Annotated in this window: 37 protein-coding genes and 1 rRNA gene; 17 read left to right on the top strand and 21 right to left on the bottom strand. The window is 43.1% G+C overall.

Annotation, left to right across the window (positions count from 1 at the left end; all coding sequences use genetic code 11):
- On the top strand, positions 1-319 hold a 319-nt coding region (locus HUS62_RS17410), incomplete at its 5' end, for a pentapeptide repeat-containing protein (protein ID WP_175080596.1).
- 55 nt (positions 320-374) lie between these two features.
- Here the strand turns inward: HUS62_RS17410 and HUS62_RS17405 are convergent.
- The 6 genes from HUS62_RS17405 to HUS62_RS17380 all read right to left on the bottom strand — a co-directional run bounded on the left by HUS62_RS17405 (position 375) and on the right by HUS62_RS17380 (position 8,208).
- Positions 375-2,324: an RICIN domain-containing protein gene (locus HUS62_RS17405; RefSeq protein ID WP_251602838.1), complete on the bottom strand. Its 1,950-nt coding sequence runs from the start codon at positions 2,322-2,324 to the stop codon at positions 375-377.
- Between the two features lie 12 nt (positions 2,325-2,336).
- Positions 2,337-3,404 (bottom strand): aldose epimerase family protein, encoded by a 1,068-nt coding sequence (locus HUS62_RS17400; protein WP_258536806.1) that lies wholly within the window; start codon positions 3,402-3,404, stop codon positions 2,337-2,339.
- 215 nt (positions 3,405-3,619) lie between these two features.
- Positions 3,620-4,204 carry an HAD family phosphatase gene (locus HUS62_RS17395; RefSeq protein WP_130167336.1) on the bottom strand — a complete coding sequence of 195 codons (585 nt, stop codon included), beginning with the start codon at positions 4,202-4,204 and terminating at the stop codon, positions 3,620-3,622.
- A gap of 136 nt (positions 4,205-4,340) precedes the next feature.
- Positions 4,341-5,840, bottom strand: a complete 1,500-nt coding sequence (gene araA / locus HUS62_RS17390) for an L-arabinose isomerase (RefSeq protein ID WP_055198523.1) — start codon at positions 5,838-5,840, stop codon at positions 4,341-4,343.
- A gap of 23 nt (positions 5,841-5,863) precedes the next feature.
- Positions 5,864-6,559, bottom strand: coding sequence for an L-ribulose-5-phosphate 4-epimerase (locus HUS62_RS17385; protein ID WP_063528078.1), 696 nt, complete (start codon positions 6,557-6,559; stop codon positions 5,864-5,866).
- Entirely contained in the window at positions 6,556-8,208 is a 1,653-nt protein-coding gene (locus HUS62_RS17380; protein WP_175080594.1) for a ribulokinase, read from the bottom strand. The genes HUS62_RS17385 and HUS62_RS17380 overlap by 4 nt, the downstream gene beginning before the upstream one ends.
- A gap of 231 nt (positions 8,209-8,439) precedes the next feature.
- Between HUS62_RS17380 and tal the strand changes: the two genes are divergently transcribed.
- Complete coding sequence (gene tal / locus HUS62_RS17375) at positions 8,440-9,393, top strand: transaldolase (RefSeq protein WP_054562997.1); 954 nt, start codon at positions 8,440-8,442, stop codon at positions 9,391-9,393.
- A gap of 119 nt (positions 9,394-9,512) precedes the next feature.
- On the opposite strand, the gene tkt is transcribed toward tal, so the two are convergent.
- On the bottom strand, positions 9,513-11,513 hold the full coding sequence (gene tkt, locus HUS62_RS17370) for a transketolase (protein ID WP_054562998.1): 2,001 nt from the start codon (positions 11,511-11,513) through the stop codon (positions 9,513-9,515).
- A 354-nt stretch (positions 11,514-11,867) separates the two neighbouring features.
- On the opposite strand from tkt, the gene HUS62_RS17365 reads away from it, so the two are divergent.
- The 5 genes from HUS62_RS17365 to HUS62_RS23395 all read left to right on the top strand — a co-directional run bounded on the left by HUS62_RS17365 (position 11,868) and on the right by HUS62_RS23395 (position 20,146).
- Positions 11,868-12,755 (top strand): MipA/OmpV family protein, encoded by an 888-nt coding sequence (locus tag HUS62_RS17365; protein ID WP_175080593.1) that lies wholly within the window; start codon positions 11,868-11,870, stop codon positions 12,753-12,755.
- Complete coding sequence (locus HUS62_RS17360) at positions 12,755-13,138, top strand: DUF3019 domain-containing protein (RefSeq protein ID WP_165385111.1); 384 nt, start codon at positions 12,755-12,757, stop codon at positions 13,136-13,138. Before HUS62_RS17365 ends, HUS62_RS17360 begins: the two co-directional genes overlap by 1 nt.
- Positions 13,138-13,848 carry a response regulator transcription factor gene (locus tag HUS62_RS17355; protein ID WP_175080592.1) on the top strand — a complete coding sequence of 237 codons (711 nt, stop codon included), beginning with the start codon at positions 13,138-13,140 and terminating at the stop codon, positions 13,846-13,848. Before HUS62_RS17360 ends, HUS62_RS17355 begins: the two co-directional genes overlap by 1 nt.
- Before the next feature lie 6 nt (positions 13,849-13,854).
- Positions 13,855-15,039 (top strand): ATP-binding protein, encoded by a 1,185-nt coding sequence (locus tag HUS62_RS17350; protein ID WP_175080591.1) that lies wholly within the window; start codon positions 13,855-13,857, stop codon positions 15,037-15,039.
- Positions 15,040-15,199: 160 nt separating this feature from the next.
- Positions 15,200-20,146 carry a S8 family serine peptidase gene (locus HUS62_RS23395; protein ID WP_175080590.1) on the top strand — a complete coding sequence of 1,649 codons (4,947 nt, stop codon included), beginning with the start codon at positions 15,200-15,202 and terminating at the stop codon, positions 20,144-20,146.
- 63 nt (positions 20,147-20,209) lie between these two features.
- On the opposite strand, the gene HUS62_RS17340 is transcribed toward HUS62_RS23395, so the two are convergent.
- Positions 20,210-21,355 (bottom strand): DUF1624 domain-containing protein, encoded by a 1,146-nt coding sequence (locus HUS62_RS17340; protein WP_175080589.1) that lies wholly within the window; start codon positions 21,353-21,355, stop codon positions 20,210-20,212.
- Positions 21,345-23,429: a TonB-dependent siderophore receptor gene (locus HUS62_RS17335; RefSeq protein WP_175080588.1), complete on the bottom strand. Its 2,085-nt coding sequence runs from the start codon at positions 23,427-23,429 to the stop codon at positions 21,345-21,347. Before HUS62_RS17335 ends, HUS62_RS17340 begins: the two co-directional genes overlap by 11 nt.
- A gap of 180 nt (positions 23,430-23,609) precedes the next feature.
- Here HUS62_RS17335 and HUS62_RS17330 point away from each other — a divergent pair, with 180 nt between their 5' ends.
- The 3 genes from HUS62_RS17330 to HUS62_RS17320 all read left to right on the top strand — a co-directional run bounded on the left by HUS62_RS17330 (position 23,610) and on the right by HUS62_RS17320 (position 27,790).
- Positions 23,610-24,074, top strand: a complete 465-nt coding sequence (locus HUS62_RS17330; RefSeq protein WP_175080587.1) for an energy transducer TonB — start codon at positions 23,610-23,612, stop codon at positions 24,072-24,074.
- Between the two features lie 85 nt (positions 24,075-24,159).
- Positions 24,160-24,405: a DUF3297 family protein gene (locus tag HUS62_RS17325; RefSeq protein WP_171037140.1), complete on the top strand. Its 246-nt coding sequence runs from the start codon at positions 24,160-24,162 to the stop codon at positions 24,403-24,405.
- A gap of 169 nt (positions 24,406-24,574) precedes the next feature.
- Positions 24,575-27,790, top strand: a complete 3,216-nt coding sequence (locus HUS62_RS17320) for a S41 family peptidase (RefSeq protein ID WP_175080586.1) — start codon at positions 24,575-24,577, stop codon at positions 27,788-27,790.
- Between the two features lie 67 nt (positions 27,791-27,857).
- On the opposite strand, the gene HUS62_RS23190 is transcribed toward HUS62_RS17320, so the two are convergent.
- The 3 genes from HUS62_RS23190 to HUS62_RS17305 all read right to left on the bottom strand — a co-directional run bounded on the left by HUS62_RS23190 (position 27,858) and on the right by HUS62_RS17305 (position 29,918).
- Positions 27,858-28,031 (bottom strand): hypothetical protein, encoded by a 174-nt coding sequence (locus HUS62_RS23190; protein ID WP_309473921.1) that lies wholly within the window; start codon positions 28,029-28,031, stop codon positions 27,858-27,860.
- A 79-nt stretch (positions 28,032-28,110) separates the two neighbouring features.
- A complete protein-coding gene (gene prfH / locus HUS62_RS17310) occupies positions 28,111-28,770 on the bottom strand; it encodes a peptide chain release factor H (RefSeq protein ID WP_175080584.1) in 660 nt (219 codons plus the stop codon).
- The gene (locus HUS62_RS17305; RefSeq protein WP_175080583.1) at positions 28,767-29,918 is read right to left on the bottom strand and encodes an RNA ligase RtcB family protein; all 1,152 of its coding nucleotides are present in this window, start codon (positions 29,916-29,918) and stop codon (positions 28,767-28,769) included. The genes prfH and HUS62_RS17305 overlap by 4 nt, the downstream gene beginning before the upstream one ends.
- A gap of 404 nt (positions 29,919-30,322) precedes the next feature.
- Here HUS62_RS17305 and HUS62_RS17300 point away from each other — a divergent pair, with 404 nt between their 5' ends.
- Positions 30,323-31,471 carry a serine hydrolase gene (locus tag HUS62_RS17300; protein WP_175080582.1) on the top strand — a complete coding sequence of 383 codons (1,149 nt, stop codon included), beginning with the start codon at positions 30,323-30,325 and terminating at the stop codon, positions 31,469-31,471.
- 18 nt (positions 31,472-31,489) lie between these two features.
- Here HUS62_RS17300 and HUS62_RS17295 read toward each other — a convergent pair whose 3' ends face one another.
- From HUS62_RS17295 to HUS62_RS17280, 4 genes are all read right to left on the bottom strand, one after another.
- Positions 31,490-32,608 carry an alpha/beta hydrolase gene (locus HUS62_RS17295; RefSeq protein ID WP_175080597.1) on the bottom strand — a complete coding sequence of 373 codons (1,119 nt, stop codon included), beginning with the start codon at positions 32,606-32,608 and terminating at the stop codon, positions 31,490-31,492.
- A gap of 171 nt (positions 32,609-32,779) precedes the next feature.
- Entirely contained in the window at positions 32,780-34,366 is a 1,587-nt protein-coding gene (locus tag HUS62_RS17290; RefSeq protein WP_175080581.1) for an amidohydrolase family protein, read from the bottom strand.
- 130 nt (positions 34,367-34,496) lie between these two features.
- Positions 34,497-36,317 (bottom strand): glutamine--fructose-6-phosphate transaminase (isomerizing), encoded by a 1,821-nt coding sequence (glmS, locus tag HUS62_RS17285; protein WP_175080580.1) that lies wholly within the window; start codon positions 36,315-36,317, stop codon positions 34,497-34,499.
- A gap of 95 nt (positions 36,318-36,412) precedes the next feature.
- Positions 36,413-37,183, bottom strand: coding sequence for a DeoR/GlpR family DNA-binding transcription regulator (locus HUS62_RS17280; RefSeq protein ID WP_175080579.1), 771 nt, complete (start codon positions 37,181-37,183; stop codon positions 36,413-36,415).
- Positions 37,184-37,338: 155 nt separating this feature from the next.
- On the opposite strand from HUS62_RS17280, the gene HUS62_RS17275 reads away from it, so the two are divergent.
- Positions 37,339-37,866 carry a sugar O-acetyltransferase gene (locus tag HUS62_RS17275; RefSeq protein WP_175080578.1) on the top strand — a complete coding sequence of 176 codons (528 nt, stop codon included), beginning with the start codon at positions 37,339-37,341 and terminating at the stop codon, positions 37,864-37,866.
- A gap of 67 nt (positions 37,867-37,933) precedes the next feature.
- Here the strand turns inward: HUS62_RS17275 and HUS62_RS17270 are convergent, their stop codons facing one another.
- From HUS62_RS17270 to HUS62_RS17255, 4 genes are all read right to left on the bottom strand, one after another.
- Positions 37,934-40,048 carry a tetratricopeptide repeat protein gene (locus HUS62_RS17270; RefSeq protein WP_175080577.1) on the bottom strand — a complete coding sequence of 705 codons (2,115 nt, stop codon included), beginning with the start codon at positions 40,046-40,048 and terminating at the stop codon, positions 37,934-37,936.
- Positions 40,049-40,364: 316 nt separating this feature from the next.
- Positions 40,365-42,761: an ABC transporter permease gene (locus tag HUS62_RS17265; protein ID WP_175080576.1), complete on the bottom strand. Its 2,397-nt coding sequence runs from the start codon at positions 42,759-42,761 to the stop codon at positions 40,365-40,367.
- Between the two features lies 1 nt (position 42,762).
- Positions 42,763-43,464, bottom strand: coding sequence for an ABC transporter ATP-binding protein (locus tag HUS62_RS17260; protein WP_175080575.1), 702 nt, complete (start codon positions 43,462-43,464; stop codon positions 42,763-42,765).
- 11 nt (positions 43,465-43,475) lie between these two features.
- On the bottom strand, positions 43,476-44,729 hold the full coding sequence (locus tag HUS62_RS17255) for an efflux RND transporter periplasmic adaptor subunit (RefSeq protein ID WP_175080574.1): 1,254 nt from the start codon (positions 44,727-44,729) through the stop codon (positions 43,476-43,478).
- A 230-nt stretch (positions 44,730-44,959) separates the two neighbouring features.
- Here HUS62_RS17255 and HUS62_RS17250 point away from each other — a divergent pair, with 230 nt between their 5' ends.
- The 5 genes from HUS62_RS17250 to HUS62_RS17230 all read left to right on the top strand — a co-directional run bounded on the left by HUS62_RS17250 (position 44,960) and on the right by HUS62_RS17230 (position 50,761).
- Complete coding sequence (locus HUS62_RS17250; protein WP_175080573.1) at positions 44,960-46,363, top strand: sigma-54 dependent transcriptional regulator; 1,404 nt, start codon at positions 44,960-44,962, stop codon at positions 46,361-46,363.
- 3 nt (positions 46,364-46,366) lie between these two features.
- Positions 46,367-47,671, top strand: coding sequence for a PAS domain-containing sensor histidine kinase (locus HUS62_RS17245; RefSeq protein WP_175080572.1), 1,305 nt, complete (start codon positions 46,367-46,369; stop codon positions 47,669-47,671).
- Between the two features lie 346 nt (positions 47,672-48,017).
- Positions 48,018-48,557 (top strand): hypothetical protein, encoded by a 540-nt coding sequence (locus tag HUS62_RS17240; RefSeq protein ID WP_130167304.1) that lies wholly within the window; start codon positions 48,018-48,020, stop codon positions 48,555-48,557.
- A gap of 118 nt (positions 48,558-48,675) precedes the next feature.
- Entirely contained in the window at positions 48,676-49,953 is a 1,278-nt protein-coding gene (locus tag HUS62_RS17235; RefSeq protein WP_175080571.1) for a LysM peptidoglycan-binding domain-containing protein, read from the top strand.
- Positions 49,954-50,044: 91 nt separating this feature from the next.
- Positions 50,045-50,761: a hypothetical protein gene (locus tag HUS62_RS17230; RefSeq protein WP_175080570.1), complete on the top strand. Its 717-nt coding sequence runs from the start codon at positions 50,045-50,047 to the stop codon at positions 50,759-50,761.
- 348 nt (positions 50,762-51,109) lie between these two features.
- Here HUS62_RS17230 and rrf read toward each other — a convergent pair.
- Positions 51,110-51,224: ribosomal RNA gene (gene rrf / locus HUS62_RS17225) — 5S ribosomal RNA — on the bottom strand.
- Positions 51,225-51,396 lie beyond the last annotated feature (172 nt).

Here is a 51,396-nt window from a genome sequence, read left to right as displayed (position 1 = left end):
ATGGACTCCCATAACATTTTGGTCTGCTAACTTAAATGTTAGTCCAACCTTCGGTGGTTGGGGGAGTCCAATTATCTCAAACCAACCTCACCGCTCAGCTTGGAACTTTACTCTCGTTAACTTTAACCTCGCTAACTTTAACCTCGCTAACTTTACTCTCGCTAACTTTACTCTCGCTAACTTTACTCTCGCTAACTTTACTCTCGCTAACTTTACTCTCGCTAACTTTACTCTCGTTAACTTTACCCTCGCTAACTTTACCCTCGCTAACTTTACCCTCGCTAACTTTACTCTCGCTAACTTGAGCCATCAGCTATAAAAAAAGCCACTCATAAATGAAGTGGCTTTGGTTGAGTCGATTTTTTACTTATAACTTAATTTGGTTCACGCAGATGGAACACTTGGCACTTATTCCCTAAATCAGGTTGTTGTGCGAAGTTTGTGTTTTCAGCTAAACCACAGTTACTTAAACCAAGCGCTTGTTTTGTGTAGCGGTTGATAAGCATAACACCACCACCTTCTACTGGAGCAATGCGCCACTGTGCTGTTTTCGCTGCACAAGAGGCCATTTCTACGTTGGCACCTGGTACTAAGGCGTTATCAGCTACCGCAGCACAGAACTCGCTGTCAGCGCTTTGTTTAAGACTTACATAGCCAGTATCTGTTGGTGTGAAGAACCATTGCTGTGCATCTTTATGCGTGTAAGCTTGTTGCTCAACATTGGTACCTGCTTTAACTGTATCCGCCACGCTAAGTGCTTTACCACTTTGTTGGCTTAATACGACAACACTGCCCATAGGGCGTAATTGCCAGTCGCCACACGCTGTTGCGTCGCTTTGCTGTAAAACCGCTTGGTTTTGTGCGGCAGAACAACCAGCAACCGCTAATGGCTTGCCTGTGTAACGGTTAGTAATAGAGACATTACCATCTGTGCTTGGTGCTACTTTCCATTGCTGGCAGAAGTTATTGCGCCATGCTGCAGATTGTACCTTAGCGTTATCTGCGTCATTACAGCTTTCAAGCTCTAAGAACTTGCTGTCTTCACGGTTAGCTAAACGAACAAAACCATCTGTTGTTGCATCAATAACCCATTGACCATTGGTGCTTGCACACTGACGTTGCACAGCACGTGCATCTTGTGGATCAGCTGCGATGTCTAAACATAAGCCACTTGTTGCATTCACTAATTGATAGCGCTGACCTTGTACTCGCGTTACCAGTGGACCGTATTCACCTGATGGCGGAGCTACTTCAACGCCTGGTGTTAATGGTTTACCAAAGCTTGGCGTGCCATCGTCGTTCCAAGTAAATTTTTGCGCACGTAATGAACGAGTCGCACTACAACCGTGCTCTACCGAATCATTACCGTGATAAACTAACCAGTCTTCTGTACCGTCTGGCGATGTGAAAAAGCCGTTGTGGCCTGGGCCAAACACTTCTTCTGTACGCTCAAATACTGGCTTGTCGTATTTTTTCCAGCTACTCGCTTTAAGTGGGTCGTCACCAACAAGCTCAAGCATACCTAGTTTGTAATCAGGAGTATTACAGAAGCTTGCTGAGTACGTCATAAACGTACGACCATTGTGCTGTAAAATTTCAGCACCTTCAGTTACTTTACGACCACTGATTTCCCAATCTAGCTCAGGACGCGTGATCACCGTATGCGGTGAGTTCTCTTTCAGTGTCCACGGATCTTCCATTTCAGCAATAATGTTTAATTGCTGATCGCCTTGCCATTGTGAGTAGATCACATATAGCTTGTCTTTGTATGTTAAGTAGTTACCGTCGATGTTCCATACGTTAGGCATTAATGCGCCCTTGTATTCGTATGGGCCCATTGGGTCGTCACCAGCACTTTCTAATACATTTAAGTGTTGGTTATCTAAAGTGCCATCAGTACCGGCTGTGTACATCATGTACCAACGGTAGCCGTTTGGTCCTTTTAGGCGGTGGAACTCAAACGCCCAAAAGTTACAACAGCGCTCAGGATTTGAATCAGACCAAACATTGACTGGTGTTGCATCAGCAAGGCCAGCTAGTGTTGGTGATTTACGCATCACTAACTCAGATGTCCATGTTGTTGTGGTTAGGTAATAGTTACCATCCCAGTACTCAAGCCATGGATCGGCGCCATTAGGAAAAAGTGGGTTGGTAAAAATACCATTATCTTGGATTGGCGCTTTTTCTGTGGCTGCCACGTCAGCTTTCTTAGCTGTGTTGTCTTCAGCTGTAGTCTGACAACCAGTCAGTGCACCAAACGACAAGGCAAATACGCTGGCTAAACCAGCCTTTTGCATTGCGCTTTTAAGCTTTGTTGTTTTCACGATTGTGTTCCTTTATTTTGTACCAAATTCGTACACGATGCGTGTTGAATACACGTCACCCGGTAATAATGTTGTGCTTGGGAACGTTGGCTGATTTGGTGCATCAGGGAAATGCTGTGGCTCTAAACAAAAACCACTTCTGAAATTATGCACTAAGCCAGACGCTTGCTGAGTACTACCGTCTAAGAAGTTACCTGAATAAAACTGTACTGCAGGCTCTTCTGTGTAAACTGTTAACGTACGGCCAGAGTTTGCTTCGTAAACCGTAGCAGCTTCAATAAGTTCATTGCTTGGCGTGTCTTTAAGCACAAAGTTATGGTCATAACCTTTACCAAGTTTCAGTTGTTCGTTGCTAGCTTTGATGTCTTGGCCGATTGCTTTAGCAGTACGGAAGTCAAACGGTGTGCCTGCAACATCCATCAACTCACCCGTTGGGATCAAACCACCATCCACAGGGGTAATTGCTTTTGAGTTAATTTGCATTTGGTGATCAAGAATGTCGCCTTTACCCGCTAGGTTAAAGTAGCTGTGTTGCGTCATATTGATAATGGTAGGCTTGCTTGTTGTAGCAATAAACTGCATATCTAACGTGTTGTTGTTCGTTAGCGTGTAAGTTACTTCTGTGGTTACTTCACCCGGGTAACCTTGGTCACCATCAGGGCTCACTAAGCTTAAGGTAACACCAGCACTGTTTTGCGTCGTGAACGGTGTCATGTTCCACACTTTTTTATCGAAACCTTGCACACCACCATGTAAGTGGTTGTCACCATCGTTGGTTGCTAATTGGTATTCAGTGCCATTTAGCGTGAATTTACCGTTTGCGATACGGTTACCAAAACGACCGATGATTGCACCATAGTAAGTTGTCGCTTTTGTGTATGCTTCTAGGTTATCTAAACCCAGTGCAATATTACCCATTTCGCCTTTTGCATCTGGTGTTTCAATACGCGTGATAATGCCGCCGTAGTTGATTACATCAACGCTAATACCATTGCTGTTAGTCAGCGTTACTTGATTAACCGGCGTTTGATCAGCCAGTACGCCATAGGCCGTCATTGATGCTGTAGGGGAAGTAGTCATATTGTCTCCTTGATGAGCACAAGCTGGTGTAAGGGCAATCCCACATGTCACCAACAATGCATAAAGCCCGCGCGACTTTTTCGTGTTCGAACTGGCTGTTTGATGAGTTGTTTTTAAACCTTGGAAAACACATTGCAATGACATATGAATAACCTTTTTGTAATTGTATTTATAGTTTTATAATACAAATAAGGGTGTCATTGCAACTTTAATCGCTAAAGTTGAATTTTTCCGTCTTTCACCATAATGCAATCCATTCCCGCACTTTTGGCAGCTTGATAACCAATTTGCGTGTCTTCAAACACCACGCATTGGCTTGGCTCAACACCTAACTGCTCTGCTACTTTTAAGAATGTTTCTGGGTTTGGCTTACCTTTACTTACATCACTTGCAGTCACTAACGCACCAATTTTATTTATTAAATTGGTATCAGTTAGATGATCAATTGCATGTTCGCGGTCAGCGCCTGTGCCAACGCCCATAGGCAATACACCATGGTACTTTTCAAGTACTGCGACGGTTTCGTCAATTACTAGCGGTTGGTGCTGTAAATCAACCCAAAACTGGTGTTTATCTTTTGCCACAACCAGAGGGTCGTGTTCTAAACCAAATTTTTCGTTAAGCATTTCAATTGTTTTAACAGTCGGAATGCCACCTAAGCTGTACATGTAGTCGTAATCGAATGGGTAGCCATAGGCTTCGCAAGCTTTTTGCCATGCCTGTAAGTGACTGCCCATTGAGTCAATTAAGGTGCCATCCATATCAAAAATAATGCCTTGGTAGGCGCTTAAATCGATCATATCTACTCCTAAAATGTTTCGCTTCACAATAGCATAAGCCAGCGAAGAGCGAGGCTCATCACTGGCTTAATCGACAACAAAATTTGGGGTGAACGTGCTCACACACAGCACGTTCTAGTACATAAAGTACTAATTCTTACAGGCCACGTTTTAGCATGTAGTAAGCTGCGTTATGACGAAGCTCTGTTTTGAAACCACGGATCGTCGTATCGTTATCGATGATCATAGTTTCAACGCCAGCCATTTCAGCAAAATCGATAATCATATCGGTTGTTACTGCTTGGCTGTATGCAGTGTGGTGTGCACCACCGGCGTGGATCCATGCAGCTGATGCTACAGATAGATTTGGTTTTGGTTCCCAAAGCGCTGAAGCAACAGGTAAGTGAGGTAAATCAGCTGGCGGAGCCACTGTATCTACTTCGTTGATTAGAATACGGAAACGGTTACCCATATCAATTGGTGATACGTTGATTGCAGCACCCGGTTTTGCAGTAAATAATAAACGACCTACATCACATTTCACACCGATAGTGTGCTGGTGAACTTCAAGACGTGGTTTTTGTGCTGCAATTGAAGGACACACTTCTAACATGTGCGCGCCAAGTACTTGGTCAGTCTCACCCATGTTGTAAGTGTAATCTTCCATGAATGAACAACCGCCGTCACGGCCTTCACCCATTACTTTCATGATGCGAACCATAGCAGCTGTTTTCCAGTCACCCTCACCACCGTAACCATAGCCTTTCGACATTAGGCGCTGTGTAGCAAGACCTGGAAGACCAGAAAGACCTGATAAGTCTTCAAAACAGTTTGTGAATGCTTTAAAGCCGCCTTTCTCTAAGAAACGCTCCATACCAAGCTCTAAACGTGCTTCGTTGCGTAGCATTTTCACTGCGTAATCGTCTTGTAGAGTTTCGTCAGCAATTACGTAGTCTTGCTTATAAAGCTCTAACTGTGCATCAACTTCTTCTTCAGTGATAGTATCAACCACTTTTACAAGCTCAGCGACACCAAACGCGTGTACTTCATAACCAAAAGTAATTTGCGCTGAAACTTTGTTACCTTCAGTAACTGCAACTTGACGCATGTTGTCGCCAAAACGCGCAACTTTAAGTGTTTGGCTTTCTGCCCAACCTTTTGCCGCACGACACCAGTCATCTAACTGCTGTTGTACGTCAGCACGTTGCCAGTGACCTGCAACAACTTTACGCTCTTTACGCATTACAGTACCGATGAAACCAAACTCACGGTCACCGTGTGCACTTTGGTGCGTATTCATGTAGTTCATGTTGATATCAGACCAAGGAAGGGCTGCATTGAACTGAGTATGAAGGTGTAACCAAGGCTTACGTAATTCGCTTAGGCCAGCAATCCACATTTTCGCAGGTGAGAAAGTGTGCATCCATAAAACTAAACCAACACAGTTAGGATCCGTATTTGCCGCTTGGCAAACAGCGTGAATTTCTTCAGGTGACTTAACGGTAGGCTTACATACCAAGTTTACTGGTAGATTAGCTTCGCTGTTTAAGCCCGCTACAATTGCTTCGCTGTCTTTGGCAACCGTTTCTAACACCTTAGGACCATAAAGATGTTGTGAGCCGGTAACAAACCAGACTTCTTTCGTCATCGTCGTCATGTTAATAATCCTCTAAATTCTTGCTATTTGCTCTGACCGTAATACGCGTTTTTACCGTGCTTACGTAGATAATGTTTATCCATCACTGCTTTTTTAAGTTCAGCTGCGTGTGGATCTAAAGTGCGTGTTAAATACGCCATGCGTGCAATCTCTTCGAGTAGCGCGGCATGGTATACAGACTGAGCGGCATCTTTACCCCACGTGAAAGGCGCATGACCCGCAACAATCACCATAGGTGCAGCTTTCGGATCGCGGTCTTGATACGCATCAGTAATTTGAATACCGGTTTCTAATTCATAATCGCCATTCACTTGCTCATCGGTTAACTCACGAGTACAGGTGATGTCACCGTGTACATAGTCAGCGTGAGTTGTGCCAAGACAAGGAATGCTTTGTTTTGCTTGCGCCCATGCAGTTGCATAGGTCGAATGCGTGTGTGTTACACCGCCAATTGAATCAAAGTGGCGATATAAATGAACATGTGTTTTTGTGTCAGAAGACGGACGCATAGAACCTTCAACAATGTTGTTTTCAAGGTCAACGATAACCATGTCGTCGGCTTTCATTTGGTCGTACGAAACACCACTTGGTTTAATCGCAATCACGCCTTTGTCGCGGTCGATTTGCGATACGTTACCAAAGGTATAAATTACTAAGCCACGACGTTGCAGCTCCATGTTCGCTTCATAGACTTCACGTTTTAGTTCAGTAAAACTCATGCTTTGTCTCCGTTTACATAGCTTGCAAGTGCTTGGTAGTTGGCATAAAGCTCGTCATACACAGCAACGCGCTCAGGGTTTGGTAAATACTGATGACATACAGACGACGCCATAACTTTTTGAGCATCTGCCACTGTTGCGTGCTCACCCGCAGCAACCGCAGCCATAATTGCCGCACCCAATGCACAGCTTTGCTCACTTTCTAAAACGTCGATTGGGCAGTTCCAAACATCAGCACAAGTTTGCATTACGTAGTCTGATTTTTTAGAGATACCGCCGATAACAACCACTGACTCGATTGGTACGCCTTCGCTACGGAAACGTTCAGTGATAGCACGTGCGCCAAAGGCAGTTGCTTCAACAAGTGCTTTGAAGAACTTAGGTGCATCAGTGCCCATCTTTAAGCCTGTTAATGCCATGGCAACGCTTTGGTCAGCATCTGGCGTACGACGACCATTTACCCAATCAAGCGCAGTTACATCGTTGCTTGTTACAGGCAGTGCTGCCGCTGCTTTTGATAGATCAACTAAGATTGAATCTTCTAGCTTGTTAACTAACGCTTGTTCAGCGTCAGATAGATTTGTAAGTTGGCGAGTTGGCCAAAGTACTAGGTTTTTGAACCATGCGTATAAGTCACCGAATGCAGATTGACCGGCTTCTAAGCCAATTAACCCAGGGATTACTGAGCCATCAACTTGACCACAAATACCTTTAACGCAAGTATCACCTAGTTGTTCTTTAGACGTTACTGTGATGTCACAGGTTGAAGTGCCCATTACTTTGGTTAGAACACCAGGGCGAACATTGGCTGCTACTGCGCCCATGTGACAGTCAAATGCACCGTAACCAATCACGATATCTTGTGGTAAACCTAGCTTCTCGGCCCACTCTGCAGTTAAGTTGCCAGCAACTTGGTCGCTTGGCTCTGTCGTTGCATTTAACGTATCAACAACACCATCTAATAGTGGATCGATATTGCTGAAGAAACTGTTTGGTGGGAAACCGCCCCACTGCTCGTTCCACATTTGTTTGTGGCCCGTTGCACAACGACCTAGCTTTAATGCTTCAGGGTGTGTTGTGCCGCACATTAGCGCGGTCATCCAATCGCAGTGCTCAACCCATGAATATGTGGCTGCTTTAACACTACTATCAACGCGGAAAATATGTAATGCTTTGGCCCAGTACCACTCAGAAGAGTAGATACCGCCCATGTGTGAAAGGTAGTTCACATCATTGTTAGTTGCAGCTTCAGTGATTTCATTTGCTTCTTTAATAGACGTATGGTCTTTCCACAAAATGAACATTGCATTTGGGTTTTCTGCAAATTCTTCAGTTAATGCCAGTGGTGTACCTTGGCTATTAATTGCTACAGGTGTTGAGCCTGTCGTATCAAAGCTCATACCCACTACTTTGTCTGCAGTACCTGCTGGAACTTGTGACCAAAGACCATTTACTACTTCTACAAGGCTATCAATATAGTCTTGTGGATGCTGACGAAACTGATCTTTACTTGGGTCACAATATAAACCTTGTGCCCAGCGCGGGTAGTTTACTAAATGGCTGGCAAGTTCTTCACCAGTCGCAACATCAACGAGTAATGCTCTTACCGAGTCCGACCCGAAGTCTAATCCCAACGTATAACGAGACATAATTACCTTTCACTAATTGCTTACTAACATTGTTAGTCATTATCTTTATTTGTATGATAATATCAACAATGCCAGATTGTAAAGGTATTATAAAAATATTATTAACAGGATTATTTGCTGCTGGCGGGCGATTTATTGCGCAGTTTCTCTGGTAGATTAGATTGTTTTTTCAGCACAAATAATAGGTTAAAGCCACTACATTAACTTTTGTATGATAAGAATGGGATAACTATGTCTAGTCAATTAGAACAACTTAAAGCAGTAACAACCGTTGTTGCTGACACGGGTGATTTCGAAGCAATCAACGAATATAAACCGCAAGATGCAACAACAAACCCATCACTAATCTTAAACGCGATTCAAATTGAGAAATATCGCCCACTAGCTGCCGAAGCCGTATCATGGGCAAAAGCACAAAGCAGTGACACAGCTGAAGTTGTAACAAAAGCAGCTGATAAACTAGCGGTATTAATTGGCTCTAAATTAATGGAGCAAGTGCCAGGTTTAGTTTCAACAGAAGTGGATGCGCGTTTATCATTTGATACTCAAGCAACTGTTGATAAAGCACTTGAGCTTGTTGCTTTATATAAAGAGCAAGGTATCGACACATCGCGCGTGTTAATCAAAATTGCTTCAACATGGGAAGGTATTCAAGCAGCTAAGGTACTTGAAGCGCAAGGTATCCGTTGTAACCTAACGCTGGTATTTGCATTTGCTCAAGCACGCGCTTGTGCCGAAGTAGGTGCTTACCTAATTTCACCATTCGTTGGTCGTATTCTTGACTGGTACAAAGCACAAGATGCAAGCGCTGATTTCGACGGTGCTAACGATCCGGGCGTTAAGTCAGTAACGCATATCTACAACTACTTCAAAAAGCACGGCTACGAAACGATTGTAATGGGCGCAAGCTTCCGTAACATCGGTGAAATCCAAGAATTAGCAGGTTGTGACCGTTTAACTATCAGCCCTAAGTTACTTGCTGAACTAGCTGCAACTGACGCACCGTTAACTCAAAAACTATTACCAGCAACAGAAAAAGCAGAAGCGCCAGCTGCAATGACTGAGCAAGCTTTCCGCTGGGAAATGAATGAAGATGCCATGGCTACTGAAAAGCTAAGCCAAGGTATTCGTCAGTTCGCAATTGACCAAGAAAAACTAGAGTCAATCTTAAGCGAATTAGTTTAAACCGATTGTTTAAGCAGCAAAAAGCCCGCAAACCAAAGTTTGCGGGCTTTTTTATTGCCTGCCTTTTAGTAAAAGCAGGCTTATCGTGTTGCGATTACGATAATTTTTTACCAGTCACATTATTCAGCAAGTAATGCATTTGCTTTTGCAACTAGGTTTGCCACTGTGAAACCAAAGTGCTCAAGCAATACCGCGCCTGGCGCTGACTCACCAAATGTGTCCATGCCTAGTACATCACCATCTTGGCCAACATACTTGAACCAGAAGTCACGGTGTGCAGCTTCAACAGCAATCTTAGGTGTACCCGCTGGTAGCACGCTTTGACGATATGCTTTATCTTGGCTATCAAACTGATTCGTTGATGGCATAGATACCACGCGAACTTGCTTGCCTTGTGCTTTTAGCTCAGCAGCAGCATTCACAGCTAACTCTACCTCAGAACCCGTTGCAATAAGGATAAGCTCTGCAGTTTGTTCGCTATCAACAAGTACATAACCCCCTTTTGCAATGTCAGCAACTTGCTGTGCATCACGTGCCATTGCTTTGGTACCCTGACGGCTGAAGATAAGTGAACTTGGGCCTGTCTCTTTTAATAACGATTGACGCCAAGCTACTGCTGTTTCAGTTTCATCACACGGACGCCATGCAGTCATATTTGGTGTCATACGAAGGTTAGCGATTTGCTCGATTGGTTGGTGAGTAGGACCATCTTCACCTTGACCGATTGAGTCATGGGTATACACAAAAATGCTTTGCGCTTTCATTAATGCTGCCATACGTACTGCATTACGTGCGTATTCCATAAACATTAAGAAAGTTGCGCCAAATGGAATGAAGCCACCATGTAATGCAATACCATTCATGATTGCGCTCATACCAAACTCACGTACGCCATAGAATACGTAGTTACCATCAGCTGCATCTTGTAAACCTTTTGCTTCTGGCCATAACGTTAAGTTAGAACCGGCAAGGTCAGCAGAGCCACCCATTAATTCTGGAAGCTGGTTAGCAAAGAAAGTGATCGCATTTTGTGATGCTTTACGTGTCGCAATGTTTTGCATGTCGGCTTGGCATTTAGCAATGTACTCATCAGCTAATTCAGCGAAGTTAGCTGGTAATGCTTTTTCAAGAACACGACGTGTATATTCTTTTGCAAGTTCAGGATGTGCTTTGCTATAAGCTGCAAACTTTTGCTGCCATGCACCTTCAAGCTCTTGCCCTTTCGCTTGATTATTCCACTCGTTATAAACTTCTTGTGGAACTTCAAATGCAGGGTGCGGCCAGTTTAGCTGCTCACGTACTGCTGCGATTTCGTCGTGACCCAGTGGTGCACCGTGACAGTCGTGGCTACCTGATTTGTTTGGTGAGCCAAAACCAATCACTGTTTTACAACAGATTAGTGTTGGTTGCGTAGTGTTGCTTTGTGCCGCTTCGATTGCACCCGCAATTGCATTCATATCGTGACCATCAACATCACGAATAACTTGCCAACCGTAAGATTCAAAACGTGCAGGCGTATCGTCGGTGAACCAACCTTCTACTTCACCATCGATAGAGATGCCATTGTCATCCCAAAATGCGATTAGCTTGCCTAGACCTAACGTACCTGCCAGCGAACATGCTTCGTGCGAGATACCTTCCATTAAACAGCCATCACCCATAAAGCAGTAAGTGAAGTGATCAACAATATCAAACTTTGGCTTATTGAATTGCGCTGCTAAGGTTTTTTCAGCGATTGCCATACCAACTGCGTTAGCAATACCTGAACCTAATGGGCCCGTAGTTGTTTCAACACCCGGTGTGTAACCGTATTCTGGGTGACCCGGTGTTTTAGAGTGAAGCTGACGGAATTGCTTAATATCTTCGATGCTTACGTCATAACCGCTTAGGTGTAACAATGCATATTGAAGCATTGAACCATGGCCATTTGATAACACAAAGCGATCACGGTTAGACCAGTCTGGGTTTAATGGGTTATGGCGGTGAAAGTTTTGCCACAATACCGCTGCAATATCAGCCATACCCATAGGCGCACCTGGGTGGCCTGAGTTAGCTTGTTGAACGGCATCGACAGCAAGTATGCGAATAGCATTTGCAGATTGAGAACTAGGCAGAGTCATCTTATTAGCTTCCTGTTAATATTATAATATAAATAATATCGCAAAAACTCACCCAAATAGCAACTTAATAAACCGCCATGCCAGTAATGACGTGTATTTAGGGCCATTTTGTACCGCTAAGCGCAGGTTTTAACACCATTTTATTGTTAATAATTTTTTCTAACTAAAGAAATGACGACACCACTCAAAATAACCAAACCAAATTGGTGAAATATACTTATTTATCAAGCAATTTACTTAACTAATTTAGGTTACAAAAACCAGACCTTGCTACAATTTGGTACATTATTTCATTGTTCAAGCCATTAATAACAACTTAATGTTAACAGGATTTTTCATTAAGGTTGTTTATTTGTGACTGTTCTGGGTAGTTGCTCACTTGGGCTACGAGTTTTATTTCTAATTAGTGCATTTTGCCTTTCACCAATGGCAAGCAGCACTAACTCTGCGTATTTAGCAGATGAAGGAGTAAGCCTTGGTTTAAGCTTAGGTTATGGTCAACTCGACAACCCGGTTTATAAAAAAGACGACATTCCTCTTTATGCCCTACCGCGCATTGAGGTATTTGCCGGTGACTTTTCATTTGCAAATACTCAGTTTGCTTGGACACCCGTGTGGGGCGATAACTATCAAGTGTCGTTATTCACCCAACTTAATGAAGATGGGCTGTATTTTGCTAAACACTCAGCAGCACTGACCGCGATTAGAACAACCGGCGGCCGCCCCTCAATGACACCGCCACCACCTGGTTCAGGTATCGAAACACCAGCGGTGACAAAGCGCCGCGGTGATATTACTGAAATATCAAAACGTAAACTGTCTGCCATGAGCGGTATTGAAGCTATTGTTGACTGGCAAAGCTGGCGTTTTAGCGCGTATTGGTCAATGGAGCTCACCAACTATCACAAAGGGTTACAAGGCGCATTATCTGCGCAGCGCTTGTTTTTGTTTGATCAGCATCTAGTTTTGCTCGGCGCAGAAATACAACATCTAAGTGCTGGTTTAGTGGATTACTACTATGGCAGCGCACAACAAGAGATACGAGCCGGATTTAGCCCTTTTTTAGGTCACTCTAGTCAAAAGTACAATCTAAAAGCCAGTTACCAATATCAGTTTAATCAACAATGGCAATTTATCAGCGATATAAAATACCAACGTTTATCATCGGGTATTGCCGATAGCCCCCTTATCGATGACAGCAACTTACTGTCTTTTTATGCTGGCTTTGCATGGAATTACTGATGATGTTGCGTACGAAGCTTTTTTCACTCTTATTCATTTGTAGCCTCGCGTTTGTTGGCAGTACATTCGCACAAGCCGGTTATATCGAGGCAACACCAGAAAACTGTGTAACGATAGAGCAAGACTGCGTGATGGATGTATCGATTAATTGGTATACCGAAGTCAGCGAAACGGTGTGCATTCGTGTTACTGATCAACAAATTAGGCTGTTCTGCCAAAAGCCAAATCAAGGGCAAAACTTTGCAATCACAGTGCAAAACAATCGCAACATTGTGTTAGAGCTGCTTAGCGAACAGCTAGAGCCATTAGAAAGCACTGAAATTAGTTTATTCCACCAGCATGTTAAAAAACGCCGACGTGATATCGCATGGAGTATTTTTTGATGAGCCAGCATACTATTTTATATATTGAAGATGATTTAAAACTTGCCCAGCTAGTTTCTAATTATTTAAGCAATCATGGTTATATCATTGAACACTTTGATAGTGGTTGCCATGCCTGTTACCAAGCAAGTAGTAAGAAATACGACTTAATTTTGCTCGATATCGGATTAGGCTCGGAAGATGGTTTTGAGGTATTTAAAGAGCTAAAACAATATCAAGATACGCCAATTATTTTTATGACCGCAAGGCAGAGCCAAGTCGATCATATCACTGGCCTTGAGCTAGGCGCCGATGATTACCTAACCAAACCTGTTTCCCCGTCTATTTTATTAGCGCGAATTAACAATACTATTCGCCGCAGCCAAGCTGTTAAGCCAACAAGTACTACCCATAATGCGCATAATATTCGCTTTGGCTCTTTAAGTATTAATACTATTCAGCGCGAGGCTTATTTGCATAGCCAGCCACTTGAATTGACCAGTGCAGAGTTCGAAATACTGATCCAACTAGCTCAATCAGCGGGTCAGTTGGTCAGTCGAGATCAGTTATTTGATGGCACCATAGGCCGTAAATACGATGGTCAAAGCCGCACTATCGATGGCCGCATTAGTCGCTTACGCAAAAAACTCGGTGACGAAGCGGTACCGGCACAAAAAATCGTCACGGTTTGGGGTAAAGGATATATTTTTTCTCCACAAGCGTGGGGTTAATGCAGTTTGCTACGCCTGTTTTGCTATTTGTATTTAACCCTAGCAGTTTGCCTGGGGAGCGCCGCTTGGTTACTAGAAACCTATTTTCCAAGCCCACCGAGTTACAGTACAGAGCAGCAATTAGCAGAAAGCATCTTAAGTCTTGCCCCCAATAACCCTGATGTTAAACAAACACCTCTGGCGAACTTTTACCTTGGTGAACAATTACAGGCATCACTTTTAGCAGGTCAGGTAATTAGCGTTAACGATGCCAATAACAACCTTTACTTTCATAAACTTGCCGATGATAGAGAGACCTTATTAAGCATTGGCCCCTACAGCCAGCCTGCTGATCAGGGTTATCAGTCTTTAGTAAGCCTTCTGTTTTACTCTAGCCTTGCCTTAGCTGTGGTGATTTTTACAGGCCCACTGCTGTTTGACTTAACTAAGCTACGCAAAGCCAGTAGTAAAATTTCAAATGCCGACTTTACAGCACAAGTGCACTTCACACGCTTTAGCTTGCTAAAGAGCATTGGCGATACTTTTGATAATATGGCATTAGCGCTTCATAACCGTAATCAAAGCCAACGCGAATTGATCAATGCTGTTTCTCATGACTTTTTAACGCCTATTTCACGGGCTAAATTCGCCCTCGAAGCAGTCGTTGATAACAACGCTTATCGGCACAGTGTGTTGCAAGACATTATTGAACTTGAGCTTTTAGTCGAAGAGTTTTTAACCTATGCCGAGCTTGAACAATGCGAGCCCACCTTGTTAGTGAAAGACTACTGCCCAGACGAGCTATTACAGCCCTGCATTACTAAGTTTCAAAGCTATAGCCCTTTGGCTATTCGCCTTGACTGCGAATTAACAGCCATTTGCGTTGATAAACAAAGCTTTCAACGCTTATTGCAAAACTTACTCGGCAACGCGGTTCGCTTTGCTAAAGCGCAAATTCATATCAGGCTTTCACAATGCGAAAACGGCACTTTGTTAGTGATTGAAGATGATGGCCCAGGGATCCCTGAACACATGCGCGCCAGCCTCATGCAGCCATTTTCAAAAACCGCTTCGGTGCACCAAACAGGCTACCAAGGTGTTGGCCTTGGCTTATCAATCGTAAAGCAACTGTGCCTATGGAATAACGCAAAATTTAGCTTAGATAACGCACAAACCTTAAGCGGAGCAAGAGCAAGCATCTTGTTTCGATAAACAGTTTTTCGGTAAAAATGTACCAAGCTGTAACAGTGTGTGCCAATTGTTTACATTTCATTGATGTTATAGCCACAACTCAACACTATCCCTACTGATTACAACCGTTCGCCGCTAGCGCGAGCTCATAATTATAATCCTTCGAGGGAAGTTAGATCACATGTTCAATATGAAGAAAGTATCAGTGATGGTCGCATCTGCACTTTACTTAGGTGTAGGTACGTCTGCTGCTGCGCTAAATGACCAAGCATGGCCAGAACAGCCTGCAGGCTATGCGCCAAAGCAAACCGTTACCAATGAATTTGTGTGGGAAGACAAGGTTAATAACACAGTTAAAAAGCAAAGCCGCGTTTTCACACCAGAGAAAGATATTAGTGGTATTCAAACTTATATCGTGCAACTGGACGATGCACCAATTTCAACTTACCAAGGTGGTGTTAAAGGGCTTGCGAGCACTAAAGATGTGGTAATGCAGACGCAACAAGCAGCAACGCGCTCAACGCTTAATATGGCGCAGCCTGCTATCGCAACTTACGCTAACCACCTAGCAAGTAAGCGCCAATCAGTACTGAGTACTGCGATGAGTCAGCAAGGCTTACAGCTAAATGTTGAGCGCACATTCAATGTGACATTAAACGGTTTCACCACCCAAATGACACAAGATGAAGCGAAGCGCCTTGCTAAAGTGGCTGGTGTTAAGAAGATCACTCGCTCAAAAATCTACAGCCTAAATACGTTTAATACCATTGAGCAAACCGGTGCTTCTGCACTGTGGAGCACAAGTGCTAGCAACCCGAGCAGCAACAAAGGTGAAGGCACGGTTGTCGGTATCATCGATACGGGTATCAATACCGATCACCCATCATTCGCAGCAGTAGGCGGCGATGGCTACACTCACACCAACCCTCTAGAAGACAAGTACCTAGGTGACTGTGCAACCGCTGAATTTGCTGATCTGTGTAACGACAAGCTAATTGGTGTGTACTCATACCCTGAGATCACCGCAGCCTACGTTGATACTGTATTTGAAGAGACTCGCCCAGAAAATGGTGAAGACTATAATAGCCATGGTTCACACGTTGCAGGTACAGCGGCAGGTAATATCCTTTACGATATTCCTTACAAACTGACAGAGTATGAAAGCCAATCATCTGGTTTAGAAACCAATTTAACTTTCCCGCAAGTATCAGGTATGGCGCCTCATGCCAATATCATTTCATACCAAGTATGTTGGCCGGGTGGTTCTGGTGACCCTTATGCAGGCTGTCCAACAAGCGCAATCTTAGCTGCTGTAGAACAAGCTGCTATAGATAATGTTGACGTACTGAATGCTTCATTAGGTGGCCTTGAAGAAGACCCATGGAGCGACCCAATTGAGCAAGCGTTCATGAATGCGGCTGAAACCGGTGTATTTGTGGCGGTAGCGGCAGGTAACAGCGGCCCTGAATATTCAACGGCTGACCACTCTTCACCTTGGGTAACCACAGTTGCAGCTCATACGCCTTCAACTAAAGTCAATTTTGGTAACAAACAACTTAAAAACCTAACTGGTGGCGATACTGCAGCGCCAGGACCATTTGCTGGTGCAGGTGTAAACTTTAACGAGCTAACAGGTTTAATCGTTGCCGCAACTGATTTTGAAAATCCAAATGAAAGCTCAAGCTATGCACTTGCCAACTGTGACAAGCCATTCCCTGAGGGGACATTTGATTTAGTTGATGACCCAGCAACTGCTATCGACGAAAGTGCGCAAGATGTGATTGTCGTATGTAAACGTAGTTCTTACCCGCTGTACTCTAAATCGCTAAACGTAGAGGCAGGTGGTGCTGAAGGTTTAATTATTTATAACCATGTATCATTCTACGATCGCTACACGATTCCTTCAGTCACTTACCCTATCCCTACCATTCACATTAAAAACGTCGATGGTACGAGCTTACTTGACTGGCTAAGCACAGGCGACAGCCACATGGGTACCATTGAAGCAACCGAAGGTACTGTAGATGCTGTAGATAAAGACCGCATTGCTTACTTCTCTGGTCGTGGTCCATCATACTTTGGCTTTGACACCTTACTTGTAGACATTGCGGCTCCGGGTGTTGATATCTATGCGCCATCATCAGACGATCAACCATTTACTAGCAACCCTGCCACTTCAGACTGGCAGTCTATGTCTGGTACATCAATGGCAAGCCCACACGTTGCGGGTGCGGCAGCATTGTTAAAACAATCTCATCCTGATTGGACACCAATGCAAATTCAATCAGCATTGATGTTAACTGCAAACAATCAAGTTGCTTTAGCACAGTACCTAAACAACTACACCGATGATGGTTTTGATGCTGCCCTTGCTGAAATGGGTTCGGGTAAAATGCAAGTTGAGCGTGCTGATAAAGCAGGCCTATTGCTTGATGAAACCATTGCTAACATGAATGCAGCTAACCCAAGCCTAGGTGGCCGTGAAAAAGCACTAAACACAGCTTACATGGTTGATAATGACTGTGGCTTTAAGTGTACGTTTATCAGAACCTTTACGGCGACAGAAGACGCAAGCTGGACACTTCATACAGAAAACTGGATTGGTAATAGCAAAATTAGTGTTGAGCCAAGCAACTTTGATATTAAAGCAGGTGAGACACAAAGCATTGTTGTTACGGTTGAAGCAAGCCAACAAGCAACACCACAAGAAATTGTTGATTACACAGGTAACCAAGGTCAAATCGTAATGACCTCAAGCAACCCTGAATCACCAATTTTAGAAATGCCTGTATGGACTTTCGCTGGTGATACCGGTTTACCTGAGTATATTCAAATTGATGCACACCGCCGTTCTGCAACGATGAAAGTGGGTCCATTCAATACTGATGAAATTAGCAACCTAACCACACAATCGTACGGCTTAGTAAAAGGCCAAGTTGAAACAGTACACCTATTCAACGACACCACACCAGGCGACCCATTCGATAGCGTAGAGGTTGAAGGTGAAGGCGAAGCTGTGAACAACAACCACATTCAGTGGACGACAGTGCCAGAAGGCGCAAAAATGCTAAGCGCAAGCGTCATGAACGACACGTCACGTGTACTTGTGTTCATGGGTAAAGATAGTAACGGGGATGGCATTGCGTCTTATGAAGAAACGCTATGTATGTCAACGAGCTACACCCTAACTAACTTCTGTAATATTGTTGATCCTGAAGCGGGTGAATACTTTACGTTATACATGAGCCTACAGACTCTATCGTATGGTGAAGTTGATGAAGGTATCGAAGTATCGTTTGCAACAGCTGTGACCACTGAAGACAATGGTTCATTAACCGTAACAGGCCCAAGCAGCGTACCAGGTTATGACGAACTTGAGCTTGACCTTGCTTATAACCTACCTGATATGGAAGTGGGCGATATCTACTTTGGTGGCTTTGATATTGGTAGCAACCCTGAAGATGCGGGTAATCTTGGTTTTGTTCCAGTGATCATCGAGCATGTTGATAAAGACGTGACCTTTACAGCTAACAAAGACAAAGCATTTGTGGGTGATTTAGTAGACTTCGAAATCAGCGTCATTGCTAATAACGAAGATGAAGCGCGTCAGTTTGCTCTAAACACTGAGTTCCCTGTGGGCGTAGACATTGTTCCTGACAGCATTGTCGCATCTAACTCAACGCCAGTAACACCAATGTTAGATAGCAACGCTCTAGCACTAGTTGGTGTTCAAGAGACGACTAAAAATGTTGAGCGTAATTATAACATTACCACCAACATCACAGACGAAATGTGTTCATTAACATCGGCGCATTCACCAGATCCTCACTACCTAGAACTACGTGAGCTTGGCTGGCGTACACTAGAAGGTGTTGAAGGTCGTTACTACAACGAGTTTGAGTACACATTTAAAGAAATCATGAACACTAACCTTGATGTGTCATTCCCATTCTTTAACAAGTACCACTTTGACTCAATTAAACTTAACCCAGCAGGCTTAGTCACATTTGGTTCGCAAGGCCGTACAACGCCATTCCACGTTGAACTGCCTGAGGGTTACACTCAGCCGCCACCACCGCCTTACCTAATCGCACCTTTCTGGGTTGGTGACAACATGATCCCAGAGCGTGTTGACGGTGGTTACGGTAACTATGACGCCAACGCCGGTATCACACCAACTTACACGGTATCTCGTGAGTGGTTAGTACTTGAGTGGGATAATATCCAGCGTTCAAGAACTGAAGGCCAATCTGTTGATGTTGAAATGTTCATGCGTATGGGCATTGACTATGAGCCAGGTGAATACGAGCTACTATTTGCTTATGACAACCTAAGCTTAGTTGATGCACAAGGTTCTATCGGCTTGAAAGCTGCTGATGGTCGTGGCTTTATCAGTGGTGATATTCCAATCGATTTAAACATCGGTAACAAGTACGGCTTCGACAATATGGACGAAGTACTACACGACAAACTGGTTGTGTGTCTTGACTACACAGGCCCTGAGATTTCTAAGTTTGACGTGAAATTCCAAGCGTACATTGGAGAACAAGCGGCGAATCAAACGCATCAACTATCACTTACAAATGGTTTAGTTGGCGCAGATGATGAAACCATCACCCTTGACCTAGAAGTTATCGGTAACCTAGAAATGGCAGCCTTAACTGATATGTCGGTGGCAGAGAACGAAACGATTAGTTTTGACGTGCTTTATGCTGACGAAAACCAAGTGAGCAACCAAATCGACGTGTTAGGCGAAAACTTCACTTATGAAGTATCTGGTCACACATCAGGTAGCACTGTGACTATCACGCCAGCGGCGCACTTCCATGGTGATATTGATGTAACAGTAAAAGTTAGCGACAGCGTTAACCCAACTGATGCAGCAATGAGTTCATTTGTATTATCGGTGATGTCTGATGGTGAAGAGCTTGGCTGTACTGATAGCTCAGCAACTAACTATGATGAAAGCGCCAATACTGACGATGGTAGCTGTACTTTCCCTGAGGCGGTGATTCCAGAAGCAGAGATTGAAAAAGACAAGAAATCATCAAGCGGTTCATTCGGCTGGTTACTACTAGCAGTTGCACCACTGATGGCACTTCGTCGTAAAAAATCTCGAATTAACTAAGGATTAGTTAATTAGGATAGTAAGTAGGTAATGCCGATATGCTTAGCATATCGGCATTTTTCGTTATAAATACTTTAACCAAGGCTTGTTAGCCTTACGCTTGTATTCACTAAACTTCTTGGTTGGCCAATAAAGCCCTACTGCCAACAACAAAGTAATAAACCATATACCTGATATATCACTGACTCCTAAATATTGCCCTTGATTTGCCCCCCAGATCAGCATGCCTATTTGATACATAAATAGCAGTACATAGAGGTGGAAAATATAAAAGAACATAGGCACAGAGCCATACACTCGAAGCACATTAGTAAAGCGGTTTAATGGTCTTTCAAATAACCATAAGCCAACAAACATGCCTGCTAACGTGATCAGCAAAAAGCTCAGTGACGGTGGGTACTTAGTCACGTTAAACACCGACATCATGGTTTCGGTTGTGGTACTAAACGTTTGCCATGGCAAAGTTTCGCCATAAATATTAAAACCACGCAGCAGCGCAAATAATCCCACACATAACAGGGCTAACAGCAGTAATGCTCGTTTACGCGAATCTGCCGATTGAGTGTGCGCATATAAAGGACCTGCACAGTAACCCAACAAAATTACGCCAATCCAAGGCAGCACTGGGTAGCTAATTTTGACGTCGATTAAACCACCTTGTGATAGATAGCCTCGGTCATGCAAAATCGTCCACAGCGAGTAGCCAAACTCATTAGGCGTAAAGCTGATTGGGGTCAGTAAGTTGTGACCAAATACAATAACTAAACCAAGCACCAGCAATAGGTTGCGTGGCAGCTTAATCAGTAATGCTAACGCCAACATACAAAGGCCAATTGCCCACATCACTTGTAGCCAAATGGTGTGGTAGTAACCCATCCACGAAAAACAAATCAGGGTCACTTCGAGGGCGATTAAAAACAGCCCTCGCTTGATTAAAAAGCTTCGTGCTGAGCGCTCCACGCCACTTGCTGGGTGACTATAAAGCCACGCCGACAAACCGGTTAAAAAGATAAAGGTTGGCGCACAAAAGTGCGCAGCAAAGCGGCTCCAAAAAAGCCCCGGCGAAGTGGTATCAACCACCATGGGATCGGCCACCTGCATATGCAAGAAAAAGCGCTCTCGCACATGATCAAGTAACATCAACAGAATAACGACACCACGCATGATATCGATACTGTGAATACGGCTTTTAACTTGCTCAGAAGTCATAGTTTACGCCAAGTTTAAATTGTGTCGGCGCCCCTGGGTAAGCCCACAATGCATTGTAAGAACTAGCGATATACTGCTCATCAAACACGTTATCGACATTTAATGATACCGTAGTACGTTCAGTCGCTCGCCATTTAGCAAATAAACCAACAGTTTGGTAACTCGGTAAACGGAAAGTGAGATCAGCTGGGTCACCTAAGCGATCAGACACATATTGATAATGACCACCAATCTTTATTTCTTGTGCGAATAGATTTAGGTCATGGTTTAAGCCAATCGAAAGGTTATTCTTTGGTACGTTCACAAGTGGACTGCCCTTAGGAATTGGCACTAACCAGTCAACATTTAGACTGTCTGTTGCAGTCTCGGCATCAACATAGGCATAAGATAGGTTGTACTCGGTATTGTCACCCAATGAACCTGTTAAATCTAACTCAAAACCTGTGCTATTTGCTTTACCTACAGGTGTTGAATAACCCACATTTACTGGATCTGCCACCAGCATGTTGCTCTTACTCGCATCAAAGTAAGCAAGCGTACCGCTGATATTGGCGTAGCTAAATTTAACGCCTACCTCAAACGAGTCACTTTCTTCAAAACCGAATGGATTACCTTCTGCATCAGTGCCGCTCAGTGGTAAAAAGCCTTCTGAATAACTTGAGTAAAGGTTAATGTCGTCATTAAGCGCGTAAACCACACCAAAACGTGGACTAATGCGGTTTTCTTTGCTGTTTGATGCCACACCAGACTTAGTCTCAAAAATATCTTGTTCAATTTCATCAAAACGCAGACCTAACATCACTTTTAAGTTATCGGTTAGATCTAGTTGGTCTTGCAGGTAAATACCGTACGCATTTTGCTGTTCGTTATTTTCGTACTGCATGCCCACTTCAGGGCCTTCAGTGGTGCTGTACTCTGGCTCATAAATATCAATGGTGTAAGTGCCATTACCACCACGGTAGCGATAAAGTCCAGTGCGCAGCTCATAGTCGTAACCGTCAACACCAATCAATACATGGTTGGTGATACCGGCAACATCAAAGTGACCGCTTAATTCAAAACGCAGCGATAAATCATCAGACTCATAGTCACGGTATCTGTGCTGGCGAGTTAAAGTTCTGCCATCATCAAATAATGACTGACGCGATGGTGAAAGCTCAGCATCTGACGAATAACCCGTTAGCGTTGCAGTACGGTAACTAGCACCTAATAACAAGCTCCAATCTTGGTTAAGGTCGTTGCTGTAATTTAATTGATGGCCGCGTGAGTGCACTTTGGTTGGTGCATCATTTGGATTACCTAAAAAGCGTGACTCAGGCACGGTATCAAAATCACCATTTAACACCACAATACCGCGGTCATACATTTGCTGTTGGTCAACATACTCAAACTCATAAGTCAGCGATGAGTTATCGTTGATTTGATAATAAAGCGAAGGCGTAATCACGAATTTGTCGTGGTGTACATAGTCTCTGAAGCTGTCACTATCTTGCCATGCGCCATTGATACGAAACGCTAAATCATCACTTAAACCGTTAGTGTAATCACCTTGAATACGCTTGTGATCATCGCTACCGAACTCAGCTTGAAGTTGCCCTTGCTGATAAAACTGTGGCTTTTTAGTAATAATGTTTACGGTACCACCCGGCTCCGAACGGCCATAGAGTGCTGAGCCTGGTCCTTTTAATACTTCGATGTATTCAATGTTTGATACATCACGTGGGCCTGCAAAGCCGCGACCACCACTAAAACCGTTAACTAAGTACCCAGACGGCATATTTTCGTTACCTGACAAACCACGAATTGAATAGCTATCCCACAGCGCGCCACCATTATTCTTACGAGTAATACTGGCAGAAAAATCCAGTGCATCACGAAACTTAGTAATACCGTTATCAGTCATCATGTCTTTACTTAATGTGGTGATCGATTGCGGTAAATCTTTTGTTGGAATATCACCACGAAACGCCTGTTTATGTTCAATGGTGATCGTTTCGATATCGCTGTTATCAGCTGCATGTGTATTCGCTGCAAACGCCGCAGCTAAGGCTAAACTAAGAGTTGAGTACTTCATAAGGTCTGATTGTAGTAATTAAGGGAAATGTTTTGTTATAAAATAACACAAATAAGCGCATTGATATAGTATAACAAATCATTCGCACAGAATTATTACCTATCTTTTTAATGTTTACATCATGCAAGTTCATCACTAGTATTAATAAATGACTAAAAAACAAACAAGTTAGGGAAAACTATGTATAAATCACTTTTCGCATTAACGCTCGTATGCACATCTATAAGTTCATTCGCTAACCCTGATTTATCAGGCCGAAACCCTTTTGTTGATATTCAAGCACAGGTACTCGACACCTCCACAGGTAAGCCAACATGGCAACGTCTTGATCATATTCCTTATGTGCAATACCCAACGGGACTACTTAATCAGCAAGGTAGTGGCTGTGCGATTGTTAACTTTGCAGTTACTCCCGATGGTGTTGTGAAAAACCTTAATATCGAGAACTCAGCACCTAAGCGCTTTAGTAAAGATGTTAGAAAAGCAGCAAGGCAAATAGTGAGAGATTGGCAATGGCCTGAACGTACTGATGATCAAACACTTGAGCTAACCATGCGTTTTGATTACTGCCTCACCTTCGATTACGACAAAAAGAGTGAAGCTGTAGCTATGTGTGTTGAGCATTCAGAACAAGCCTGCGAGTAAAGCATAAATTTGCCATACAGATACTTGAGCCAATGCGAGGTATTGCCTACAATGGCGCACAATTTATTCAATGCAGATCGCAATTATGACTGATACACAAAAACCAGAATTACCAAACCAACTTTCTATCAATCCACGTAGTAAATTTTATGTGGAAGAAGTATTCGAGCATGAAATTGGTGTAAAACTTAACGGCAAAGAGCGTTTTGACGTTGAAGAATATAATATCAGCGAAGGTTGGATCAAAGTCGCTTCTCCAAAAGCCCTTGATCGCCGCGGCCAACCTTTACTATTAAAAGTAAAAGGCACTGTAGAAGTATTCTACAAATAATGATTTGTCGGCTAAAGCTTGCTTTAGCCGATACTCCCTCTAAATTCACGCCCCTATTTCATCGATTGATTTCTAGACACATTTTGTAACACTGCGTTCATCGCAACTGCATCGCTATTTAAAACTGAATTGTTATGATGTAACAGTTCCCAAAATAGGATGTAATCCCATGAAAAAACTAACAACGTTGGCACTGGCCATGGCTGCGACACTGGCACCTTGGGCATCAGCTTACGAAACTAAAGACACGCGCTTACTGCGCTTTCCAGATATTCATAACCAAAGCGTTACCTTTGTGTACGGTGGAGATATTTACATTGCTAATACACAAACAGGCGAGAGCAAACGCTTAACCGACCATATTGGCTTTGAAACCTTCCCTAAGTTTTCACCTGACGGTAAACGCATTGCCTTTGCAGCAGAGTACAATGGCAGCCGCCAAATTTATGTAATTAACAGCGATGGTTCTGGCTTAAAGCAACTGACTTACTACAACGATGTTGGCCCAATGCCACCACGCGGCGGTTTTGATTATCGTGTTCTCGATTGGACAGCGGATGGCAAAAATGTGGTATTTCGTGCTAACCGCACACCGTGGGGTAAACGTATGGGTCGTCCATACATGGTTCCTGCTGACGGAGGCCTTGAGCAGCCTCTGGCTATTCCAGAAACGGGCGGCGGTATGCTTTCGCCAGATGGTAGTAAATATGTTTACACGCCAATTGACCGTGAATTTCGTACTTGGAAGCGTACCCGTGGCGGTCGTGCACAAGATGTCTGGGTTTACGATCTAAAAAACAATACCTCAGAGCAGCTAACCACTAACCGCGCTACCGATCAGCAACCAACCTGGGTTGGCGACAACATTTACTTTGTATCTGACCGTGATTACACCCTTAACCTGTATCAATACCAAAAAGGCGCTGAGCCGAAAAAGCTAACCAACCATAAAGACTTTGACGTACTGTGGCCATCAGCTGGCCCAAATGCTGTTGTTTATGAAAACGGTGGTTACCTTTATCGCTTTGATCCAAAAACTCAAAAAAGCAGCAAGCTAAGTATTAACATTGCTGGTGTGCGTCAATACGCAATGCCGTACACAAAAAATGTGAGTGACTTTATCGACTCAATGTCGATTTCTCATGATGGTAAGCGTGCACTCTTTACTGCCCGCGGTGAGCTATTTAGCGTACCGGTTAAACAAGGCCCAACACGTAACTTATCTTACACAGCAAAAGGCCGCGAAATTGACGCAAGTTGGTCGCCAAATGGCCGTTATATTGCTTATATGAGCGATGAAAGTGGCGAATACGAAATTTACTTAAAAGACCGCAGTAAAAATAATGCCACCAAGCAGCTAACCAGCAACGGAACTATTTGGCGTTTTACACCTATTTGGTCACCAGATAGCTCCAAACTTTTATTTGCAGATAAAAACCACACACTCTGGTGGATAGATGCAAAATCGGGTAAACAACACAAAATTGATACCAGCATCTACGATGAAGAAGGCATTCGCCAGTATACTTGGTCGCCAAATAGCGAAGACATTGTGTATGTGAAAAACAATGAAAACCGCTATGCCTCGCTGTGGCACTACAATGTTGATAAAAAGAAAGTGACTCGCTTAACGGATGAAATGACCAATGAGCAAAACCCAACTTTCTCTCCTGATGGTCAATACCTGTATTTTAGTTCTGAGCGCGACTTTAACTTAGCCTTCAGCAGCTACGAGTTTGACTACATGTTTAATCGTGCAACGCGTATTTATGCCGCAGCCGTAAATGACAGCATCAAACCACTTATCGCACTACAAAGTGACGAAACAGCGATCGTCAGCGATAAACAAAAAGATGACGACAAGAAAGCGAAAAATACCCTGCAAAGCAGTGACTTTATGCAGCGTGTAACCGCTTTAAATGCGCCAGCTGGAGATTATCGTGGTTTAACGGCAGTAAAAGGTGGCGTGCTAACACTGGCTAATGGTGGCCTACAATTGATAGGCACAGCTCACGACAGCGAGCTTGAAACTGTGGCTAAAGGGATTCGTAGTTATACTATTTCGAGCAACGGTGAACATCTGTTAGTGCATGCGGGTAACGATTACAGCTTAATTGAGCCAAAAGCAAAACAAGACCTAGCAGCGAATAAGCTAGATCTTAGTAACATGACCTTAAAAATTGAGCCACAAATTGAATGGCAGCAAATGTATGTTGAAGGCTGGCGTACATTACGTGATTGGTTCTACGACGAAAACCATCACGGCCAAGATTGGGACGCAATTTTAGCCAAGTATCAACCTATGGCTGATGCTATCTCACACCGTAGTGACCTAGATTACATTCTCAGTGAAATCGCAGGTGAAATTAACTCAGGCCACATTTATGTGCAGTCGGGTGATATGCCAAAGGCAGAGCGTAAAAAACACGGCTTATTGGGTGCAAAACTTGCCAGCGATCCATCAGGATACGTAAAAATTGAGCAAATTTTCCAAGGTGAAAACTGGCATGAAGACTTCCGCTCACCACTTGGCACAACAGGGGTAAAAGCACATAACGGCGACTACATCATTGCCGTAAATGGCCGCTCAGTAAAAGAGGTCGCTAACTTCTACGAATTACTAGAGAACACTCAAGGCGAGCAAGTTGAGTTAGTTCTTAACAGTAAACCGCGCAGCAAAGGTGCATGGCAAGTTACCGTTAAGCCTGTCGCCAGCGAGCAAGGTTTGCGCTATTTAGACTGGGTTAACTCTCGTGCAGCCTACGTTGATAAGCTATCAAATGGCCGAATTGGTTATGTTCACTTACCAAATACAGCCTACGAAGGTAACCGCGCCATGTTCAAAAACTACATGCCGCAAACCACCAAAGACGCCATGATTATTGATGACCGATACAATGGCGGCGGCTTTATTCCTGAGCACATGATCACCTGGCTTGCTCGTAAACCGCTTAACTACTGGAAGCGCCGCGGTGTTGAGCCTACGAAAACACCACAATTTGCTCATGATGGTCCAAAAGCCATGCTGATCAATGGTTACTCAAGTTCAGGCGGTGATGCTATTCCTTATTACTTCCGCCAAGCAGGGTTAGGTAAGCTTATTGGTACCCGTACTTGGGGTGGATTAATTGGTATTTCAGGTAACCCAAGCCTTGTCGATGGCGGCCAAGTTATCGCGGCAACATTCCGCGTTTTAGATAACGATGGCAACTGGATCATCGAAAACGAAGGTGTCACCCCAGATATCAAGGTTGTTGACCGCCCAGAGTTAATCTACCAAGGTAAAGATCCATCGATTGAACGTGCCGTAGAAGAGCTATTAAAAGAGCTAAAAGACAACCCGAAAAAGCCACTCACCGTGCCACCAGCACCGACTAACTTTTAATACTTAACTGGTTGTTAAAAAACAAAAAACCCCGCAGCAATGCGGGGTTTATTTTTAATTAAAAGAGCTATTCATCACCTTGTATATACAAGCAATCATCGACTGACTGCTTTAAAGTTTCAATGAGTGCCTCATCCATATATTGGTACTCATCGGGTATATCGAGTACCTGAATCGGCTTGTATTGTAATAAACGGCTAAACTGCGCTTTAAGGCGTTGTTTATGCTTATGTTCCATCACAAAAATTATATCTGCCCAATTAATATCAGCCGTTGTTACCGTGTGCCTTGCTCGTGGGCTTGTGCCTGCAGAGCGGGCTTTAATGCCATTGTATTGGTTGAATACCTTTTCCTTTGTGAGTCTGGCTAAATTCAGGGCCCTTAAACGTACGAATCGGATTACCCCGTTGCAGCTCATTGTGTTGTTGCCACCGCGACTTTTGCTGCTGGCTTGCAGCCTGCTGAGCTTGCTCTGCCAGTTTTTGCATTAGCAAAACTCGGGCTAAACACTTATTCGCATGCTGACTTCGTTCACTCTCTACGCGAACAGTAATTCCTGTCGCAACATGGGTAGCACGAACAGCCGAATCAGTAGTGTTTACATGTTGGCCTCCCGCGCCACTTGCGCGGCATTGCTGAAAGCGGATCTCGCTATCAAATTTTTGCTCTGCTATTTCAAATATTTGACCGCCAAAGTACCAGTTTTTACGCTTATGCCTTGCTCTGAATGGGCTTTGACAAACCCACAACATCGAGCCATGCCATTGCTGCGCAAACTGTTTTAAAATTCGCGGCTCAGCACCGGTTAATTCAAGCAATACCGATTTGTAGCAGCCTGAAAGCTCAGCTTGCTCTACAGCAAGAGCATTCACCTTAATAGCTAACGCTTTAGCATCACACTCAAGATGCTTAACAGCCATTGCCACCGCTTTACAACACTCTAAAGGACCCGCCCCTGACGATAATTGCACTAAGATCATCCGCACGTTCCTTGTGTTTTAAAGGTAAGCACAGGCTTTAATTTGGCAATTACAGTAACCAGCCCTGCATCAACAAGGTCATCTATAACTGTTTGGCAGTCTTTGTAAGCTTGTGGTGCTTCATCATAAAGCAGCGTTTTATCATTACAGATCACCCTGCTACCAAACGCAGTGCGATATAAATCTTCCTTTTTAAACTTGTGACTCAAACGGCCTTGGCATTCTCCACGCTTCCATTTGCGACCAGCGCCATGTGCAAGGGAGCGTAAGTTTACGTTTTGCTCAACCGTTGGCTTAACTAAGTAACTGTAATCACCGCGAGAGCCCGGGATCATCACAGCCCCTTGATCGCTGGGTGTAGCGCCTTTTCGATGTAACCAGCCAGCTTGTCCTGCAATCTGTGATTGACTTACAAGGTTATGATTTACATCTAAAACCTGTTCGCCGCCAGCGCGAATAGCTTGTAAAAAACGCCGTGCGATCAGTTCTCGGTTTAACTGAGCCCAACGCAGTGCTTCGTCATGTTTGACCATATAATCTGTAAAGGCACCACTTTCTACCTCAAGGCCATCATGGTTATGCTCTGCAATATGCTTAACTAAAATAGCTTGTCCTAACCCTCTAGAGCCAGAGTGCACCAATAGCTGCAGTTGTTTAGGTTGTAGGCCTAAAGCAAGCAAGGCTTGTTGATCAAACACCTCTTCAATCGCCTGAAATTCAGCGAAATGATTGCCACCACCTATGGTGCCAAGGGCGCTATCAAAACCAGTTTGTGTGATAGCCAGTTCATGTTTTCGCTCGCTAATTAATGTGTGCCAACTATCATCTAGCGGCTGTTCAACATCGCTTAAGCGTTTTGCGAGCTTATCTACATTTAACTTGGCTAACTTAGTATTGGTTTGCCAAAGCGACATACCGCAACCAATATCATTCCCCACTAAAGCGGGGTAAATTCTACCTTCTGTAAAAAAGACAGCCCCAATGGGGTAACCTCGACCAGGGTGTAAATCGGGCATACCCGCTACAGCGTGCATACCAGGTAATTCAGAAGTTTTAATTAATTGTTGTATTGCTAGCCCTTCAATCCACGACTCTTTAGACGCAATAAGGCTAACGTTATCAGTAAGTTTTTGGACGGACTTGCCCATAATACCAATTCCTTTCTCTGCAATAGAAAAATGCTAACGAAAAATGATTTGGCAGGTCTTTGATTAATTGATCAGGCTTAGCTTTGAAAAGCTAATAAAGAAATAGCTTCGAGCTAGGCAAGAAAACGACCTGCAAAGGAACAAGTTGTATAAGTCATATTGTTTACTCCTCTACAGTGTGTGAATGGTTAAAATCGCGGCGACTGTAAACAGCTTAAAAAGTGAAAGCAACTAAAAAATAATCAATCGTTGTTATTTACGCCCTTTTTAAATGTTCATCACAACGTGAAAAATGTGCAATTAAGCGCCTATGGGTTGTCATCTAGAGAAAATTTGAGCAATCTAAAAATGCCTTAAAAATAATAACAAGAGTGACTGCAAGGTTACTCAAACAGGATGCCGCCATGCTCAAACACCGTATAGCTCGCTCACTCATCAGCTTACCACTGTTGATTGCTGCCCATGTCACTAGCGCAGCTGAACTACCAAAAGAGATTGATGCTGCGTTTCAATCGGCGGTAAGTGCGAAAACGGTGCCGGGCATTACTGTCGCTGTGGCCGATAAATCAGGAATAATCGCGGCAAAGGGTTATGGTTTTGCCGATATCGAAAACCAAGTTTTAATGAGTCCCGAGCATAAGGTTCGCATTGGCAGTGTTTCTAAACTTATTGCTACAGCTGCTATGATGCGCCTTTACGACAAGGGATTGATTAACTTAGACAAACCTGTAACCGACTATGTAACTAACTGGCCAGAAAAACACGCAAATTTAACACTGCGCCAGCTCGCGTCACATACCGCAGGGATCCGCCATTACAAAAAAGGCGCCAATGAGTTTTTACTCAACAAATGGTATGGCGATATTGATAGCGCTTTAGCCATGTTTAAAGATGATCCCCTACTGTTTGAGCCGGGCACCAAACAGCAGTATTCAACATTCGCTTGGACATTAGTAAGCGCTGCGATGGAAGGCGCTGATCCAAAACGCAATTTTAGAGAAGTTATCGAACAAGAAGTCTTCGCGCCACTTAAGTTAAACGACACATATTTTGATGAGCAGTTTACCCTGATCCCACATCGTGCAAGACCTTATAGCGTTGATCAGGGCCGTTTAATTAACTCACCGCAGACCGATCACAGCTATAAATGGGCAGGCGGTGGGTTTATTGCAACACCAAGTGATATCGTCAAGTTTGCAGTAGCTCACACGCAAGGCAATTATCTAAAAGCAACCACAGTAGATGAAATGTTTACCCCTGCCACACTCAATAATGGTGAACAGGTCAATTTTGGTATTGGTTGGATGACAGGTTTCAAAAACTATCAGCAAAGAGAAAAATACCAACATAATACTGAACTACAAGCATTGATGGCCGACATGCCACATGCTGTGATGCACTCTGGCGGTAGTATGGGTGGCATTACCATGACCATTATGTGTGTTGATCATCAACGCGCGGTGACTGTAGTTAAGAACGTCAATGGTGATAACAGCGCAGATGTATTTGCGCTTGCCCTACAAACCCTGAGCTATTATCACCAAGACCATTGATTGTTTAAGGCAGCTTAACTATAGCTGCCCTTGTAACCTCGTTTTTGTCTCTTTTAAGTAATCTGGGTAGGGATACGAGTCATCTGCAACAGCGATTGCAGCCTCGATTTGAACTAATGCTTGGCGAGTATTACCTTGCATTTCATAGCCATATGACAAAGCTGACAGTGCATACGCTGATTTTGGGTAGTTTTTGATATTGTACTTAAACACCTCAATAGCCCGCTCAAATTGCTGGTTATCCGTTAAGCTGTAACCCAGCATCCGAACAGCGCGGTCTGGTGGCGCTATTTGCTCGCCCCATTGCTGAGATAAACGTTGATAATAGGCATCAATTGATGAAACATCATCGCCCAATGCACTCAAAGGCATATGTTTAGATAAAAATAAGCCATGGTACGCATTAAATGCCCCAGCAGCTGAGGTTAGGTTATGCGAAACGCCTGCAAAGGCGTCGCTCTTAAAGCGCAGATTTGGTACTTTACTATTTTGCATCGTTTGCTGCATATCATCGTATCTTTCGCGCATAATGCCGGCTTCTTCGCCGATATTCATATATACATAGCTGTTAATACTTTTGGCTTTAGTAACAAAGGTATTTAGACTCTTAGCCGGGGCGCCATAGTTCCACCATACCGCAGGGCTATAAGCAATGTGCGCTTGAAATAACTCAGGATCAGCCTGCATTGCGTAAAGAGCAAATACACCCGCAGCTGAGGCTCCGGCAATAACTCTATAATCATGAGTACGATACTGTTTATTAACCAAAGGCATCAGTTCTTGCTCTACGAAAGCTAAAAACTTTGCTGCACCACCGCCTTCACCAACAGGCCCTTGTGGTTCTTTGTTCACTGTAGGATAAAAATCTCTAAGTCGATTAGTGCTTTCAATAGCAACTACAATCACCTCTGGCGCTTGATCATTTTCTTGTAAGCGCTCAAGCACAGCATTAATCAATGGTAAATTACCGGCCCCATCCAAACGATAAATAACGGGATACCTTTTGTTTGGATGTGTTTGATAGCTTTTAGGTAATTGCACTACGACAGTGCGTTGCTCACTAAGATTACTTGATTCGATAGTATGCGTATGTTGGCTGTAATGTGTAACCGCATCATCTGCAGCGGGTTGAGCCATTACATGACTAGTACAGAGTAAAAAACCACTAATACAGAGTAACTTAAATAGTCGCACGACTTATCCTTAAGAAATATTGGTAATTTTTTAAGCTAACATAGTTACAGGTACAAACGAAGATAACTTATGTACTTTTTTCGTAAAAAAAGTACATGTAAGCCATTCTTTTAACTAAAGCGTATGACGCAATATTTGCCCGGCGCTTTTACCCGTCATACCATCCGGTGATTTAATGACTTGGCCATTAATAATGACATATTGAATTCCTTCTGCGTACTGATGAGGTGCGCTAAACGTTGATTTATCTGCAACCGTCGCAGGGTCGAGTATGACAATGTCAGCAGCATAGCCTTGTGCTATCACTCCTCGGTCAGTTAGGCCCATTCTTGCAGCGGGTAAACTGGTCATTTTACGTATTGCATCAGGTAACGAAATCACCCCTTGTTCACGCACATAATGACCTAATACTCTGGGGAAGGTGCCGTATCCTCTTGGATGGGGGTTGCCTTTACCAAGTTCTGAACCACCCGCATCGGTGGCGATTGCAGTAATTGGGTAAGCCATAATGTACTTAACATCATCTTCATTAATAGCGTGGAAGATCCCCTGAGCACCGCCATTTGCTTGAATTTCCATGGCAAGTTCAGCGGCTTCATCAATACTTTGCGCTCGCCCTTCACGTTTTAAAACTTCAGCAAAGGTTAACCCATCCCATGCAGGGTTTGCCGCATAATGCGCTATTTGCAGCCTTGCGGGGTCATCACCGCCTCTGTCTTCACGGATATTTTTGATCAAGCCTTGTTTTATTTTTTGCCTTAACTCTGGATCTTGTAGGCGCTTTTCAACTTCAGCTTGGCCACCAGCCAATGACCATGCAGGAAATAAAATAGCAAATCGCGTAGAAGAAGCCGTGTAAGGATACTGATCGAGGGTGACATCGAAACCCGCTTTACGAGCATCGCGAATCATCTGAATAGTGTGCTTACTCTCACCCCAATTTGGATGACCAATCAGCTTATGATGAGAAATATGCACAGGAATACCGGTCTCTTTTGCAACATCGAGCACTTCATTCATTGCCGTGACAATCTCTGCTCCTTCATCCCGCATATGAGAGGCAAAAAATCCATGCTGAGCATGAGCGGTTTCAGCAAGCACCTTTACCTCAGCAAAGTTTGAGTACACACCTGGAACATATTTAAGCCCAGTCGATAAACCAAACGCCCCCTGCTGCATCGCTTTATCTACCAGTGCTTGCATTGCTTTTAACTCATCAGCGCTGGCAAGTCGTTGCTCTTCACCCATAACAGCTTTTCGAACATCATTATGGCCAATTAATAAGGCTAAATTAGGCCCTAGAGGTGAACGCTCGGTTTGCGCAAAAAATTGCTTAAAGTCGACAGGAGAAAAACCACAGTTACCGCCCAAAATAGTGGTGATACCCTGCTGCACTAAATTATCGAGCCGAGGCAGCTCTGCAATTGAACGCTCAGCATGGGAATGTAAATCGATAAAGCCCGGCGCTACAACCTTGCCATTGGCATCTATAACTTGTTGAGCTTTGTCAGCCGCCATATCACCAATTTTAGTGATCTTGCCGCTTTCAATACCGACATCTGCGTGAACCGCTTTGCCGCCAAGACCATCGAGCAACATAGCGTTTTTGATGATGAGATCAAAAGATTGCCCATAAGCAATCCCTGAGCTGAGCACTAATACAGTCAATCCTATTGAGGTTAAGACACTGCGCTTTTTCATTGTTATTATCCTTAGCCTGAGTGTTTAACCATCCTAATCAATTGCAATACAAATTGCATCAGTGAACAGTAATTAAGCAAATTACAGGCACAAAAAAGCCGGCTAATTAGCCGGCTCTTGATGCTTTAACTTACTCAACCGTCACCGATTTTGCTAGGTTTCGAGGTTGGTCTACGTCGGTGCCTTTAATAACCGCAACATAGTATGAGAGCAGCTGTAGCGGGATTGTATATACAACTGGAGCAATCACGTCATCCACATGGTTTACGTTGATTACACGCATTGTTTCATCAGATTCAAACGCTGAGTCTTTATCTGCGAATACATAGATAATACCGCCACGGGCACGTACTTCTTCTACGTTTGATTTAAGCTTTTCTAGTAGTTCGTTGTTTGGTGCCACAACAATGATTGGCATGTCGGCATCAATCAACGCAAGAGGACCATGCTTAAGCTCACCCGCTGCGTATGCTTCAGCATGAATGTATGAAATTTCTTTCAGCTTAAGCGCACCTTCCATCGCGATTGGGTACTGTGAGCCACGACCTAAGAATAGTGAGTGGTGCTTATCAGCAAACTCTTCAGCTAAATCTTCAATTCCTTCTGCAAGTAGTAATGCTTCTTCTAACTTGTTAGGAAGTGTTTTGATTGCATTTACAATCGCACCTTGCTCTAGGCCTTTTTCTTGCGCAATCGATGCTGTTAGCATTAATAAGCCAACAAGCTGTGTGGTGAAAGCTTTCGTTGATGCAACACCAATTTCAGCACCGGCTTTAGTCATAAAGGCTAAATCAGATTCACGTACTAATGATGAACCCGGCACGTTACAAATGGTCATTGAAGCCATGTAACCTTGCTGTTTTGCAAGACGAAGTGCAGCAAGCGTATCGGCTGTTTCACCAGACTGTGAAATGGTCACAAGTAAGCTGTTTTCATGTACAAATGATTCGCGGTAACGGAACTCAGATGCAATCTCTACATTACAGCTCACGCCAGCAAATTGTTCAAGCCAGTAACGAGCAACCATACCTGAGTGGTATGAAGTACCACAGGCAATAATTTGCACGTGTTTTACGTCTTTAAAGATTTGCTGAGCGCTTTCGCCAAAGGCATCGATCGCTACAGTGTCATTATGTAAACGGCCTTCAAGGGTGTTACGTACAGCAAGAGGCTGTTCGTAAATTTCTTTCAGCATGTAATGACGATATTCGCCTTTACCTGATGCATCTTGCGTAATGTTTGATTCAATCACTTCGCGTTCGACTGCATCACCGTTTGCATCAAAAATTTCAACACTGTCACGGGTAATACGAGCCACATCACCTTCTTCAAGGTAAATAAAGCTTCGTGTAACAGGTAATAGAGCAAGTTGGTCAGAGGCAATAAAGTTCTCACCAAGACCCAAACCAATCACCAGTGGGCTACCTGAACGCGCTACGATGATTTCGTTATCGTTCGCTTTATCAAAAACAACCGTACCAAATGCACCTTCAAACTGCTTAACTGCAGCTTGCACAGCTGCTAAAAGTGTATCGTGCTGTTGGCGAAGTTGGTGAATAAGGTGCACCATAACTTCAGTATCTGTTTCTGATAAAAACTCATAACCGTCGCCTTTAAGCGCATCGCGTAGGCTGGCATGGTTTTCGATAATACCGTTATGAACTAGGGCAATTTCGCTATTCGAAACATGTGGGTGAGCATTCGCTTCAGTTACGCCACCATGAGTTGCCCAGCGCGTATGTGCGATACCTGTAGTACCATTAACTGCTGCATCATTAAGTGCGGCTTCAAGGTTAGCAACCTTACCCACTGACTTTACAGTGTTAAGCTCAGTACCTTTAAGTAAAGCCACACCAGCTGAATCATAGCCGCGGTATTCAAGGCGCTTTAGGCCTTCAACAAGAATTTTATTTACTGGGCGTTCTGCAACAGCCCCAACGATTCCACACATAATTTCTCCTTTTGCACATGCCAAAGTGTTTTACTTTGGGCGGTATGTGTTGTCATAAATGATGCGTAATAAGATGTTGTCGGTCTTATTACGGGTTATTCAATTTCTGCACAGATCAGTTGTACACCACATGCTGTTATCGCCTCGCGCTTGTCTGCGCTTAGGTTGTTGTCTGTAATAACAGTGGTTACACGCTGCCAAGGCAGTTCTAAATTCGGTATTCTTCGGCCAATTTTTTCTGACTCTACCAGCACCACTACTTCACGGGCCGCTTCAGCCATCACTTGGCTTAGCCCCACTAATTCATTGAAGGTTGTAGTACCTCTATCAATATCAATGCCATCGGCACCAATAAATAGTTGGTCAAAGTCGTAAGAGCGAAGAACATTCTCCGCAACTTGGCCCTGAAACGATTCTGAATGCGGATCCCAGGTTCCGCCGGTCATCAAAAGTGTTGGCTCATTTTCTAATGAAAGCAGTCGGTTAGCGACATTAATAGCATTTGTCATCACCACTAAACCGCGCTTTTTGGCAAGCTCAGGGATCATCGCCGCTGTAGTGCGACCGCTATCAATGATGATGCGGTTATGGTCTTTAATAAGCTTTGCAGCCGCCTGTGCGATTGCCATTTTGCGAAGCGAGTCGCTTTTCTCGTTGCTATTTGCAACAATTTCTTGCGGCAGTGCAATAGCACCACCGTAACGGCGTAGCAATAAGCCACTTTTTTCAAGGGCTGTCAGATCTTTACGTATCGTCACTTCAGAAGTTTGAAACTGCTCAGCTAACGCTTCAACAGCAACTTCACCAAGTTCATTCACTTGGCTTAAGATAGTATGGCGACGTTGTTGAGTGTTTCGTTTTGTCATAAAGTGAATTATATAAGTTTCGTTTCGAAAGTTTTGAGATTTTAAACGAAACAATATAAATGGCAAGTGAATGATCGTTAACCTACACAGCTTTAATTTTGATCTTCATCACCAACACGCTAAGCTATTGGCAAATATAACCATGAACATGCCCCATGAAAGAGTTTAATAGCCTCGATAAGTCCTTACTCGAACAACGAAAAAATACCCATGAAATTTGCCGTTTATTTGCAAAAAGCCCGAGTAAAGGCAATTTAAAACGACTAAAAGGCATGTTTGCTCACTGTGGAGAGCAGGTTGTTATAGAAGCGGGTTTTCATTGTGATTATGGCAGTGGTATTAAAATAGGTGATCGAACCTTCATAAATATTAACTGTACTGTACTCGATGCGCCGCTAACTGATGCGCAAATTACGATAGGTGATGACTGCTTAATAGGCCCTAATGTACAAATACTCGCGGTATCGCATGCAGTAAACCCAACCGAGCGTTTAGCAAAAACTAATTTTGCAGCGCCGATTAGCATCGGCAACAATGTATGGGTTGGTGCAGGCGCTATTATACTTGCGGGTATTAAAGTTGCTGATAATGCCGTGATTGGCGCAGGGGCAATAGTTACCAAAGATGTCGCGGCAAATACCCTAGTAGCAGGTAACCCCGCGGTGAAGGTTAAAGACCTTTAACTCTCATACCAACGCGCTAAAGCACGTCCTACGTAGGGCTTCATTTATGGCGATAAAAAGGAAAAGACTAGCTTACAATACCTAATTCAACCCTTAATTGCTCAATATCTTTATGTTGCTCAAAATACTGCACAACAGCTTGTATTTGTTGCTGCTTTTTCCCTTCAAAATTATAGGTTAGGTAATCTTTAATCTCTCTAAAACTCCATGCTAATTTTAATTCCGTTGGGATTGCGGTTAAGGCAGTAAGCACCTCTTCAATCGTTTTATCATCAAGTAAAAAGCGAATAAACTGCATTACGGCTAAGTGCTCTGGGTTATCTGAGTATTTTTCTGCCTCTACAACACGATTAAGTACTTGTTCTGGCGTTTCATAAAGTAAGGCCAATTCAGCTATATTTGCTGTTGAGTTAGCTATACTTTTTTGAACCTCTTCATTCGATGAACCTTTGAACTGCTCAATCAAGGTTGCATAGCTGCTGAATGCATCCTCAAGTTTGCCTTGCTGACCATAAGTAGCGCCTTGATTAAAAACTGCTATAGCCACTTGGGTTTGAATCTCTTCATTCGATGAGTCTTTGAACTGCTCAATCAAGGTTGCGTAGCTGTTGAGCTCGTCATCAAGTTTACCTTGCTGATTATAAGCAACGCCTTGGTTAAATATCGCTTTAGCCACTTGGATTTGAATCTCTTCATTCGATGAGTCTTTGAACTGCTCAATCAAGGTTGTGAAGCTATTGAATGCATACTCAAATTTACCTTGCTGACCATAAGCAGCGCCTTGGTTACACATCGCGTTAGCCACTAGGATTTGAATCTCTTCATTCAATGAGTCTTTGTACTGCTCAATCAAGGTTGCATAGCTGTTGAGCTCGTCATCATGCTTGCCTTGCTCACCATAAGTAACGCCTTGATTAAAAACTGCTTGAGCTACTGGGATTTGAACCTCTTCATTCAATGATTCTTTGAACTGCTCAATCAAGGTTGCGTAGCTGTTGAGCTCTTCATCAGGTTTACCTTGCTTATTATAAGCAACGCCTTGGTTACACATTGCGTTAGCCACCTGAATTTGAATCTCTTCATTCGGTGAGTCTTTGTACTGCTCAATCAAGGTTGCATAGCTGTTGAGCTCGTCATCATACCTACCTAGCCCCTCATAAGTAAGACCTTGGTTACACATCGCGGTAGCCACTTGAGTTTGAATCTCTTCATTCGATGAGTCTTTGAACTGCTCAATCAAGGTTGCGTAGCTGTTGAGCTCGTCATCAGGCTTACCTAACCTCCCATAAGTAACACCTTGGTTAATCATTGTAATGGCATACAGCTTAGACTCTTGTTCGCTGTCAACTAACCCTAAGACCTTGTTCCAAGCATTGAGTGCTTCGTCATATTCACCACTTGAAAATGCCTTTAAACCCGCTTTAAACCATTCTTGAGCTGTTTGATATACTTTCGGTTTATTATGTTTGGTAGTTGTATTGTCTTCTTTATTTCTTTTCGAGGTAACAACATCTTTGTTTTCAGCTAAGAGAGCGTCCCAAGCTAGTTGCTGTTCTTGCTTGATTTTTTCCAGTGCATCCCTTGCCTCTACTTCTAATTTCTCAGCTCGATCTTTTAGCTGAAGACTCACATTTTTAAGTTCAGTTTTGGTTTCTGCAATTAATTTATCTTTATTATCTAGTAACCACTGTTCCATATGACTTTTTGAGGTTGTATTAGCAGTCTGCTTGGCTTCGTATACCGCTCTGTTTTTTGCACTAAAACCGAGTGCGATTGCAGCAACCGTGATAATCAAACCAAATATGGTAAATGCCATTCCCCACATATTCGTATTACTTGCTATGTCAGAAATCCGCTCATCAAACCCATTCAATTGATTAGTTTGCAGCTTTTCTTGCGTTTCGAGTTTTGTTTGTAAACTTGCTAACTGAGTTTTTAGCTCTTGCTGAGCGTTTTCAAGGAGCTTAACATCATTACCCAGTGACTTTTGTACTTCTAGCCTCTCATCCAAACGAGCAAGCTGACTTTGCATTCTAAATATTTGCTGGTAGACCAAGTCATTACTATTTTTTGCTTTATCTATTACTGCCGCTTCATTGATAGGCCTTGTAGAAGGTATATTTTCAGCAAAAGCTGCGCTAGACAGACTCCAAAAAAATAAAAATAGTAAGAAAAAACGCATTAATCATCCCTAGAATTAGTTTGCTTTGCCAAAACGACGACTTAACTACACATAAACCAGCCTAATGTAACCAAGTTTTGTAACACATACCAGCGAAAGCCTATCACTTCTGAAATAGTGCGCCCTTGTAAATTTGGCTACTTTTTCTTGCCATGTGGCAAATTTACCTGAAAACAAAAATAGAATTTACCTCACCGCCATTTCTCTTTACGCGCTAAAGCATGCCCTACGTAGGCGACAACCATCCTCAATAAGCATTTAAAACTAAAAAAGCCCAGCTGTATTGCTGGGCTTTTAGTTGGGAGTTAGTTAACTGTTATTCATATCGTAAGATAAGCGATGGTCTGGTGCTTGCGGCCTTAAAGGCTAAACTTGCAACGGTAACCCAAGTAATGGCGGCCACCGCGGCGGCGGCAACTAAATACACCCATATAGCTTGTTCAATACGGTCATTAAAGTTTGCTAACCAATCACCAACTAACAAGTAAGTCACTGGATACGCAATAGCAATACTTACGCCCACCAGCACTAAGAACTCTTTTGCAATGATATTTACGATACTGATGCGAGAAGCACCTAGCACTTTTCGAACGGCCACTTCTTTTTGACGACGCACTGTTGCGAACGAAGCCAAACCAAAGGTACCTAAACAAGTTAAGAACACAGCAAGACCGGTAAAGATTAAAACCACATTCGAAATTCGCTCATCACCTTTTAACAGGGTTTTGTAGTTGTCTGCGAGTAAGTTAATTTTTGGCTCATAGATATTGGCTGAGCTTGCTAATACTTCAGCGATCTGAGCTTTAATATAAGGCAAGTTTTGCTGATCAATCGTTAAAATTAATTCTGATACTGGTGATAAAAAGTTAAAGCCACACAAGAACATAATATTTGAGTTGGCATCTTTAGCATTACCTACTTTTACATCTTCAACCACACCCACAACACGCATATCTACGCCGCGACCTGAGTCTTTAATTACCTTACCAATAATGTCACTCATGTTAGTGTAACCCGCTTGCCTTGCGACAGATTCAGTCACAATAGTACCCGTACTTGTTACTCCATTTGCACGGCTTGCCCAATCACCAGCAAATTCACGACTAAAGTCACGACCAGCAACCAGTTTTAATCCTAGCGTTTTTACAACATCGTAGCTTGCACCTACTACAGGCGTTAAGCTACCAGACGCTTCACCATTTGGCCACGTTGGCATAAGTGTATTATTGATTGAAACAGTTAAACGGGTATCAATCACTGTTGTTTGCTGTACGCCTTGAATTGCACTAATACGGTTTACTAAGGCATTTTTTTCTTTTGTGAATACTTCGCCTACAGGTAGCTCTGAAATAACCAATCTTTGTGTTGTTTCATAGCCTAAAGGTAAGCTTTGTAAGTAAGTTAATTGCTTTAACAAGGTAATAGAGGCAATGATTAAACCTATTGCTAGTGAAGCCTGTAAGGTTAGTAAGCTCTTACGAACCCATATTGCAGTATTACCTCGTTGTAAGTCTCCACTTAAAACGCGTTTTGCACTGAATGACGAAATAAAGAATGCAGGATAAAGCCCAGCTAATATGCCCACAGCAATTGCGACCACAATAATTGCAATGCCAAATTCAGAGGCATAATTCACGCCCAATTCGCGGTCTACTAGTTGGTTAAAGTTTGGTAAAAATAGCTCCACTAAAGCACATGCAATCACCATTGAAAGCATTGATACCAACACAGATTCAGATAAAAACTGCGTTACTAACTGGCCTTTACTTGCGCCAAGCGCTTTACGCACACCCACTTCTTTTGCACGTTTAGTCGATTGAGCGACGGTCATATTAATGAAGTTAAAACCTGCAATAAGAATAAGTAACACACTTAAACCAACACAGATCATGACCACTTGTTTAGCACCACCTGCTTTCATCTCAAACGGTGATTTAGCCGTTAAGTGCAAATCAAGTAATGGATGCAGCTCTAAACTAACTTGCTCCAGCATCGAACCACTAAAAAAGCGCTCTGTTAAGGTTTTAGCTAATGCATCTGTATCGGTGCCCTCTGCTAAACGCATATAAACATAACTACTGTTGATGTTTATATCGCTCGGATCATGCTTAACATAAACAAGATTTTTAAAGGCAAAGTGGGTGTTGTCTGTTAAGTCTGCAAACACGGCACGCACTGTGTACTGTCCTTGTTCATGCGTAAGTGTTTCACCAATCACATCGGTGCGACCAAAAATGCGCAGTGCTTCTGATTCACTTAAAGCGAGGCTATCTGGTGTACTCATTGCTGTTGTTAAATCACCCGCCAGCGTTTTCAGAGCAATGAAATTTTCAATATTTGCTGTAGCACCATATAAGGCATTTAACTTATAGCCTTGATTGCGGTAACTCACATCAACCATGGCTTCACGAGTCAACTCGACCATAGTTAATCCGAATACTTCTTCAACTTGGCTGTAATCTTCGGCCTGCTTTGACTGCACATAATTAAAAATAGGCACCACAGATAAACCGAGTTTTGAGTAGTCTTGGCCAACGCGATAAACACGCTCAGCATGAGGCTGTTGACTATCGTACGAAAGCTCATTTTTTGCAAATAAAGCAACTAGAATTGCCGCAGCTAAGCCCACACTCAAACCCAGAACATTTAAAATAAAGTGTTGTTTTTGGTTTTTAAACGCACGCAGTGCGGTGATCAAATAACTTAAAATCATGTTATGCCACCTCTGCTGTTTGTTGAGCACGGTTTGCTTTATCAACCATCACTTGGCCATCAAGTAAGCGCACTAAACGGTCAGCATAATTGCCTTCTTTTTCTGAGTGGGTAACGACAATTACCGTGGTACCTTCACGATTTAGCTCACGCAGCATCGCCATGACTTCATCACCATTTTTTGAATCAAGGTTACCCGTAGGCTCATCCGCTAAGATTAGCTTTGGATTAATCACCAGAGCTCGGGCTACTGCTACACGTTGCTGCTGACCGCCCGATAGCTGCTGCGGTAAGTGATCTGCTCTATGGTCGATTGCAACACGTTTTAAGATTGCTTCTACTCGCTGTTTACGTTCACTTTTTGAGATATTTTGATACTGTAGAGGCAGCTCAACGTTTTCAAATACTGTTAATTCATCAATTAAGTTAAAGCTTTGGAAAACAAAACCAATTGACGCTTTTCTAAGTGTTGCTAATTGTTTTTCACCAAACCCTGCTATGTCTTGGCCTAAAAATTCAAAACTACCTGCTGATGGCGAATCCAACATACCTAAAATAGAGAGTAATGTTGATTTACCGCAGCCAGAAGGCCCCATAATGGCAAGAAACTCGCCTTCGTTTACCTGTAAGTTAATGTTATTAAGCGCTGTTGTTTCAACATCTTGAGTACGGAATACGCGTGATAAGTTAGTTAATTTAATCATTGTTTTTATCCTTAAAATTGTAGTTGTTGTGCTTTATCAAAGTTGCTGTAGCTAGAGGTGATCACGCGATCTCCGGCGCTTAGGCCACTTAACACTTCATAATAGTTTTGATTCTTTTTGCCAAGACGAATGTCTTTTCGTACTGCACGATTGCCATCTTTTTCCATGACATAAACCCAGTTACCCCCTGAGCTGGTAAAAAATGCGCCGCGTTCAAGTAATAAAGCTGTGCCTTTGCTATCACCTAGCATCAGCTGTACATCAAGGCTTTGCCCACGTTTTATGTTGCTAGTGCCATTGGGTAAATCGACTTCAACCTGAAACTGTGATTGCTGAACACGGCTATCAATTTTGCTAACTGTTGCCGCAATTTCGCCTTGCTCGTGTTCAATAAGCACTTGCATACCTGTTTGAACTTGGCTCAGGTAAAACTCATCTAGTCTCACAACTAGCTTGTATTCATTAGGAATATCAATCTGCCCTAGGCGAGCACCACGGCCTTTTGATTCACCAATTTCAACATCAAGCTCACTTAAATAACCATCGGCAGGTGCTGTTACGAGTAAGTTTTCAAGGTTCTTACGCGCAAACTGTAGGTTTTTCTCTAGCATGTCGGCACTGTCTTTTAACTGAGCGACCTGAACTTCTCGAATGCTGTTTTCTTGCTTTTGACGCTCAAGAGTTAGTTCTTTACGCGCTTTGTAATACGCTAAGTCTTCTTGAATTTCAGATAATTGCTCTTGAGCTAACACACCCGTTTTCACTAGCGGCTGAGTCTGTTTTAAGCGACGCGATAAATGCGTAATTTTAAGATCGATTTCAAGCAAATCACGGCGTAAGTTTAAACGGCTGGTTTCCATATTCATTTGCGTGTTACGTAAAAAGTTAAGCTGCTCAGTCACCTGTGCTTCACGGCTCATTACATCAAGCTGCAAGTTGGTATTGCTTAAACGCACAAGTGGTTGGCCTTTTTTAACTAACTCACCTTGCTCAACAAGTCGCTCTTCGACTTGGCCTCCGGCAATGGTGTCGAGGTAAATAGTAGTGCGAGGCATAACCTGACCACGAAGACTTAAAGCATCAACAAATTCACCTTGTTGTACTGTGCTAATCGTTAAGCTTGTCGCGATTACTTGCTGACTACGACCTGTTTGCTCAGTTTGCGTGAAACCATAAGCTGCTGCCGCAACAGCTAAGCATGCAGCTGCTATTACTGATTTCTTAAAAAATGCTTTGTTATTTGAGCGTGTAATTTTCTTATCCATGTTGACGCCTTTAAGTTATCTAGGTGCTAATTACCTATAGATAAAACAACTCTTGTGCCAACTTTTATTTTTATTAAATTACAACAGCTTACATAAAAATCAATAAAGATGAATATAATCAAGTGTCCGCTTATAGAACACTTCAAAACCCATATATCGTCCATAAATGGACACTGTTACTATTTTCAATTAGTCTTAGTGTTCCCATAAAGGAATAATAATAAATAGCTATGAAACAAGCAGGATCAATTCTTATCGTCGATGATAACCCCGATGTACTTATCGCCGCACGATTACTTTTAAAGCAGCATTATCAGGTTGTAAAAACCACAGATAACCCCTTTGATATCGAAGCTATCATTAACGCACAGCATGAGGCGGATCAAGCCATAGATGTAGTGTTACTCGATATGAACTTCACGCAAGACTCAATTAGTGGCAAAGAAGGATTCTACTGGCTAAAAAAGATCATGAGCCAAGACGCTAACATTGCGGTACTGCTTATGACGGCCTACAGCGATATTCAGCTAGCTGTCGAAGCAATTAAAGCTGGTGCCTCTGACTTTATTGCCAAGCCTTGGCAAAATGAGCAATTACTCGGTGCTGTAGCGGCGGCATTTTCACACGCTAAAGACAAACAGCAAGTTGGTAAGCTCACAAAACAAAAGCAGGCCTTGCAGCAGTCAATCGGCAATCAAACATTTGAGTTTTTAGGCCAAAGTGATGCCATGCAGCAGGTTTTTTCGGTTATCGACAAAGCAGCCAACACAGATGCCAACATATTGATTAGTGGCGAAAGTGGCACAGGTAAAGAACTCACTGCCCATGCAATCCACAATGCAAGCCAGCGCCAAAACCAGCCTTTCATAAGCCTAGACATGGGCTCACTAGCCGAAAGCCTGTTTGAAAGCGAACTATTTGGCCATAAAAAAGGGGCGTTTACCGGCGCGAAAGAAGATCGCATTGGCCGATTTGAGCTGGCCCATGGTGGTAGTTTATTTTTAGACGAGCTAGGTAATTTACCGCTTAACCAACAAGTTAAACTACTTGCGGCACTACAAAACAGGCAAATAACACCGGTTGGTGGTTCAAAAGTCATCGATATTGATATTCGTTTGATCTGTGCAACCAATGAAAACCTCGAACAAGCAGTTACTGAAGGCAAGTTTAGGCAAGACTTACTGTACCGTGTTAATACCGTAGAGATCCGTTTGCCAGCTCTGCGTGAGCGCAGTGAAGACATTCCATTACTATGTAACTACTACTTGCAGCACTTTGCACATAAATACAAACGTGAGCTCTCGATTGCGGCATCTGATATGACACGTTTAAGTCAGTATCATTGGCCGGGCAATGTCCGTGAACTTGCCCATGCAATTGAGCGAGCAGTCATCCTATCAGAAGGTTCAGAGCTCGATATTAGCTCAGTAATAAGCTCACCAAGTACTGCTGTTAGCACAAATGAGCTCTCTTCAAGCGCCGCTGACTACGACACTTTTGATCTCGAAATCATCGAGCAAAGAACCGTTCGTGCAGCTTTAAAGCATTTTCAAGGGAACGTGAGTCATGCAGCAAAAGCGCTCGGCTTAACACGCGGAGCCATGTATCGTCGTTTAGAAAAATACGGACTTTAATCTATGCGAAATTTTATTAGCTTAGCCTGCCTATTAGCTGCACTAATTGGTTTATCAATAGCTTTGTTTTGGCAAGTAGAGCAAAGCGGGTTTTCTGCAATTTCGGCACTTTTAGTTATTTTAAATTTGGTATGTGCCGCGCAAATTTTTAATTTATTTAAACACCAAACAAGGCGTGCAGATATGGTGTTTCGCGCTTTAGCGAATGGAGACAGCACATTAGGCTTTGGCGACCAACACCCTATGCAGCAGCAATTTGAGCAGGTTAAACAACAAATTCAGGCTGCGCGTTTTAATGCAGAGCAACAAGCCCAGTTCTTACAAGCGCTATTAATTCATATCGATTTAGCAGTATTAGTATGTGACGAACAAGGCACTATTATTGAAAGCAATCCGGCGGTCAGCCGTTTACTTGGACAAGCTGTAAAGCACATCGATGATTTAGGTGTAATAGCCAACCTAGTCCAAGACGCAAAGCAAAATAGCCGTAATACCGTGCCATGGCAAAATGGTGAGCAGCACGATACGTTATCTGTGCAGATCAGTATTGCCGAAATCCAAGGTAAAGTTCGTAAAGTGATCAGTTTGCAATCGATTCATGATCAGCTGCAATTAAAAGAGCAACAAGCTTATAAGCGCCTTACCAAAGTACTGACTCATGAAATTGCTAATTCGATTACGCCACTTTCTTCTTTAGCACAAACTTGTACGGCACTGCTGCCAACTGAGCTTAGTTTTGATGATCAGGAAGATAAACAAGACTTGCAACTCGCCCTAACAACACTCGCATCACGAACCGAGCATTTAGGGGAATTTATAGCGCAATTTAAAAAGGTTAGTAGCTTACCCGCCCCACACTTACAGCCACATATTCTGGCCGATCTTGCCAAGCAAGTTGTCGCTCTGCACTCACAACAAGCTAAGCAACTTAATATTACGTTGAATTTATCGGTGCAAAGCCAACAGTTAGTAATGATAGATAGAGGCCAAGTTGAACAAGTAATAATAAACCTGCTTACCAATGCCATTGATGTCCTTAAGCAGTTAAATAGTCCAGAGTCAGCAAAGTGCATTGAGGTAAGCATTGCACAAAATGCTAATCAGCAACTGTATTTAGAGGTCAGCGACAATGGTACAGGTATCAGCGATCATGTGATTGAGATGATTTTCGTGCCATTTTTTACTACCAAGCAACAAGGCTCAGGAATAGGCTTAAGTTTATCGCGCCAGATCATGCTCAATCATGGCGGCGATCTGGTTTATATCAAACGCCAGCAAGGAGCCTGCTTTCGCTGCGTGTTCGGTTAGCTTACATAGTTAGAACAATTACTTACAATTTGCTAAGGCGCTGTTTGGTATCATGTACCCATTAACGTTTAATGGATTCTAGGGCGTGTTGACCTTTGTTGATTGAAATTTGTTCACTCTAGGGGCGATTTAATCGCGGCGCGAGATTTGTAACCTAGTGGGCTAAGTAAAAATTGAGCAACAAAGAGTTAATCGCCCCTAGGAAGAACCCGAAGGGCAGCGCGTGTTTGGCATTGATGCTGCGTTATCGCCTATTTATGTGGAACAACCACACTGCATAGGCTCTGCCTTGCCTAAATACCAAACACACTGCTGCAAAATTAATCATAAAAGGACAACACGCCCTATGAAGTACCTCGCCTTAGCACTCTTTTCATCACTTGCCTTCATTCCTGCTACAAGCTTTGCTGGTATTTATGACAGCCCTAATATGAACCTGTTTGTTAAATCAGAGCATAATAGTACTGATTCAATCACCTCAGCCGGCATCGAAGTTATGGCTAAAAATAACTACAGCAATTTCGGCGCAGCATTTACAACGGCACTAGGCTCAGCAGAAGTATTTACTAAAAAAGGTGATCGGGAGACATTTCTCACCTTAGATAGCGGCATCAAATTTGGTTATTTCAGTGACTTTTTTGTCTATGGCGAAGTGGGCTTAGATTTAATTGAGCTTGCTGTATACGACGACCGAGATGACCACGACTACAGCGACCGCTATGATGACGACCACAATAATATTGATGGCTATGTTGGTGTGGGTATGGGCGTGGACTCAAAGCCATTCAGAATAGAGATCTATGCCAGAGCCCGAGAAATAGACAGCCGCTATTGGGAAGCACAAAACCATGGTTATGCTGGGTTACAAGTTAGTATTTCGTTTTAATTTCAATTGGGTGAGTAAGTTAGCGAGCTGTTAATCTAATGGTCATTTTTAGCTCACCCTATGTTAAGCTTAGGCGCTTTAGTTTACCCGCACCTAAGTTAACGGAGTATTTTAATACGTGTTTTTAAATCGATTTTTAGGCCTTGTTGTTGTTTCTTTTATTGTAACAGGCTGTCAGACTGCCCCTGAGTCACTTCCCGAAAAGAAGCCCATCATCAAAGCCAATCCAGGCACTGTGGTTGCAGAAGCTAAAACAGTACAAGTAGACGCGGTGACACCGCTCAAACCAAGTGAACTTGATGACGTATGGCAGCGTATTCGCATTCAACTACAGTTTAGCGATTCAAGTCACCCAGATGTGCAAAAGCGCATTGCTTGGTACCTTACTCATCCAAATTACATGGAAGAAATAAGCCGCCGCGCAGCGCCGTATTTGTATCATATCGTCACAGAAGTAGAAAACCGTGACTTACCAATAGAACTCGCTCTAATGCCGCTTATAGAGAGCGATTTTGATGCCAGTGCCTATTCGCACAAACATGCATCGGGTTTATGGCAACTCACCCCCTCAATCGCCAAATACTTCAAAGTAAAAATTACCCCTTGGTATGATGGTCGCCAAGATGTGATCGACAGCACCCGCGCAGCTTTGGATTTTATGGAATACCTTTATAAACGCTTTGATGGCGATTGGTATCATGCTATTGCTGCCTACAATATTGGTGAAGGGCGTGTATTACAGGCAATTGCTCGTAATAAAAAACAAGGTAAGTCGACGGACTTCTTTAGCTTAAAGCTACCATCGCAAACCAAACAATACGTGCCTAAGTTACTGGCCGCAGCACAATTATTAAAACACCAAAAAATGATATTCCCTGCGATTAAGAATGAGCAGGCTATTGCGACTTTACCAGTAACTGGTGCAGTGATCTTGGCAGATAAAGCGAAATGGCAAGAGCTTGAAGAGCTGAACCATGGCGTTATCCGATACCCAGCAGTGATTGATGCGCCACATATTGTGGTCCCAAAAGATCAGCAAGCAAGTTATCAAACTCTATTAGCTAATCAAAAAAGCAATGATTATAGCCAATGGCAACATTACACGGTTAAACGCGGTGATAGCTTAAGTGTGATTGCAAAGAACTATAAAGTAACAGTTAGCCAACTGAAAACCTTCAATAACCTAAAAACAAACACCATTCGTATTGGTCAAAAACTGATATTACCGCAATTGGCTGATCAACAAATCGAGTATAAGGTGAAATCTGGCGATAGCCTTTGGAAGATTGCAAAGCAATACAAAGTCAGTATCACTAAACTTAAACAATGGAATAATCTTTCAAGAGATAGCTTAAGAGTGGGTGAAAAGCTCACCGTATTTATCTCAAATAGTTAATACCAAATCAGGGAGTTTTACTCCCTGTCTCTTTTATCTATCCAATTAAAGTTGTATCTTTATTAGTCTATAAAAACAACAATTAAAAATTATGGATAATCAGCAACAGGACGCAAGCTGTTCCACCGTTAAAACAGAGCAAAACTCTAACCTTAAAGAGCAAACAAAGACCACCCAGCAAAACACTCAGCCTGCTAGCAACCAGCGCAAGGCATGGTTTACCAACGAGCGGCTAAACCTATTTCTCGCACTCTGCGCCATTATAATTTCAGCAGCCTCCTTTTATGCCACTTACTTGCAAGCCAGCGCCGCAGAACGACAAGTAAAAGCCGCAACCTGGCCATGGCTCGAAGTGATGACGGGGAATTTTAATGAAGAAAAAAATCTATCTGAAATCACCTTTGTGCTCTCTAATTCAGGATCAGGACCTGCGATAGTAAAGTATGTGAAGTATCATTATAACGACCAATCATATTTAGATATCTATAAAGTAATTTCTGCATGCTGTTTTGATACACAAGCATATGAAACACAGCTACAAACTCTGCAAGATGATTCTCCCGACATAAATATTTTCGAAGCATTTGGCTGGATTATGACGAGTGCCAGTGATAACCGGTTACTGGCATCTGGCAGCAAACTTAAACTTTTTGGTTTCAAGCGAACGGGATTTAATGAAACTCAATGGGACAAAGTAAACAAGAAACGTAATAGCATCAAAACCGAGATCTGCTACTGCTCGTTGCTAGAACAATGCTACCTAAGCGATGGCCGCGGTGATGTAAAAGAGATAGAGCAGTGTGAGTAAGTTAGCAAGTTACGAGAGTAAAGTTAGCGAGGGGAAAGTTGCAAGAGTAAAGCTTGAAGGCCTGGCGTAGGTTGGGTAGAGCGCAGCGAAACCCAACAGTGTGGTAATTCGTCATGCACAATGAAGAGGTAAAGCTCATTAATAAAAGACGAATTAGCGCAAGGTGAAATAAGCTGTTTTACAGACCGCCAACCTGGTAGACATTTTAAGAGTTTTTTAACCATGGAATTATGAAGAGGTTCACATGGATTATGTTGGGTTTCGCTCCGCTCTACCCAACCTACCTGGCTGACAGCTCAAAACGCAAAAAAGCCCGACTCTTTCGAATCGGGCTTTCTCTTATTTGGAGCCTGGCGATGACCTACTTTCACATAGCAGCTGCTACACTATCATCGGCGCTGTTTCGTTTCACTACTGAGTTCGGCATGGGGTCAGGTGGGTCCAAAACGCTATTGTCACCAAGCAAAAGGCGTGGAAAGGATTCTCGACAAAGCGCGTAGCGCTTACGAGTCCTTTGCGCAAGGTGAACTGATTTCGCGTTAAGCGTTGAGGTTCACCCTACATAAATCTGGAAATCTGATATTTTCTTACAGCTTAAAGCTTATGGCTTACAGCTTCGTAAAATCTACTTTAGT

Source organism: Pseudoalteromonas sp. 0303 (assembly GCF_013349995.1).
Lineage (GTDB): Bacteria > Pseudomonadota > Gammaproteobacteria > Enterobacterales > Alteromonadaceae > Pseudoalteromonas.
The sequence above is the reverse complement of the archived record's forward strand: the minus strand, read 5'-3'. Positions and strand labels throughout refer to the sequence as shown.

Coding starts and splice junctions, on each gene's coding strand:
- HUS62_RS17400 (WP_258536806.1), bottom strand. CDS start 3,404: ATGACTACTTCCCCTACAGCATCAATGACGGCCTATGGCGTACTGGCT.
- HUS62_RS17395 (WP_130167336.1), bottom strand. CDS start 4,204: ATGATCGATTTAAGCGCCTACCAAGGCATTATTTTTGATATGGATGGC.
- araA (WP_055198523.1), bottom strand. CDS start 5,840: ATGACGACGATGACGAAAGAAGTCTGGTTTGTTACCGGCTCACAACAT.
- HUS62_RS17385 (WP_063528078.1), bottom strand. CDS start 6,559: ATGAGTTTTACTGAACTAAAACGTGAAGTCTATGAAGCGAACATGGAG.
- HUS62_RS17380 (WP_175080594.1), bottom strand. CDS start 8,208: ATGTCTCGTTATACGTTGGGATTAGACTTCGGGTCGGACTCGGTAAGA.
- tal (WP_054562997.1), top strand. CDS start 8,440: ATGTCTAGTCAATTAGAACAACTTAAAGCAGTAACAACCGTTGTTGCT.
- tkt (WP_054562998.1), bottom strand. CDS start 11,513: ATGACTCTGCCTAGTTCTCAATCTGCAAATGCTATTCGCATACTTGCT.
- HUS62_RS17360 (WP_165385111.1), top strand. CDS start 12,755: ATGATGTTGCGTACGAAGCTTTTTTCACTCTTATTCATTTGTAGCCTC.
- HUS62_RS17355 (WP_175080592.1), top strand. CDS start 13,138: ATGAGCCAGCATACTATTTTATATATTGAAGATGATTTAAAACTTGCC.
- HUS62_RS23395 (WP_175080590.1), top strand. CDS start 15,200: ATGTTCAATATGAAGAAAGTATCAGTGATGGTCGCATCTGCACTTTAC.
- HUS62_RS17340 (WP_175080589.1), bottom strand. CDS start 21,355: ATGACTTCTGAGCAAGTTAAAAGCCGTATTCACAGTATCGATATCATG.
- HUS62_RS17335 (WP_175080588.1), bottom strand. CDS start 23,429: ATGAAGTACTCAACTCTTAGTTTAGCCTTAGCTGCGGCGTTTGCAGCG.
- HUS62_RS17330 (WP_175080587.1), top strand. CDS start 23,610: ATGTATAAATCACTTTTCGCATTAACGCTCGTATGCACATCTATAAGT.
- HUS62_RS17325 (WP_171037140.1), top strand. CDS start 24,160: ATGACTGATACACAAAAACCAGAATTACCAAACCAACTTTCTATCAAT.
- HUS62_RS17320 (WP_175080586.1), top strand. CDS start 24,575: ATGAAAAAACTAACAACGTTGGCACTGGCCATGGCTGCGACACTGGCA.
- prfH (WP_175080584.1), bottom strand. CDS start 28,770: ATGATCTTAGTGCAATTATCGTCAGGGGCGGGTCCTTTAGAGTGTTGT.
- HUS62_RS17305 (WP_175080583.1), bottom strand. CDS start 29,918: ATGGGCAAGTCCGTCCAAAAACTTACTGATAACGTTAGCCTTATTGCG.
- HUS62_RS17300 (WP_175080582.1), top strand. CDS start 30,323: ATGCTCAAACACCGTATAGCTCGCTCACTCATCAGCTTACCACTGTTG.
- HUS62_RS17295 (WP_175080597.1), bottom strand. CDS start 32,608: ATGGCTCAACCCGCTGCAGATGATGCGGTTACACATTACAGCCAACAT.
- HUS62_RS17290 (WP_175080581.1), bottom strand. CDS start 34,366: ATGAAAAAGCGCAGTGTCTTAACCTCAATAGGATTGACTGTATTAGTG.
- glmS (WP_175080580.1), bottom strand. CDS start 36,317: ATGTGTGGAATCGTTGGGGCTGTTGCAGAACGCCCAGTAAATAAAATT.
- HUS62_RS17280 (WP_175080579.1), bottom strand. CDS start 37,183: ATGACAAAACGAAACACTCAACAACGTCGCCATACTATCTTAAGCCAA.
- HUS62_RS17275 (WP_175080578.1), top strand. CDS start 37,339: ATGAAAGAGTTTAATAGCCTCGATAAGTCCTTACTCGAACAACGAAAA.
- HUS62_RS17270 (WP_175080577.1), bottom strand. CDS start 40,048: ATGCGTTTTTTCTTACTATTTTTATTTTTTTGGAGTCTGTCTAGCGCA.
- HUS62_RS17265 (WP_175080576.1), bottom strand. CDS start 42,761: ATGATTTTAAGTTATTTGATCACCGCACTGCGTGCGTTTAAAAACCAA.
- HUS62_RS17260 (WP_175080575.1), bottom strand. CDS start 43,464: ATGATTAAATTAACTAACTTATCACGCGTATTCCGTACTCAAGATGTT.
- HUS62_RS17255 (WP_175080574.1), bottom strand. CDS start 44,729: ATGGATAAGAAAATTACACGCTCAAATAACAAAGCATTTTTTAAGAAA.
- HUS62_RS17250 (WP_175080573.1), top strand. CDS start 44,960: ATGAAACAAGCAGGATCAATTCTTATCGTCGATGATAACCCCGATGTA.
- HUS62_RS17245 (WP_175080572.1), top strand. CDS start 46,367: ATGCGAAATTTTATTAGCTTAGCCTGCCTATTAGCTGCACTAATTGGT.
- HUS62_RS17240 (WP_130167304.1), top strand. CDS start 48,018: ATGAAGTACCTCGCCTTAGCACTCTTTTCATCACTTGCCTTCATTCCT.
- HUS62_RS17230 (WP_175080570.1), top strand. CDS start 50,045: ATGGATAATCAGCAACAGGACGCAAGCTGTTCCACCGTTAAAACAGAG.